Raw genomic sequence first — 56,853 nt, forward strand, 5'->3', positions numbered from 1 at the left:
TTTTTATTGCCCGTTTTGGGCGCCAAAGGGTCATTTCTCACGAAGTGGCCCTTTTTGTTTTGGGCGCATTGAAAGTGGGCGCGCGGTCCCCTTCATCAGGATGAAACGGCTCGCTGTGCTGAATGGTCCGTCATAGACGTTCGGCACAGGCGTGACATCCATCAGCGTCTAGCTTCCAATAGCAGCATTAGCGTCTGACGGCGCACAGCACAGCGAGGAGGATGCATGATCTGGGATCAAGCCGACGCGTTCATAATCGACATCGCAGTCGAGGCCGACCATATCGACGAGTTGGGCCATGCCAACAACGCGGTGTATGTCTCATGGCTGGAGCAGAGCGCCTGGCAGCACTCTCAGAGTCTGGGCCTGGGGGTGGAAGATTATCGTCGTCTGGATCGCGCCATGGCGGTGCTCAGACACGAGATCGATTATCTGGCAGCGGCCTATCTGGGCGATCGTCTGCAGTTGGCAACCTGGATCGTGGATTCCGATCAGCGGTTGAAGATGAAGCGTAACTTCCAATTGGTCAGGCCGGCGGACGGCACGACCCTGTTACGGGCTCAGACGACCTTCGTCTGCATTCAGATGTCGAGTGGCAAGCCCAAGCGGATGCCTACGGAGTTCGTGGAGGGGTACGGCCAGGCTCTGGTTCAGCCTTATCCCCTCGAACTCTAACGAGCCTTCAAATCAGCGCTGTTCCGGTTTGCTCACATCGGCGTCACGACGCTCCTCGGCGTCTTCGCGCCAGTCGTCCTGTACCTCTTTTTTCATTTTTTCATCCAGGGTCGTGCCGTCTTTATTGACATCGGCGGTGTTGGCGCGCTGATGGTTTTCGCTCATGGCGCTACCGTGGGCGTCACCGGCGGCACCGTGCGTGCTGTCATGCATATCGTCCTGATTGGCCATCGCGCTAGTAGCGATAAAGCTGGCAATGACGGCAGCGGTAAGATGCGTGGTTTTCATGGGAGTCTCCGGTAGGTGAATTGGGCCTACTCCCTAATTCCGACTCGATGCATGGAGGATTGTTCGCTTGCAGCGATTGAGCGTTCTGGGCCCAGGATGATGGATAATGGCGCCGCTCAGTCTGGCCTCGTCGTGGGTTCGATGGGTATCAACCGCGTTTTTAAGTGGACCGAATCGGTCCAGAGTCAAGGCAGCCCAGTTGGTTAACAAGCCGCGCAAAATCATTCATGTCGATTGCGATTGCTTCTACGCGGCCATCGAGATGCGTGACGATCCCAGTCTGGCGAACCGACCTATCGCTGTGGGCGGGCTGGCCGACCGGCGTGGCGTCATCGCCACCTGCAACTACGAAGCGCGCGCCTACGGTGTGCGCTCTGCGATGGCGTCCGGGCATGCCCTGAAGCTCTGTCCGGACCTGCTGATCCTTCGGCCCCGTATGGACGCCTATAAGGAAGCCTCGCGAGAGATCCACGAGATCTTTCGTACCTATACCGATCTTATCGAGCCCCTGTCGCTCGACGAGGCCTTTCTAGACGTGAGCGACTGCGAACACTTCTCCGGTAGTGCGACCCGTATCGCCCAGGATATTCGCCGTCGGGTATGGCAGCAGCTGCGTATCACGGTTTCGGCGGGCGTTGCGCCGAACAAGTTTCTCGCCAAGATCGCCAGTGATTGGAACAAGCCTGACGGATTGTTCGTGATCACCCCGGATCAGGTCGAAGACTTCGTGCTGGCGCTACCGGTCGCCAAGTTGCATGGCGTAGGCCGCGTGACTGCCGAAAAGCTCAAACGACTGGGCATTCATACCTGCGCGGATCTACGCACCTGGAAGCGGCTGGATCTGGTTCGGGGTTTCGGTTCGTTCGGCGAGCGGCTCTGGGGGCTGGCGCACGGGGTCGATGAGCGCCTGGTTAAAGTTGAAAGACGGCGTCAGTCGGTCAGCGTGGAAAACACCTACGAGCGCGACCTGCCGGACCTTGCAGCCTGCCTCGAACGATTGCCCGAACTGCTCGAAGATCTCGCCGGTCGGATGGCCCGGCTCGACAGTGGATACCGACCGGGCAAACCCTTCGTCAAACTCAAATTTCACGACTTCACCCAGACGACCTTCGAGCAGGCAGGCGCCGGTCTCGAGCTGGAGGATTACGCTGATCTCGTCGCCGGCGCCTATGCCCGAGGCAAGCGGCCAGTGCGGCTGATGGGCGTCGGGGTCCGCTTGATCGATTTGCGCAACGACTTCATGCAGCTGAGTTTGTTTTAGCTCTCTTGCCGCTGGTCGGCTCCGTCAATTCGACTGTGTTCGTGCTCCACACTTGGTACGAGCGTTGCTGTTACCGATCTAACGCATCTAGCGCCATATTCAAGGCGCGTCCAATCCCACTCCGTTGCCGTTCGTCGTAACTGTGGTTTAACGCTGGAAGACGACACGGTCAATATAAAATAACGGGTTTTTGGCGTGATACGAGTCGCAAAGTGAATGAGTGTCAGAATTTGGACTCGCCCGTGACATTTTGTTAGAGTCTCGCCAATTGCTGAATGGCAATTTGCCATCAGGTAGGAAATGATTGTCCTAAGGTTCGCTGTTCATGGCGTGTGGTTCCGAGTAGTGACAGGAGTTCTTCGTCCGATGGGGTTGTTGTTCAAGCGTCGCAAAGCGGCTACAAGCGGCATGCTGGGCATCGAATGCGGGCCGCAAGGTATTGCGTTGGCACATATCCGGCGCGCGAATGGCGAGGCGCCGCAGTTGCTGTGCTGCGATTTCCTTGAAGGCGAGCCGGCCCAGCAGGCCGAACTGCTCCGGCAAGCCGTTGCCCATCACGGCCTGACTGGCATGCCTGCCAACCTGCTGCTGCATCCTGCTGCGTATCAGATATTCCTGCTGGAAGCCCCGGAGGTGTCGGACGAGGAGCTGCGCGACGCAATGCGCTGGCGCGTCAAGGATCTGCTCAGCGAGCCGTTGGAAAATGTCGCCATCGACTGTTTCAGTCTCCCTGAAGATGCTTACCGGGGACGCACGCGCATGGTGTACTGCGCGGTTCTGAGCAAATCCCGAATGAAGGAGCTCCGTAGGCTGGTACAGCACGCCGGACTGTCACTGGCGAGCATCGACATCACTGAAATGGCGTTTCGCAATCTGGGTCTTCTGGCGGGCGCCAGCGGTATCAATGTGGCGCTGCTGCGCCTGCGTACAAGCGAAGGCCTGATCTGCGTACAGAACGATGCCGACCTGTACATGGCCCGTCGTATCGAGCACGGCTTGGCGCGCGCGAGGCAGGATCTGGCCAGCACGACGTTGGAAATCCAGCGTTCGCTCGATTACTTCGAGAGCCAGTTGGGCAAAGGCTATATCAACCGCTTGTTGCTGCTGCCGATGAAGCAGGACGGCGAGCGCACGTTCGAATCGCTAGGCAGCGGGTTGGCAGTGAATCTGCAGCGGCTCGATCTTCGCGACCTGTTTCCGGGGCAGCCGGCGGGTGAGCTTCCCGAGTCGTCTCAGGCGTTCTGCATCGGCGCCGTTGGCGCCGCTCTACGTCAGGAAACACATTGATGCAGAACATCAACCTCTATCAGCGCGAACGCCGCAACAAGGGTGGCCCGCGGTTGCGTCAGATGGGTCTGGGTGTCGCGCTGATTGCCGCACTAATGGCTATTCATGCTGGGTGGCAGGGTTGGCAACTGCATTCTGCCGGTAAAGCCGCCGAGCTCGCCGAGCGACAGGCCACGCAGGCCGAAGCGCAGCTCGCCGAGGTCAAGGCTGACTTCATCGAGCCGACGCTCGACCCTCTCCTGCCTCAGCAATTGGCTGACCGCGAAGCCGAAAACCGCGAACTTCAGCGCCTGGCCGATTACCTGAAAACGCTCGATGCGCAGCGCAGCAGTGGTTTCGCGGCGCTGTTGCAGGGTCTGGCCGACCGTCATCCGCCACAGGGTCTCTGGCTAACGCAGATCCGCCTGCAGGCAGGTGGTGACGAAATGGCACTGGAGGGCCTGACGCAGGATCAGGAACTCCTACCGCTTTATCTGCAGAGCCTCGGCCAGAGCAGCGCGTTCAGCGGGCGGGATTTCGCGCGGTTCGATCTGCAGCGCGACGAACAGGATTTACTGCAATTCCGCTTGTCCTCAAAGGCTGCGGTGGAGGGGGACGATGAATAAGCTCATCGCCTATTGGCGGGGCCTGGCGCCGCGCGAGCAATGGCTGAGCTACGCGGTGGGGCTAGCCTTGCTGATCATGCTTTACGTGCTGTTGGTCGCCGAGCCGCTGGAGCAGCGGCTTGCCGCCGAGCATCAACGTCAGCAGCTCGCGCAAGCCCGCCAGCTCGAGGCCGAAAACAATCTGCTCGACATCCAGGCCAGGCTCGCCGCCGACCCCAACCTGAGTTACCGGCAGGCCTTGCAGGCAGCGCAAGCCAATCATGATGAGTTGCTTCAACGCATCGACGTGGAAACCAGCACGCTCGTCTCCCCGGCAAAAATGAAAGCCTTGCTGCAGGACCTCCTGCGTAACCACGATCAGCTCAAGCTGATCGCGCTGGAGAGTTCTAGCGCACCGCTGACCTTTCCGGGTGCGCCAGCCGCGGCATCTCTAGAGCAGAAGGCGCCGCCAGTGGTGTTCTACCGTCACGGCCTGCGCCTGACCCTCGAAGGCGGTTATTTCGCTTTGGTGTCCTACCTCACCGCGATCCAGGCCAGCGGCTGGCGCTTGCATTGGGACAGTCTTGATTACGATGTGGATGAGGGCGGCGCCAGCCGGGCGCGCATCATCCTGGATCTGCATACCTTGAGTCGCGATGCGGGGTGGGTGGGTGTTTAAGTCTTCAATCAACATGATCGGCCTGGCCGCCTTGCTCGTCGCTGCGCCGGTCTTTGCCAAGGACCCCACTCAGCCCCCGGCCGGGCGGGTCGTCAGCGATACGCCAGCAGAAGCGGCTGAGCCGTTACGGCTGCAGGCCATTCTGCGAGGCCCGGAGCGCGTCGCCGCCGTGATCAACGGGCAAACCTTTGAGATCGGTGAACGCATCGGGGACGCACGCGTCCTCGCGGTTCGCCCGCACTCCGTTGTCATTGATCGCGAGGGTCAGCGGCAAGAGCTGCGCCTGAGCGCCCCTATCATCCCAATGAGCCGTACCCAGCCATGATGCCGACTCTGTTGCCCCGCCTCGGCGTGTTGAGCCTGTTTTGCCTGCTCGGCGCCTGCCAGACCTTCGAAGATGGCGACCGGCGCCTTTACGAGCAGAGCAACCGTCTGTTCGAGGAGAGTCTGCGGCAAAGCCAGGACAAGGTCGCGCCGCCGCCATCGGTGCAGGCGGCGTTGATCCCGCCGCTCGATATCGTCAGCGGACCGACCGATAGCGGCTCGCGCTTCGATGTGGCGGCTAATGACATGCCGGCTCGCGAATTCTTTCTCAGCTTGATGCAGAGCGCCGGCAAGAACCTGTTGGTGCATCCTGCGGTCACCGGCAACATCACCTTCAGCCTGAGTAACGTCACTCTTGAAGAAGTGCTCGCGGCCGTGCGTGACAGCTATGGCTACGATTACCGCCGTACCAGTTATGGCTATCAGATCCAGCCGAACCAGGCGATCACCCGCACCTATGACCTGAACTACCTCAACGTTCAGCGTCAGGGTATGACCGATACCCGTATCAGCTCCGGTCAGGTCACCAGCAGCGAAGACACGGGCTCCAGTGCCACAGGCACCACGACCAGCACCTCCTCATCGACCGTCAACGCCAGCCAACTGCTGACAAGCAGCAACGTGGATTTCTGGAGCGAGGTACGTGGCGTGATCGAGATGATGATCGGTACGGAGGAGGGCAACCAGATCATGGTCAACCCGCAGGCTGGTCTCCTGGTGGTGCGTGCTTCCAGTAACGATCAGCAGGCGGTGGAGCGTTTCCTGGCACAGGCGCAGCGCAACCTTCAGCGGCAAGTCATCCTTGAAACCAAGATCCTGGAAGTGAGCCTTTCCGACGGCTTCCAGGCCGGCATCAACTGGTCGCAGCTGGGCAGTATCGGCAACGCCGACTTCTCGCTGGGGGTGCAGGGCGACGCCTTGACCGGCCCCAACAACGTCGGCGGCGTCTTCAGCGCAGCGGTCAGCGTCGGCGATTTCACCGGCATGCTGCAGCTGCTGGAAACCCAGGGCGAGGTTCGGGTGCTGTCCAGCCCGCGGATCTCCACGCTGAATAACCAGAAGGCGGTGATCAAGGTTGGTACCGACGAATTCTTCGTCACTGATGTCTCCACGACCACCACGTCCCTGATCGGCGGTACCACCGCACCGGACCTGGATATCACCCTGACGCCGTTCTTCTCCGGTATCTCGCTGGACGTCACGCCGCAGATCGACGAGAACGGCCAGGTCACCCTGCACGTACGACCGACCGTCAGCCGTGTGCAGGATCAGAACAAGAGCATCCAGCTGGGCGGCGAGGACAATGTCTTCAACTTGCCGCTGGCGCTGTCGACGACCCGCCAATCGGACTCCATCGTGCGCGCCCGCAGCGGTCAGGTGGTGGTGATCGGCGGCCTGCTGGAAAACCGCAACACCAATAACGACGCGAACATTCCCTGGGCCTCGAAATTGCCGATCGTGGGTGGCTTGTTTCAGCAACAGCGAAAAGCCCTGGAGCAGACCGAACTGGTGATCCTCATGCGGCCGCAGGTCGTGGATGATCAGGTCTGGCTGGATGAATTGCGCAACAGCGCCGAATCCTTCCGGTCCACCAGGTAACGGCTGGCATGTACGAAGCATTTTTCGGATTGCGCGAAAAGCCGTTCGCGCTCACACCGAACACGGGCTTCATGGTCCAGCTCGCCACCTATCAGGCCTGCCTCAACCTGCTGCGCGTGGCGCTGGCCGAGGGCGAGGGCTTCATCAAGGTCACCGGCGAAGTCGGCACCGGCAAGACGCTGCTCTGCCGCGCGCTGCTGAACGAGCTGGATTCGGCGCGTTATCAGGTCGCCTGGTTGCCCAATCCCACGCTGACGCCCATGGCCTTGCGGCAGGCGCTGGCGCATGAGCTGCACATCGCCAATGTTGCAGACCTCGACAATCACGGTTTGCTCGCGGCGTTGCACGAGCGGCTGATCGAGCTGGCCGGGCAGGGCAAGAGCACCGTTCTGTTGATCGATGAAGCCCAGGCATTGCCCACCGCGACGCTCGAAGCGCTGCGGCTGTTGACCAATCTGGAGACCGAACACCGCAAGCTGCTGCAGGTCGTGTTGTTCGGCCAGCCGGAACTGGACGCCACGCTGGCACGCGAGGATTTCCGCCAACTGCGCCAGCGCATCACCTTTTCCTATGGCCTGCGTCCGCTGGATGTCAGCGACGCCACCCGCTACCTGCAGGAACGCCTTGCCGTTGCCGGCTACCGCGGTGAATCCTTGTTCAAGCCAGCGGCGGTTCGTTTGTTGGTGCGCGGCAGTGGCGGTATTCCGCGCCTGCTCAACATCTTGGCGAACAAATCGCTGATGGTGGCGTTCGGTGAAGGGGCTCGCCAGGTTCTGGCCCGTCACGTACGCCGAGCTCTGGACGATACCGAAGGCGCGCGCCCGTTCTGGCGCAGCCCGTCGCGGCGCCTCGGCTGGACGCTGGCCGGCGGTTGCCTGTCACTGGCGCTGATCGCTGGAGCCTGGCCCTGGCTGGCGCAACTCGCCGAGGTGCTGCCGTGAGCCTGGTCAACGATATGTTGCGTGACCTCGACGCGCGTCGAGCCGCGCCGGCTGAACGCGAACAACTGGACGGCATCCATGCGGTGGACGAAGCCGGCTCGGCCCGGCGCGAACGCTATGATCATCTTCGCCACGGGCTGCTCATCGCGTCGGCAGTCGTGCTGGTGGCCATCGCGCTGTTCGTGCTTTCCAAGCGTCTGGCAACGCCTACCGAGCCAGAGGTGGTATCGCCGGCTCCGATTGAAGAAGTGATGCCGCAAGCGCTGGCCGCGATACGACTGCTGGAGGTGCTGCCGCAGAACGACAGCCAGCGTTTCACTTTGCAACTGCTGCTCGACCGGCCCGTCAGCTACCAGCGAACCGATGCCAGCGGCTCGGTCAGTTTCCAGCTGCAAGACGTTCAGTTCACTGGCGCGCCGCGCACCGGACGCATCGAGACGAACGGGCAGAGTCTGTCCTGGAGCGTCGAGGCCCAGGGCGAGGGCGTTCAGGTGCTACTGGTCGGTATGGGCGATCGGATAAACGTGGCTGATCGGCTCGAATCGGCCGGAGATCGGGCGCAACTGTGGCTGGACGTATCGCTTGCGAATGCCGAGACGGACGTCGAGCAACCCGTTGCATCGCTGCCGGTTGCTGAACAGGCCGATCCAGGCGAAGACGCATTGCCCGACTGGGTCACCCGAGAAGTGGCTCCGGCCGAGCCGGACAGCGTGTCGAAGCCAGCACTCGAACAGCAAGCCACACCGCGCCCAGCGGCAGTTGTAGAGCGCCCGGCTGCGGCTGGGCCCAGCACACTCAGCATCGGTGCGCACCAGCCAGACGCCCTTGCCGAAGCGCGCCAGGCCCTCGCTCAAGGCGAACATTTGCTGGCGATCCGCCAATTGCAGACGCTGCATCAGGCTCAACCGGACAATCCCGAGATCAGCCGTTGGCTGGCTCGCGGCTATCTTGCTGCTGGTGATACCGCCGCACTGCTGGCGTGGTTGCCGGCGCAGTTGGAGGCGCGGCCGTTCGATGCGGAGCTACGCGAGCTGTTGGCTCGCGGTCAGCTACAGGTTGGCGACAAGGCCGCTGCCATAGCCACGCTGCAGCAGAGCGCCCCCGAACTGCAACGCAACGCCGGATATCACGCTCTGCTTGCCGCCCTGTACCAACAGGCTGGCGACTGGTCCGCGAGTGCCGCGACCTATCGTCGACTGATCGCTGCGCGGCCGAATCAGGGCGCTTGGCAGCTCGGGCTGGCCATTGCACTGGAACAGCTCGATCAGGCGCCGCAGGCCGCTCGGCATTATCGCCTCGCATTGCGAGGGCAGGGGCTGGATGGCAGCGCGCGCCAGTTTGCCGCCGAACGCGCCGATTCCCTCGGAGGAACGAAATGACTCAGGATCTCCGTCAGCGCAAGATTCGCCTCGGTGACCTTCTGGTCCAGGCCGGGCTGATCAGCGACACGCAGTTGCAGCTCGCGCTGCAGGATCAGAAACGTACCGGCTCGAAGCTCGGTCGCACGGTGCTCGATCTCGGCTTCATCGATGAAGGGCGTCTACTCCGGGCGCTTTCCGAGCAGCTGCAGATCCCCTTCGTCGAACTCAAGCACTACAAGTTCGATAATCAGTTGACGCAAAGTCTGCCCGAAGCTGTGGCCCGGCGCTTCCGTGTGATCGTGCTGTCGCGCCAGGGCGATGGCCTGCTGGTGGGCATGACCGATCCGCTCGATCTCTTTGCCCAGGATGAGATGGAGCGCCTGCTCGGCAAGCGCGTCCATCCGGCCGTGGTCCGTGAAAGCGAGCTGCTCGGCGCGCTGGACCAGCTTTACCGGCGCACCAGTGAAATCGCCTCGCTGGCCGGCGAGCTAGAAGGCGAACTGCAGGACAGCGACTTCGACCTGTCGCGCCTGGGCGCCGAAAGCAACAGCGACGCGCCAGTGGTGCGCCTGCTGCAGACGCTGTTCGAAGATGCCGTGCAGATGAAGGCCTCGGACATTCACATCGAGCCGGACGAAGGCATGGTGCGCATCCGTCAGCGTATAGACGGCGTGCTCAACGAGCAGGTGATGAAGGAGCAGCGCGTCGCCTCGGCGCTGGTTATGCGCCTGAAGATCATGTCCGGTCTGGATATCTCGGAGAAACGCCTGCCGCAGGACGGGCGCTTCAATATTCGCGTGAAGAACCGCAACCTCGACGTGCGGGTTTCCACCATGCCGGTGCAGTTCGGCGAATCGGTGGTGATGCGTCTGCTCGACCAGAGCGGCGCCATGTTCCAGCTTGAAGGCACCGGCATGCCGCCGGCCATGCTCGAGCGCTTTCGCCGTCTGCTGCAGCGCCCGCATGGCATGGTGTTGGTCACCGGCCCCACCGGCTCGGGTAAGACCACCACGCTCTACGCCGGGCTGTCCGAGCTGAACAGCCCGGAGAAGAAGATCATCACCGTGGAAGATCCGGTGGAATATCGCCTGTCACGCATCAACCAGGTGCAGGTCAACAGCAAGATCGAACTGACCTTCGCCCGCGTGCTGCGCGCCGCCCTGCGTCAGGACCCGGACATCGTATTGGTGGGCGAGATCCGCGATCAGGAAACCGCCGAGATAGGCCTGCGCGCCGCGCTCACCGGTCACCTGGTGCTTTCGACGTTGCACACCAACGACGCCCTGACCTCGGCCATGCGCCTGATCGACATGGGTGTCGAGCCGTTCCTGGTCGCCACCGCGCTCAACGCGGTGCTGGCCCAACGCCTGATCCGTCGCGTGTGCGAGAACTGCATCGAGGACCATCAGCCCGATCCCCGACAGATCGCCTGGCTGGAAAGCCTGTACGGCGAATCGCTGGCGGACGAGCAGTTCAAACATGGCAGCGGCTGCCACCGTTGCCACAACACCGGCTACAGCGGGCGGGTTGGCGTTTACGAACTGCTCGAACTCGACGAACCGATGATCGCCGCCCTGCGGCGCGGCGATCCCCAGGGCTTCGCCGAAGCCGCACGCCGGCAACCGCAATACCGGCCATTGGCGGCCAGCGCTCTGGATTACGCCATCGCCGGCATCACCAGCGTGGATGAAGTCCTCAAGGTCTGCGCCACGCTGGCCGACGACGAGGTGAGCGCATGATGCACCACCTCGCTCCCTTTGTAGGAGCCCGCTCGCTGGCGAATCGGGACGGTACGGCGTTGGCTGATGGGTCCCACGTTCCCACATGGGCACCTCAGAAGGGACGCGCCACGTCCCCGCGACGCGGAGCATCGCGGGCCGCATTCCCACGCGGAGCGCGGAAACGATCAAGGTCTGCGCAACCGTGGCGGATAACCGATGGTTCCCACGCTCCTGCGTGGGCACCCCAGTATGGACGCTCTGCTTGCGGGCGCCGCGGAGCATCGCCGGCGGCATTCTCATGCAGAGCATGGGAACGAGCAACGGCACCTGTTTGCTTCCTAGCGTCGCCGCATTTTTATACCCGCACGAACGCTCCCTCGCCCCTTTGGGGAGAGGGCTGGGGTGAGGGGCGGCATTGCCAAGTAGATGTAAGGCGCCGATTGATCTGGCAAACCGGAGCGCGCATCTGATGCCCGCCTTCCGCTATACCGGTCGCAACGCCCAGGGCGCCAAGGTGAGCGGCGCCCTCGAAGGCGCCAGTCCCGACTCGGTCGCGAGCGAACTACTGTCGCGGCAGATCACCCCGCTCACCATCGAAGCCGAACAGGCACAGGGTGGCGAAGATGCATTGGGCATGCTGCGGCAAAAGCTGCACCGTAAACGCGTCGACCTGGACGAACTCATCATCTTCACCCGGCAAATGTACAGCCTGACCAAGGCCGGCGTTCCCATCATCCGCGCCATTGGCGGCCTGGCCGAATCCAATCGCAATCTGTACCTGCGCGAAGTGCTGCAGGACGTGCGCGCCAGCCTGGAAAGCGGCCTGTCCATGGCTGTGGCGCTCAATGCGCACCCCAAGGTATTCAACAACCTGTTCGTCAGCATGATCAGCGTCGGCGAGAACACCGGCCAGCTCGATCAGGCGTTCAAACAGCTTTCCGCCTACCTGGAACTCGAACGCGAAACGCGCAAGCGCATCAAGCAGGCCACCCGTTATCCGATCTTCGTGCTGGTCGCCATGGGCGTGGCGCTGGGCGTCATCAACCTGCTGGTAATCCCCGCGTTCGCCAAGGTATTTGCCCAGTTTCACGCGCAGTTGCCCTGGGCCACGCGCCTGCTGATCGGCACCTCCAACTTCATGCGCGACTGGTGGTGGCTGTTGCTATTGATGATCGTCGGCGGGCTCTACGGCTTCTTCAAATGGATCGAGACCGACGCCGGCGCGCTGCAGTGGGACCGCATAAAACTGCGCTTGCCCATCGTCGGCGGCATCTTCGAGCGCATCGCCCTGGCGCGCTTCACCCGCACCTTCGCAATGATGTACCGCGCCGGCGTGCCGCTCTTGCAGACCCTGTCGATCAACAGCGCCAGCGTCGGCAACCGCCACATCGGCCGAGCCATCCTTTCCATTCGTGAAAGTGTAGAGCGCGGCGAAGCCTTGACGCGCTCGGCCTACAACTCTGGCCTGTTCACCCCGCTGGTGCTGCAGATGATGGCCGTCGGGGAAGAAACCGGCGCCCTGGACGACCTCTTCATCGAGGTGGCCGACTTCTATGAGCAAGAAGTGGACTACGACCTCAAACAATTAGCGGACGCCATTGAGCCGATTCTCATCGTGGCGATGGGTGTGATGGTGCTGATTCTGGCATTGGGCGTGTTTCTACCCATGTGGGAATTGGGTAGCGCGGCGCAGGGGAGGGGATAACGCGAACAAACTAGCATCTGGCCAGGCTTTTGCTAAGCCAGATACGAAGAAGGGTGCAGTCAATTTCCCGGCTTCGCGTTGCCGGGGCGATAGACGATGAGCTACGGCTCGCGATGCTTTACCGGCGATTCATGGATGAAGGCCGGCATAACGATAACGGCCTGGGCCAAAGGACAGACCGGGGCAGACCAACACGCATGAAGGGCTGAAAATGAAAAAACAACTGGGCTTCACCATGATCGAGCTGGTGGTGGTAATCGCCATCCTCGGCATTCTGGCGGCGGTGGCTTTGCCGCGGTTTATGGATGCGAGCAAGGACGCACATCGAGCAGCGGTGGCTGGAACAGCTGGGGCATTGGGTTCCGCAGTGGCGCTGGTCCGCTCGCAATGGGAGATCAACCGCAGTAAGGCAATCACCAACCCAAACACGAATGTGGCGGGTTTTGGCAGCAACAATGTGGATGTCAATAGCGAAGGTTGGCCGGTTAATACCGAAGGGACTGACCTGCATTGCACGAATCTCTGGACAAACGTATTGCAGGGCTCCATCCCGACAATCACGGGTACAGATCGCGACTACATCCCGACCAAGAATCCGGGCAACACTATTTGCACTTACACCTATCAACGTGACGGCGGCGACGACGTCATCACGTACGACAGCTCCACCGGCCAAGTAGCTTACACCTTCAACTAATGCGTTCCGGGAGAATGCACATGAAAAAACAGCAAAGTGGTTTCACCATGATTGAGCTAATTATGGTGATTGTAATTCTGGGGATTTTGGCGGCGTTTGCGTTGCCGAGGTTTGCGAACTTTAGTTCAGACGCCCGTGCGTCAACTGTTCAAGCACTAGCTGGGTCTATGAAAAGCGCAAGCGCGATAGTCCATTCAGCTTGGCTAGCAGGCGGGAGCACCGGTGGCTCTGTCAAACTTGAGGGTGATGCCGAAGTAACGGTTAACGCTACCGGCTATCCAACTGCTGACGCGGCTGGTATTGGCGCGGCAGTGGATATGGATGGCTTCGAGCAGGTTGGGACCGCCGGTGCTTATAAGCCAGAAGACTATTTGGGCACAGATTGCCGGGTTACATATACGCTCACTCAAACAGGCCTCCCCAAGATTGATGTTGTGGATACATGTAGTGCTAACACCGAGGCTAGTGGTGGCGATAGCACTGGTAGCACTGAGAGCAATGGCTAGTCCTCCGCTTCACAGACCGTAACTCTGTAGGTGGGTGCTTATCCGTCACGCTTGAAGGCCGCTGCGGCCTTATGCTGGCGGGTTCACCCGCCCTACGGAGCTGCTGCCAGCTTCTGTGTGAACTGAGTTTCGAATGAAAAAACAACGCGGCTTCACTATTGTCGAGCTCGTCTTGGTCATCATGATCATCGGCATTCTCGCCGCCGTGGTGGGGCCGCGCTTCTTTGACAGGAAGGTGTTCGACGAACGCCTGTTCTTCGAAGAAACGGTTGCGTCCGTGCGTTATGCGCAAAAGCTAGCGCTCGCCAGCGGCTGCCTGACGCAGGTCAGCCTGAATACCGACGGCTATTTGCTACGGCGGGCAGCCAGTTGTACCTCGGGTGCATTCAACGCCGAGGTGCAGGGACCGGATGGCCAGCTTCCTTTCGCCAACACCGTCCCCGCCGGGGTTACGGTGTCGGCGATTAATTTTCCCGTGGTGTTCGACTCGCTCGGGCGCCCCTCCAGCGCCGCGAGCGCCGCCATAGGCTCGTTCACGTTTAACGTGGCCGCTGAAACCGGGCTAGTGCAATGAAGCGTCAACAAGGTATGACGCTAGTCGAATTGGTCATCAGTATCGTGATCATCGGCATCGCTGCAGCCGCACTATACAGCGCTATGGCTGCGATCATAGGACGCTCAGCCGATCCGATGTTGCGTCAACAAAGCCTCGTGATCGCCGAGGGCTATCTCGAGGAAATACTGTTCCAACCCTACCTGGACCCGACAACCCTGAGTTCAGGAAACTGTGCGAAAACCGACGGCTTGCTCAGGGAGCGGTTCGATGACGTATGTGACTATGCGGGCCTGGATGATCAAGGGGTGCGGGATGCGACTGGCGCTGTGGTCACCGCGCTGTCCGCCTACCGCGTACAGGTTTCAGTCACGCAAATGTCAAACTGGAATGGTGTGCCGGCCAGGCGTATCGATGTCACGGTCGCCGATCCGGCAGGCCAGCGCCTGGAGCTTTCCGGATTTCGTACCTGTTACGGAGAAGTGGATGCCAACGGAATGGATCGATGCCCATGAAGTCTGCACGCGCATTTACCTTGGTCGAATTGATCATGGTGATTGCCTTGAGCGGCATCGTGCTGCTGATGATCAGCAGCGTCATGCAGCGTCCGCTGCAAGCGTTCGTCGATCAGAGCCGCCGCAGTGAGTTGGTCGAGCAGGCAGCGGTCGCGCTCAACCGTATGGCCCGCGACATTCGCCTGGCGGTGCCGAACTCGATTCGTCAGTCCTCCGATGCACACACATTAGAAACCCTGAACGTCGTCCAGGCGGGTCGCTATGTGCCGAATCGGGCTGGTGGTGAGAGTTTGCGTTTTTCCAGCGAGCTCAGCGGCTGTGAGACGGCTAATGGCCGTTGCGACGGCTTCCAGGTGTTGGACCCGGATCTGTCGGTCAAGGACGCGCGTTGGCTGGTGATCAATAATCTTGGTGCGACCAGTGATGGTGAGCCGACGGTGGGCGGGAATGTCTGGGCTTATGCCGATCCTGGCGTCATTACGCCATCAGGTACGACCTTCAGTGCGACAAGCAACGGGAACGAGACCCAGATTACTTTGGGCCTGCCTGGTGGCGCTTTCACTTTTGCCTATGCCTCGGCGCAGCGCCGTTTCTACCTGGCTGACCAAGTCATCGGCTATCGCTGCAATCCAGCCACCAGCGGCGGACAACTGCTGCGCTACACCACAGCGAACCTTTCCGTATCGGCGCCCAATGCCGCGCCGTCAGGTGCCGTTCCGGTCGCCTCCAATGTGACCGCCTGCAGCTTCGCTTACCAGCCCGGCAGTCCCCAGCGACCTGGACTGGTAACGATGAGCCTGACGCTGGCTAGTGACGGCGAATTCATTACCCTCCAGCAACAGGTGCACATCGACAATGCGCCATGAAAGAGGTTTTTCGTTGGTCGCAGCCATGTTCGTGATGGTCGTCGTCGCGCTGGCGGTCGTTGCCATGGCGCGGCTTTCAGTTACGACCAGCGGAACGTTGAGCCTGTCGATCCAGCAGGCTCGGGCCTATCAGGCGGCCAGGGCCGGGCTGGAGTGGGGTATACGCAGGGCGGTGAAGGAAGGCGACTGCGCGGCCAGTACGAGCCTGGCCTTAGCTGGGAATCTTTCTGATTTTTCCAACGTGGTCGTCTCCTGCAATCTGGTGAAATATCCGGAGCGCGAGAATGGCAAGACACTGACGTTGTACACCCTGACTGCTGTTGCGCAGAACGCGGCTTCGCCTTCGGCGCGACCGGATTATGCCTATCGAGAACTGAGGGCAAAGGTCGAGACAGATGCGAATTAACCGCTCCTTTCTGATGCGCTGCTGGCTTCTGATCCTCGCTGCGATATTGCCCGGTGGGGCGCATGCCGCGAGCTATACGTTCTATTGGGAAGGGTTTCTGTTTTGGGGTGAATACAAGACGAATACGCCCTGCACCGGCAGCTGGAGTTATAGTTCTGACACCTATAGATGCACCGGCTCTGTAAACTTGGCGCCTGGCGACACCTTGCAGGTCAATACGAGCAGGCTCGGCAACATCACCGTCGTTGCGGATGAAGGGTTCACGCTGTCGAGTAATACTATCGGCACCAGCAGCAAGAACATCACGTTGAGCGCCGGCTACAGCCCGGTGACCGCGACCGGAACCAATACCGTTCACGGCTCCGTCCTTTCCAGCAGTGGCTCGATTACATTGGCCGGCGCCGCTGTCAACGGTTCGGTCGAATCGGCTAGCGGTACGATTGCTCTTACCAACAGCTCGATAACTGGCACGTTGACCAGCAGTGGTAATACCCGACTGACCAATAGCTCCGTCTCGGGGGCGGCACGAATTACCAATGACCTCACTGCCACCAACAGCACATTCAGCAGCGATGTGACGGTGAGCGGGGTTTCCAGCTTTACCGGTGGCAGCCTGGCGGCCAACCTTTTCGGTGGCGGTAGCGTAACGACGACCAGTGGGACGACAATTAGCGGGAGCTTGAGCAATAACTACGGGACAGTCAGCCTCGACGGCGGGCGCGTGGGCGGCACAGTAAGTACACAATCGGTAGTTGCCAATGCCACGACCTTTACCGGCGATATCGTTGCGACCGGGGGGCTCGTCACTCTTACCGGCGGTTCGGTCACCGGAAACATTAGCAGCAACTGCTGTACTGTCACCTTGAATCGGTTGAAAGTTGCCGGCAACGTGTCTGTCAGCCAGAACAATATCGTTCTCGACGGCAGCACAGTTACCGGTAACTTGGTTACTACCAACGAAGTGCGGTTGCTCAATGACTCCTTCGTCTACGGCGACGTCACTGCCGCGACTTGGGGTAACGGAACTATCTTCGGTACTGGACGCAGTCACGTCTATGGCGTTTGTACTCCTACCGCCACGACGCCTGCCGACTTGTGCGACGGAGAGATCAAACCGATCTGCCTGACGGCCTCTCCCGATAATTTCAACCGTAGTGCCCTCGGCAACGACTGGGCCGTTACCTCCCGTAGTGGCAGCTTCGGCACTCCGCGCATCGCCAACGGCCGGCTTCGCCTGACTGACGACAGTAACGATGTCGCGACCGGGGCCACTGTTCAACGTACTTTCCCTGCGGCCAATAATCTGATCACCGTCACGTTCAAGTATTACGGCTATTCCAACAGGAGCAATCGCGGCGCCGACGGTATGGCGCTAATCATGTCTGATGCCCGCGTCACGCCTCAGCCCGGCGCCTATGGTGGCTCGCTCGGCTATGCGCAGAAGACTGGTATTTCCGGCTTTGCCGGTGGTTGGCTGGGTATCGGTTTCGATGAGTTCGGCAATTATTCGAATGAAACTGAAGGGCGCGTTGGTGGGATTGGCCCCCGTAGCGACGCGATTGCCATTCGTGGCTCTGGAAGTGGCACAGACGGATATCGCTATCTGACCGGAGTCAGTACCAATGGAATTGATCACTCCAGTTCGACCTCAACAGCGAACCCTGGCCATATGTACCGCGTCACGATCGATTCGCGCACCAGAGGCAAGACGCTAGTGACTGTCGAACGGGATACCGGCGGCAGCGGGAGAAATTACAGCACGCTCGTTTCGGCCTATGACGTTCAATTAAGCAGTTCACAGGTCGCGATTCCCGACAACTTCTGGCTCAGCTTCACCGGCTCGACGGGCGGCAACGTAAATATCCACGAATTGGATGATCTGCAGGTCTGTGCCAATCGGATGAATCCGATTGGCACCCAAATCGACCATTTCGAAATCATTGCACCGTCCTCGGGCCTGACATGTGCTCCGTTGCCAGTCACGGTGAAAGCTTGTCTGAACTCGGCTTGCACCTTGTACACCGAGGCGGTTACGGCAACTGCTGTCTTGTCATCTGGGGGATCGATCATCAGTAGCGATACCCGCACCTTCACAGGCGGTAGCGGCAATTTTTCGCTGCGCAGGACGACTAGGGGAAGCGCGACATTAGGAATCGCAAGCTCCAGTCCAGTGACCAAGCCCTTGAGCGAAACCCTGTGCAAGATCGGCACCAGTGCCCTGAGCACGAATTGTTCGGTTTCGTTCGCCGACTCTGGCTTCATCTTCGATGTGCCGACCCAGTTGTCCAACAAGCCTTCGGGCGATGTCCTGATCACTGCCGTTCGCAAGGACGACTCTTCGCAGCGGTGCGTGCCGGCCTTCCAAGGCGAGCGCGGGCTGCAGTTCTGGTCCAGCTACATTGACCCATCGACGAGTGCCGGCCGTTCGCTCGAGGTCAATGGCGCTGCGGTGTCCTCCTCCGAAGCGTCACCCACGGGCGTGAAGTTGACATTCAACAGCACGGCGCAAGCGTCGATAAAAGTCCGCTACAACGATGCGGGAAAATTACAGCTCAACGCTCGCTATAACGGCAGTTCAACTACCGAGGACAGCGGCTTGAGCATGCAGGGGTCGGACCAGTTCGTGGTGAAACCGGTGGGTCTGTGCGTCGAGCCGCAGATTTGGAGCTCATCAACAGCGGGGCGTTGCGAAGCGGGCGATGCCAACTGCAAGGCCTTCGTCGCGGCGGGAGACGGTTTCCCGGTGCGCTTCAGGCCGGTGGGCTGGCAGGCCGACGATGACAATAACCTTTGCGCTGGCAACCCCACCACGCCTAACTTCCGCCACGACGGCATCACCCTGGCGTCGATGTTGGTAGCGCCCAGTAACGGGGCCGAGGGAACCATGAGCCTGGCCGGCAACGACAGCAATCGTTATGACCATCGGCCGACCACCGAAGGTTACAGCAGCTCGGCAGCAGAAGTGGTGCGACTGGTGGCATTCTCGGAAGTGGGCGTTTTTCGTATCAGCGTTACGCCGCCTGGCAGCGGCTATCTGGACGGAGAGACGGTGGCTGGTGGGACTTCGGCGAATATTGGCCGAATCAAACCGGCCTACCTAGACGCGACGGGAGCCGGCTCGCTCCGACCGAGTTGCAGCCCTGACTACAGCTATCAGGAGCAACCAATGGCGTTCACTGAGTTTCCGAGCCTGACCATCACCGGCAAGAACCGCAGTGGCGTGACTACCGTTAATTATGATCGTGAAGGATTCTGGAAGTTTCCCGAAGCCTGGACGCCGACTTTTTTTTCCAGCGTTGGGCGCGCCTCGCTCGACACACGTATTCCCGGCGATGGCTCTCCCCTCAACCAAGATTGCGCCTTGGAAAGCAACAAGGCCGACTGCATCGCCGCCAGGCTACGCATTGAGGGTTCGACAGCCAGCAAGTGGGAGGAGGATAAGAACGTCGGCGATGGCGCTAGGATGCTGAAAATGCCCGATTCTCTACGTCTTCGGTATTTGCGAGGAGCGACACCGGGTAGTGACGACAAGTTGTTCGAAGCGCAGATCGAAGCCTTCACCAGCAAGGCGCAGCTTCTCGATAGCGATGGGGTATTCGTCGCTGATATTAGCGCCAGCTACACGGCGAAGGATCATGCGTTCACGATGAAGGGCTCGCAGGTTTTGCTCGGCCGCTACAGGCAGGGAGGGGCCACGGGATCGGAGCTGAGCCCCTTGCGCCTTCCCCTTGTCCTGGAGAAGTGGAACGGCAGTGCGTTTGTAACAAATACGGATCCGGTAGATAGCTCTTGCACAGAAGTCAGCGATATCAAGCTCGATAGCCCACGCGGCAACTTGTCCAAGGGTGACATTGATGCGTTGACCGTGATGCTAGGCGATGTCCTGCAAGGCATGCGCCAGATCACTTTAAGTGCGCCCGGTGTCGGCAAGGCTGGCAGCGTGCGGGTCGAGCCACAGGTGCCCAGCTGGTTGTATTTCGACTGGCTTGGTACCGGACCGATCAGTCCCAGTGCCATTGCAACGTTCGGCGGATATGCAGGGTCGAAGCCCCTGATCTTCCGCCGTGAGCTTTACAGGGGCATGTGACGTTTGGCGCGTACCGCCCGTACGAAAATCATCTGGATACCGGTAGAGAGCGTAGCGTGGCTGTTGCGGAGAAGCGATCCTGTTCGGCTTCTAGATAGTTTGTAGGACAGGAGCCTGCGTGCTGGCAACGATGCGACTGCGGTTTTTCACGGGCAGCTCTCACGTAATGGGCGGACGGGTGCGGCTGTTATGACATCTGTTTCCGCTGAAGCGGCCAAAGCTCTCGTCAAACATAGAGCCGTTCAGCTGAGCAGCCCTCATCAATGTAAAAGAGGGGATTCCCCGGCCTGCCTGTACCGAGGTCCCCGAAACTGGCTGAGTGAACCTATGCATTGCATATGCCAGTTTCGGGTTCGGTTGCGGTCTGCCGCTGATGGGCAGTGTAAGGTGGCCCGTAGTGACTGTATTGGAAGCGTTCAAGCCTGTAGGGCCGAACTTATTCGGCCGCAGACTTGCCCAGGCCGAACAAGTTCGGCCCTACGCGCTTGATTCGCGTAAGGGCGAGAGTGTCGATTTGCGCGCAAATTGGGTGCGGCTGTGCGTAGTTCGCTCACTTGTGGCGCAGCTTAGTTCTGTTCTGGCCAGACGCGGAGCGGGGCGCCTTCGGCTGGCCAGAAGCGCAGCTGATCGATTTTGGATACATCCCAGCGCTCGACACGGGAAAGCAAATCCAGGAATTGCTGTTCCTGCTTCATGATGTGCTCGGCGCACATCTTGCGCGTGCTGCCTACTTCGCTGAAGCGGATCTGCTGATCGTCGAGCTGGTAGTTGGCGAACCAGTGATTGCAGCCGGCGTTGCCGTAGGCGCGGTCTTCGCTGAAGGTCAGCGAGACCGGGTTGCGGCCTACCACGGGGTCGTCGCCGATCCATTCGGCGATGTAGGTGACGTCATGCTGCAGCGTGAGCGGGTCAACTGAGCAACCGCTGACAGACAACACGGCAAGGCCGGCCATGATGAACTTGTTCATTGCTTGGACTCCCGGCATGTGGGGCACAGGTGTCGGCCGCCGTCGTTCGTCCAGCCCAATTCGCTGATCCGCGCTTCGGCCGCCGGGGCGCGAGCGGCTTCGCCTTTGGCTGCGTCCACCGCGAATTCGAAATCCCGCTGTTTACCGCAAGCGTCGCAGTCGACCTGCCAGTTGACGATCGCCAGTTCACGAAACACCGGGCCGCTCGCCACGGCCATCCACTGGCCCGGCGGGTTGATCAGGTGTCGAACCTTGTCGACCGTCAGGCGCTGGGAGAGCTCCCGACTACCTTTGAGCGTGACGATGAGTACGTCGCCCGAGCGGATGTTGCCGCCGTTACCCGTGACCTGATAGCGGCCCGGTGCCAGGGCGCGGCATTCGGTCAGGGTGTGTGCAGGATTGAGCAGGTTGTAGCGGAAATCGTGTTCGGCCATGACTCGCAATCGACTGTGAATGAGGGGGCTTTTGCGGCGGGCCATAATGCTAGCACGGCAGATGGGCAGAGGCTGCGCTGGGACGAGGCAAAGTAATCGAGCAATCGGGTTTTCCGATGCTTTGCTGGACAATCGGTTTATGGTTGCGGCAAGCGGGGCTTCGGCGACGAGGTTCGCCCGCCCCTCACCCCAGCCCTCTCCCCGGAGGGGAGAGGGGGTGGACCGAGTTGTTGTTGTGGTTGTTTGTCTTTCCGATGGATGCTGCGAAGCCAGGGGTCAAACTGCCTGTGGGACGATGCTTCGGCGTCGAGGTTCGCTCACCCCTCACACCCCAGCCCTCTCATCGGAGGAGAGAGGGGGCGGACCGAGGTTGTTGTGGGGGTTTGTCCTTTTGAGGACGCGCAGGGTTACGCAGCCTGGGGCGGTTTTTCGCGACGAGGTTCGCCAATCCCCTCACCCCAGCCCTCTCACCGGAGGGGAAAGGGAGCTGACCGAGTGGCTGCTAGGGCTGTTATCGGCTGCGGCCACTTTGTGCGTCATTAAGAATCCAGACCATGAGCACCGATGCCCAACCAGGTTCAGACAGATAGCTACGGACGGGTATCGGCGAAAGTCTCGTCGAGAAAGCGTTGCATATCCTTCCAGGAGCGTTCGTCGGCGGCTTTGTTGTAAGCCACGTCGACACCCTTTTCCTGAAACTTGTCGGCACCAGGATTGGTGAAGCCGTGTTTGGCACCGGGCAGGTTGACGAAGCGGTAGTCGGCGCCGGCTTTGACCATTTCGGCATTCAGCGCCGCCACGTCATCGGCGCTGACCATGCTGTCTTCGCTGCCGTGTTCGACCAGTACGCGCGCTTTGACGCTGCCAGGGACGGCACGGGTTTGCGTGGCCAATGCGCCGTGGAAGCTGACGACGCCAGCGAGCGGCGCGCCCTGGCGTGCCATGTCCAGCACCACCTTGCCACCAAAGCAGTAGCCGACCGCGGCGAGTTTGGCGGCGTCGGTTTGCTGTTGCTGTCTGAGCAGGTCCAGGCCGGCGTTGAAGCGGTCCTTGGCCGCGTCGGCATCGGCCAGCGCGGCCTGCATGAAACTCATGGCGTCCTTGGGATGCTCGGTATTCTTGCCTTCGCCATACATATCGATCGCCAACGCGCTGTAGCCTAGCTCGGCGAGGTCTCGGGCGCGGCTTTTGGCGTAGTCGTTGAGGCCCCACCATTCATGCACCACGACGACGCCTGGGCGCTTGCCTTCGATGGCGTCGTCATAGGCGTAATAGCCGATCATTTTGGTGCCATCAGCTGCGGTATAGGGAAGTTCCTGAGTCTGGATTTCGGCTTGAGCGAAGGCGCTGGCGGCCATCAGCGCGCCGAGCAGGCAATAGCGCATGGGGAGGACTCCTTGTTATGGCAACGTCGATTGATAGCCGTCGTTCGACTCGCCTGCAACTCGGTCGTTCAGGTGTGGGGAAGAGCGCTGCTGTGGAGAAACAGAGCCGGCGCGACCTGGGGCTGCGCCGGATCGTGTTTACCAGCCCGGCACGCCGTGCATGTCCGGCAACCGGTGCGCGATGCCCTTGTGGCAATCGATACAGGTGGCTTCGCCGTTGGCCAGGGCTGTGGAGTGGAACTGCGATGCGCGAGCGGACTGGCGCGTAAAGTCCATGTAATCGAAGTCGTGGCAGTTACGGCATTCCAGCGAGTCATTCGCTTTCAGGCGACGCCATTCTCGTTCGGCCATTTCACGGCGCATGCCGAGAAACTTCTCCCGGGTACTGATGGTGCCGAAAATCTTGCCCCAGACCTCCTTGGATGCCTGCATCTTGCGTGCGATCTTGTCCGTCCATTCATGCGGCACGTGGCAATCCGGGCAGGTGGCGCGCACGCCCGAGCGGTTGGTGTAGTGAATGGTGTCCTTGATCTCCATGTACACGTTGTCTTCCATTTCGTGGCAGGAGATGCAGAACGCCTCGGTGTTAGTCACCTCCAATGCGGTATTGAATCCGCCCCAGAAAATGATGCCGGCGATGAACCCGCCGAGCGTCAGCGCGCCCAGGCTGTAATGCACGCTCGGACGGCGCAGGACCGTCCAGTATTTCTTGAGAAACGACAGTATCGACTTCATCCAGGCGTCCTCACTGTTCGTTCTGTTGGTTTTCGCGATAGAGCAACTCGTCGATGTTCTCGAAGTCGTTCTGCACCAGCGGTTTCACGTCGTGCTGCACTACATGGCATTGCGTACAGAAATAGCGACGAGGGGCGACGGTGCCCAGGGTCTGGCTGTCGCGATCCGTGAAGTGCGTGATGCTTATCATCGGCGCCTGGGTGCGCGCGCTATTGGCGCGGCTGTGGCATGAAAGGCATTTATTGCTGTTGGTGTCGACCTGGTAGCCGCGAATCGTGTGCGGAATGGTCGGCGGCTGTTCGGGATAGTTGCGCTCGCGCTTGAGGTCCTTGTTTTCTTCATCTTTGAGAGGCGGTGGGGTGAATTCCTGGGTGATGGTGCCGCCTGGGCGCCGACCGTCCGGCGCGGGGGCATCCAGTGGGTAGTCCTGCTCGGCGGCAATGGCCAGGCCAAACACCGCGAGGAGCGTCAAAGGCAGTAAGCGAAATTTCATGGCGACTCTCCTCAGGCGATGCTGACCACTTCGATTTTCACAGCGCATTTCTTGTAGTCGGTTTGCTTGGAGATCGGGTCGGTAGCGTCGAGGGTGACCTTATTGATCAGCTTGTTGGCATCGAAGAAGGGCACGAAGATCAAACCCTTCGGCGGCTTGTTGCGCCCACGGGTTTCGACGCGCGCCTGCATCTCGCCGCGCCGACTGATGACCTTGACCACGCTGCCACGCCGCGCCTTGAGGTCGCGAGCATCATCGGGATGCATGTACACCAGTGCGTCGGGAACCGCCTGGTGAAGCTCGTCGACGCGCTGGGTCATGCTGCCGGTGTGCCAGTGTTCCAGCACGCGGCCGGTGCTCAGCCAGAACGGATAATCCTCGTCAGGTATTTCGGCTGGGACTTCGTAGGGCAGGGCGAAGATGATCGCCTTCTTGTCCGGATAGCCATAGAACTGAACCCCGGTGCCTTTTTCTACATAGGGGTCGTAGCCTTCCCGGTAGCGCCAGCGGGTTTCTTCGCCGTTTACCACGGGCCAGCGCAGGCCTCGCTCCTGGTGATAGCGATCGAAGTCCGCCAAATCGTGGGCATGGCCGCGACCGAACTCGGCGTATTCCTCGAACAGGCCCTTCTGTACGTAGAAGCCGTACTCCTCCGACTCCCTATTGCGGTAGCCCTCTTCGATATCCGACGTGGGGAAGCGATCGACCTTGCCGTTCTTGAACAGCACGTCGAAAAGCGTCTTGCCTTTGAGTTCCGGTGCCTTGGCGAGCAGATCGGCGGGCCATACCTCATCGGTGGTGAAGCGTTTGGAAAACTCCATCAATTGCCACAGGTCCGAGCGAGCCTCGCCCGGCGCGTTGACCAATTGGTGCCAGAAGTGGGTGCGGCGTTCAGCGTTGCCGTAAGCGCCTTCCTTTTCCACCCACATGGCAGCGGGAAGGATCAGATCGGCCGCTTGGGCCGATACCGTTGGGTAGACATCGGAAACAACGATGAAGGTTTCCGGGTTGCGCCAGCCGGGTAGCGTCTCCTGCATCAGGTTCGGGCCGGCCTGCATGTTGTTGGAGGCCTGGGTCCAGTAGACCTTGAGCCCGCCGTCCTTCAGTTCGCGGCTCTGTTGCACGGCATGGAAGCCGGGCTTTTCCTGAATGGTGCCTTCGGGCAGCTTCCAGATTTTTTCGGTGGTGGCGCGGTGCTTCGGATTGGTGACCACCATGTCCGCAGGCAGACGATGGGAGAAGGTGCCCACCTCCCGCGCGGTGCCGCAGGCCGAGGGCTGGCCGGTGAGCGAAAACGGGCTGTTGCCTGGCTCGCTGATCTTTCCGGTGAGCAAGTGAATGTTGTAGATCATGTTGTTCGCCCAGACACCACGAGTGTGCTGGTTGAAGCCCATGGTCCAGAACGACATCACCTTGGTCTTGGGGTCGGCATACAGCTCGGCCAGCGCCTTAAGGCGCTCGGCAGGCACGCCCGATTCGTGGGCGGCGTGCTCGAGGGTGTAGGGTTTGAGGAACTCGGCGTAGTCCTCGAAGCTGATGTCGGTCCAGCTGGCGGCCACTGCGGCATTTTCGGCCTTCAGCTCACGGGGATCGGTGGGGCGCAGGCCGTAACCGATGTTGGTCGCACCTTTGGCGAACCGGGTGTGGTTCTTGATGAAGTCCTGATTGACCGCACCGCTCTGGATGATGTGGTTGGCGATGTAGTTGAGGATCACCAGATCGGTCTGCGGATTGAACACCATCGGGATGTCGGCGAGATCGAAGCTGCGGTGTTCGAAGGTCGACATCACCGCGACCTTGACGTGCGGCGCGCTGAGCCGGCGATCGGTGACGCGGGTCCAGAGCACCGGGTGCATCTCGGCCATGTTCGAGCCCCAGAGCACGAAGGCATCGGCGGCCTCAATATCGTCGTAGCAGCCCATGGGCTCATCCATGCCGAAGGTGCGCATGAAGCCTACCGCCGCCGACGCCATGCAGTGACGGGCATTGGGATCGAGATTATTGGAGCGGAACCCGGCTTTCATCAGTTTGTTGGCCGCGTAGCCTTCCCACACGGTCCACTGGCCGGAGCCGAACATGCCGACTGAGCTTGGGCCGCTTTCCTTGAGTGCCGCCTTGTATTTCTCCTCCATGACGTCGAAGGCTTGCTCCCAGCTGACCGGCTGGAATTCGCCCTGCTTGTCGTATTTGCCGTCCTTCATCCGCAGTAGCGGCTGCGTCAAGCGATCGGAGCCATACATGATCTTGGACAGGAAATAGCCTTTGACGCAGTTGATGCCGCGATTGACCTCGGCCTTCACATCGCCGTGAGTGGCCACGACGCGATCACCGGCAGTGGCGACCATCACGCCGCAACCGGTACCGCAGAACCGGCAGGGCGCCTTGTGCCACTGCAGGTTGGTGACCTCGGGATTGGTGATCAGGTTGCTGGCGCTGGTGGCGATCGGCAGTCCCGCCACGCTGGCCGCTATGGCCGCGGCGTTGGCCTTGGCAAATTGACGTCGTGTGAGGCTCATTCAGGCTCTCCTTCGGGTGAGAGGAGTTCGTGGTAAATCAAGGCGGCATTAAGAACGCCGGGTATTTGTTGGATATGGCTGATGGTGTCGAGAATCTGGCTTTCATGTTCGGCTTCGAGGACCACGACCAGTTTCCCCGCCGCACTCTCTTGGTGCAGTTCAGTTCCGGGCAATAGCACCAGGTTTCTTTTCACAGCTTCCAGCAGTTCGGCGCGGCAATGCACGAGCAAACTGGCGATATGCAGGGCGTTATTCATTGGTTTAGGTAAGGCTCCGCCTACATTGAAACTGCAAGCTAAAAGAGGACTGTTACGGTCAGGTTAGTGCTGGTGGTCAACTCGGCGGGCCGGGTGGTCCGAAGACGACCAGCTGGCTTATCCAGACGATGAAGCCGTACCCAGCGACGATCACGACGCTTAGCAGAGGGAACAGGAAGACCAGCAGAAATACGAACAGCCGTGTTTCGTCCGGCTTGCTTATAAGGGCGGGATCGGTGTCGTGTGGCACTGCGTTCACCTTTTTCTTCGAATGTGTATGGAGTCTAGGAAGCGCCAATGGCTTATTCAAAGTCGCCCGTCGATAAACGACAGGCTAATAAGCGTTAATTACAGTTGTTTTGACCTAGCTCAATAATAAGGTTCGGTACGGGCGATATACGGCCAAAACTTAAAGCCTGTTCTTGCGCTTGTTTCGTTGCGGCTGCGACGAAACAAGTGGACATCTAGCGTTGATATATGACCGCTTGTGCCTTTATCTGGCCAGGTTGTGGCTGCGTGGCATCTGTATGGCCGTGTGGTAGGCTGCGCCGCTTTTTTCAGGCTCGTTCCGTCGGAAACGGGTGTAGGAATAAACGCATGCTTCCTGACTCGCTCGTCCATGACCATCTCAAGCGCGGGACCGCTGCTTATCGCCGCGCCACGCTGGCATTGTTCTGCGCCGGTTTTGCCACCTTTGCCATGCTTTATTGCGTGCAGCCTTTGTTACCGCTGTTGGCGTCGCAGTTCTCCGTATCGGCGGCCGCCAGCAGCCTGGCGTTGTCCTTGACGACCTTAACGTTGGCGCTCTCCCTGTTGATCTCTGGAAGCCTGGCTGAAAGCTGGGGCCGCAAGCCGGTCATGGCGCTGGCATTGGCTTTGGCTTGCCTGCTTGGCCTCGCCTGCGTAGTGGTGGAGTCCTGGACGCTGCTGCTCGTGTTGCGAGCCCTGCTGGGGCTTGCGCTCAGTGGGTTGCCGGCCTTGGCGATGGCCTACGTTGGCGAGGAGTTCGATCCCGAGTCGTTGCCCGCCGCGATGGGCTTGTACATCGGCGGAACCGCTCTGGGCGGCCTGCTGGGCAGATTGCTGTCGGGCCTGTTGAGCGACATCGGCGGCTGGCCATTGGCGCTGGGCGGGATAGCTGGTCTCGGGCTGCTGGCGCTGGGATCGTTCATCTGGCTATTGCCAGCCTCGCGACATTTCAAGCCCCAGCCTTTATCGCTGCGCGCACTTCTGGACAACTTCGCTCGGCACCTGGGCAACCCGATTCTGCGCAACCTGTTTCTGCAGGCGTTCTTGCTGATGGGCGGCTTCGTCGCGCTGTTCAACTACATCGGTTTCCGTCTGGCAGGAGCGCCGTTTGGTCTATCGTCGACGGTGATCGGCCTGCTATTCATTGTTTATCTAGCGGGAATCTTCAGTGCGGGTTGGGCAGGGCGACTGGTACCGCGGCTGGGCGCCAAGACGGTCCTTCAATGCGGCGTCGGGCTGATGTTGCTGGGTGTCGGCTTGTGCGCAACGCCCTGGCTGGTCGCGATCATTCTCGGGCTGGCGCTGTTCACGCTCGGTTTTTTTGCCGCACATGCTGTCGCCAGCGGCCAGGTTGGCGTGCACGCCAAGGGTGCCAAGGCGCAGGCATCGGCGCTGTATCTATGCGCCTATTACCTGGGCTCAAGCGTGGTGGGCTATGCGGCTGGTTACGTCTGGGAGCACGCCGGCTGGCTACCGCTGATGGCAGTACTCGCCGCGTTATTCGTGGTGGCCGCCTGGCGTGCCGGGCGGCTGTAGACGGTCACTCGACCCGTTGCTCGCCGCTGAATACCAGCGTGGCACGGCAGCTGCGACAGAAATAACGGCGGCCTTTGCGGACCAGCGAATGGCGCTGCGGCGTGAACGGAAAATCCTGATCGGGACAGGCGCAGCGATAGATATAGCGGTTGACCTGGCGGCGGCTGACCTCATAGCTGTGGCAGCGATCAGGGGCCAGTTCGTAGACGCCGCGCATGATCAATTGCCACTCTTCGCCATGCGGGCGGATACGACCACCAAACATCTGATGGGCGATCAAATGCGCGACCTCGTGGGCCACGGTCTGCTTGAGGAAGTGATCGCGATTTTCCCGGTAAAGCTGCGGATTGAAGCGCAATAGGTTGCTATCGAGGTGCGCAACGCCAGCCTTTTGCCCGCGCAACCTGAAGCTGACCTGCGGACGCGCGAAGAGTTTGTTAAAAAAGGCCTCGGCCTGCTGATAATAGGCCTCGACACGGGCATGAAGCTGTTCGGGCATAGGGGCCTCCGAAGAAGCCCGGAATTATGCCGCAATGTGGCAGGGTGACAACCGTTCAGAGACCGCCGGGCTCCTCCTGCGGGCGGCTCTCTTGGGTGCCATAGCTCTGGTTCTGGTCCACGGTGCGCTCGTAGTTCGGCTCGAGCGAGAGCGTCCAGAACAGAATCATTCCGACCAGCACCGTCACCAGCACCAGTAACGCGACGCCCCAGATCGTGCTGGCGTATAGAAAACTCTGTGAGCTGCGCTGGCGCATGAAAGCGGGCAGGCCGGTGAACAGCAAGTACGTGGAGTAGACCCCGGCAATCAGCAGCACGATCGCGGCGAACCACCGGTTCGGGTAAAGCCCGGACACTCCGGCCAGCAGAAAAGGTGTGATCACGTAGGCGATGAAGCCGATGCACTGGTTCAGGCTTGGCCGTACTTCAAAGGCCCGCGCCATCCAGCGCACTAAGAAGCCCATGATCACGGTGCCGACGACAATGGTGACGTACAGCAGCAGGCATAGCTGGAACGCACTGCCGAAGTCGAGCCTCACCCGTTCCGCATCCACCAGGCTCCAGCCAACGAGCGTGACCCCAATGAATAGGCACACGCTTGGAATCAGGGAAAGCAAGAGCAAGTGCATCAGGTAATGCAGACCGTGCGCATCTTCCTTCTGGCGAATGGCTTCCCAGGCACGATCCGGCCGGGTGAATAAGCTGATGAATTCTGGGGTCATGGAGCCTCCTGATACCGTGCTTGAGCCGCTGTCGTAGATATAGACGTCACAGCGCCGCAGGGATTCAGCAGGCTTTGGCTTCAATCTGTCGCGTTTGGATGGTTTGGGCAGGCAAAAGATTCAAGCCCCGCCAGTTCGGGGCTTGAAGCTCGGCTCGTCAGCGTATGTAAATCGGTCCGACGCCCATGCCCCACATGATTACCGAGAGCGCGATGATCGCCACCAGCACGACCAGCCCAACGGCCAACACCGAACTAGAGAACAGGAAGCCCTCGTCAGAAGGGATATTCATGAACGTCGGCAAACCGACATAGAGCAGGTAAGTCGTGTAGCAGATCGCCGCCGTGCCGACGATCATCCCTAGCCATATGTGTGGGTAAAGCGCCGCCAGGCCACCGACGAACAAGGGTGTTGCGGTGTAGGCGGCGAACACGATGCATTGCACCAGGGTCGGGCTGGCATCGTAGGTGCGTGACATCCAGTGAATGAAGCCGCCCATCACCGCAACGCCTGCGAGCATTGCCAGGTAGGACAGAAGGGTAAGCTGAAATGCACTGCTTTCGGTGAGTCTTACGGCATCCCCACCGCCAATGCTCCAACCGAACTGGGTGGTACCGATGAAGGCGGAAATGGCCGGTATCGCCGCCAGCACCAACACTTCTCCGAGATGCAAATGTCCGACTTCGCGTTCTTCTCCAGTGATCTCCTGCCATTCCTGACCTGGGTGAGCAAATAATCCCCATACGTGATTGATCATGCCAGCGTCTCCTCGGTTTTGGAGGTCGCTTCGCCTGGCGTGCCGTCAGTTGGACGGGCGTGCGACCTTAAGTCGCAGTATAGGAATTTGGCGGTACGGCGCACCCGGCTGGTTAGAGCGTTTGGAAGCTATGGTCCTAGCGGTAATAGCGTTGCAGTATTTCCATCGCCAGATTGATTGACTGGATGCGCCTGGTGCTGCCTCCACGGTCCGGATGGTGGATGCTCACCAACTGGCGGTAGCGCCGTTTGATCGCGTGCAGCGTTAGCGAGGCGCCTTCCCGATCCAGCTCGAACAGTTCGAGCGCCGCCTGCTTCTGCTCTGGATCCCAGGCATCGCTCCGCTCATCGAGGTGGTCGCCGCGCATCCGCGACCAGAAACTCGCCAGCAGGCGTTCCACTTCTCCCTCGTCGGTGTCGCGCAGGTTGGTCATGTCCAGGTAGTACTCGCGCAGCGGGTCGTTTTCAACGACGCCGCTGGTCCCAGGCACGTAGGGCTGAAGCTGGACACACAACGGTGAAATCTGAAGAGTGTGGCGGTTCTCGCCCCAAAGCTGGTCGCGCAGACGGTACAGCGCGTTGAAAACGAGGAAATGCGTACGGAACAGCACCAGCTTGTCGAGTAGCGGCAGGTTGGGGATATGCGTGCTGTGACGGGCCTTTAGCTGCTGGATCAGCTGGTATTCGCTGCAGCCTTCCGGCTGTTCGCATAGCAGCACGAAAATCTGCTCGGCCAGGTCCATCTCGGGTTCGAAGTCGTCGGTCATGCAGGCAAGCCTAGCAGCCAGCAGTGCGAATCGTTGGATGGATGGGGTGGGGCGCGCCGCACTTTGCGCGTAAAATGCGCGCCTTTTCGCATTCCACCGGACTCCTCACATGGGCAACCTTTCGGTCAACCAGAACAAACTGCAAAAACGCCTGCGCCGTCTCGCCGGCGAGGCCGTTACCGATTTCAACATGATCGAGGATGGCGACAAGGTCATGGTCTGCCTGTCCGGCGGCAAGTTATAACCAAAAAAATATTTGTAAAGCCTATAAACCTGTAGACATTGCCTGTAAGCCCCGCCTTCCGTCGCTTTTCCTTTCCTCTCGTTTGACAGAACTCATTTATGGACTAGTTTGTAACTAAATCGGTTATTGGACTAGCTTTTTTGTCAATTATGAAAGTCAAACGATACCAATTCAATTCGTTGCCCTTCGTGTCGATAGTGGACGAAGCGGATTGCCCTATTGATCCGTATGTTTCCTGCTACCTCAATGGTGCTTTATCTGCTAAATCGGCCAATACGAGATTTAGGTACGCAAATGAACTGCTGTTCGTGCTGCAGTACTTTTCGGAAAAAAATATTGACCTACCCGAACGAGTTGCGTCGGGCATTTTTATCTCCCAGATGGAGTACATGCAGTTCTATGACAGATGCTGCTTAAGTAAGGGTTCTGGTGATGAAGGTATAAATATAAGATTTCTAGATATAAATGATAAACATCTAAGGAACATCATTGTTGCCAATCAGAAAGGGATGGCAAAGGTCGCTAGCGAAACCTTGCAAGGTCGCATCAGACGACTTCGACAATTTCTTTTATGGTTGTTCGATGAGTTTCACGAAGTGCAAGATGCTGACGAAAAAACAAAAAATAAATTTAATGGGCTTATTGCAGAAATTAGGTTAGATGAAGATGCCCTTGGCAAGAATGGAGGGCAACATGTTGGCGATCCTGAGGAATCGGTGATCCCGGATGACGTTTTCGTAAAGTTTTTAGAGATGGTGATGCCGTCCTCTCCTAATAATCCCTTTAAAGCATCTAGGGTGAGGAATTACTTGATCGTCAATTTGCTAGTCCTAAGCGGCATCAGAAGAGGTGCGCTGGCAAAATTGAAGATTTCTGACTGTCTATTTCATGGCACTAACGATCAGCTAGCTATTTATCGATCTGCAAATGATCCAACAGATCTGCGCTCTGAAAAACCCAATCAAAAGACAAAAGCACACTTCGCCTCGGTTGATCCAGGTTTTTTGGAGAAGGTTAAGTTCTATATTGACAACGTTCGTATTGTCTTTCCTCGTGCGCAATTCCATGACTTCGTGTTTGTCAGCGAAAATGACTCTAAAGGCACTGCGGGTCAGCCTCTTTCTTTAAAGGCAATAAATGCAATATTTCAAAAGCTCTCTAGGTCGCTGGGCTTTCATGTCCATCCTCATTTGTTGCGCCACAAATGGAATGAAATTTTTGATAAGAAAGGGGAGTCGCTTGGGGTCAATCCGGCTTTGCTTGAGGATGCTAGAAAATATGCCATGGGCTGGTCGCAAAATACGACTCAGAACAGACGATATAATGAAAAGCGAATTGCGCTGAAGACGAGAGAGATATCAATGGCGCATCAAAAAAGAGTGGATCCGCAAAAATGACTCGCGAGAAGAGGCGGGAAGTTTTTAAGTCTCTGACTAATGAAGGCTCATGGATTACGGCCAAATCTGGCCTGATGGTAAATACCTCGGAGGATGTATGGATATTACTGCCGAATAATGGAAAAGGAAAACGGTTGTGCGTTGACTGGGTTCATTCGTCTAACATGCCAGATGATGATAAAAACTTAATTCTGAGTGTATTTGTGGACTACGTACGAACCAAGGCTGCGAGTACGGCGTCAGGTATCGTTTGCAATGTAAAGCCATTTATGTTGAATGGCATTCCGTCCTTAGCCAGAGTTAAATCTATATGGAGTGGGCTGCAGACAAACAATAAGAAGGGGCTCAATCAGTTCTTTGGGACGCTCTCTAGGCAAGGTAATACACGGTATGAAGAATATCACAAGTATACGCGGACACATTTGGACAAGGGTAAAGACAATACTCTTGATCCTTCCATTGGGGCACTAAGCGATATTGAGTTTGACTCGTTAGCCAGGCAGATCAATGAAAATATACAAGAGTTCGACTGGGGCGCCAGTCGGGATCTTTTGTTTTTTCAGTCGCCGAGGCTATATGCGCGGCTCAGAAATATAGTCACTAACAAGTTGTTGCTCTCCATCGTAAGGCGGCCAATTCAAATTGCGCTATTGAAATGGTCTGATTTGATCCCCTCGGGTGCGAGTTTTCGCGACGCGGGAATTCTTCCTGTGGACGAAATCGGCACGGTAGGGGGGCAAACATTGCAGCTTAGAGTGTTCATAGTTAAGTCTAAGGGCGCACAATTCTCAAGGGAGCGGCCCGAGCGCTATCCAATACATCTTTCCGAATATATCTCAGGGGTTCTTATAGACTATAAACGGGTGGTATTGGAAGGGCTCAGACTAGTGATGGACTCAGCAGAGATTCAAGTGGATCAATCTGAACTCTTGAGCCTCATGAATGATATGCCTATGTTTCCAGCGGTTGATTTTTTTAAAGTGCGATTTGACTCTTTAGATTTGTTCAAAAGCATGTTTACGCCAAAGTCTACTGCCTACCACATATCGGAGACTGCAGTTGCACACGCCATGAGATGGGTTCCGGTTGCCTCTGATCGAACTGTCGAATGTATGGCTACTTCCAATAGAATTCGTCACACCGTATTAACTCGCGGTGCTCAAAATGGTCTGCCCGCCGTTCAATTGGCCAAGATGACAGGTGTCACCGTGCCGGCTGCAAGGCATTACATAGATTTGGATTATGTATCTAGGAGAGAGATTGACACAAAGTATATCGGAAATGAGTTTCTAAAGAAGGCTTTTAGCCATACCTTAACTGTCGTTCCGGAAGGCGATGAGGTCATTGTCGACAATAAGTTCAACCCTGTTGGTGGGGCACTCAACAAGCATTCCTGCGCGACCTGTTCAACTGTTTTAGGGAGACCATTGGGGTGTTATGGGTGCCCAAACTTTCGTCCGATGCTAGAAGCTGATCACAGGTCGGTATTGGCTGATGCAGAGGGCAAGCTTGCTGCAAACCGCAACTCCCTAGTTAGTCCTATTTACGCCCGAAGTATTGAAAAACTGGAGAGACAGATTGTTTGGGTGAAGCAGACAATAATGGTTTGCGATGAAGAACTCGCAAGGCAGCGCACAATCAATGCTTAACAAATACCTTGGCCGATTGGAGCGGCTCATCAACGAATATCGCGAAGCCGAGCTAGCGCAATTTGAAGGACATGGCGGCAAGAAGGCGGAGTTTGATGATTTGGTCTGGTATCACGTGGACCCCAATACTGGCCGCCGAACCAGATTCTTGTGTGGTGTACATGGGCGTAAGGGCAAAAGCAACGCCGGCAACCATCCCATATACGCCCTTCCTTACCCCTATGACCACCTGATAAAAGTGTGGATCATAGAAACAACGAACACACCACTTTCCGTCAACGAGAAAAAAATTCGGACGTCGGTAGCTAGGAAATTGTTGTCACTCATGGATGGTGATCTCTATGAGCAATCAGAGTGCACAATCACCAGTCTTAATTTGGGGGCGCGTTCAGCTGACCGCTTGCGGCCGTTTCTCGCGTTCTGCGCTGAAAAGGGGGTGATGCGAAAGGTCAACCTGAAGGGCAGCGACAGCAGAGACAGGACGGGACATGCCACGTTTGACAATACGCTGGAGAAACTTCCAGATATCCAAGCAGTGCTTGCGCTAGCCGACATCTTCTCTACTGTATTTGAGTATGTGGATGAACATGGCTCGCTGCGCCCTGGTAAAGAGATAAAAATCCATGATGCCTTAGTAGTGACTTTTGGAACGCTGTCGCTGGCGTCGCCTAATCGAACTTCTGCGGAAATACCTGTTCTTCCTAAACAAAGACTGCATTGTTACTCTGAAAGCAATGGAGAGCCAGTTTATTACCTCGACTGGATTGGAAGTAAAGGCTACGGGAACAACAAGAACCACATACTTGCGGTGCTCGCTGATCCGATAAAGAAAGCCATGAACTTCTTTTACAAAGCATGCGAGCCAGCGAGAATTCTATGTCGATTCTACGAGAACCCGGACCAAAGCTTGAAAGCGTTGCTTGGTGGGTTCGAGATAGCGCCAGAACTAAAGAGGAATTTAAATTTAGCGCAGCGGCCCAATCTTTTCACATTGGGTTATGCATTAGGGTTCTATGGGGCTAATGATTGCGTTCCGATCCTTAAGGAAGGAGTTGATCTGACTTCCACCTATAAAAGTCAAAGAGGCCATTTTTTCGAAAAAAAACCGATTTATTCATTGCGGCCTAAAGATCAGTTGTCCGTGTCGCAAACAAGAAGTGCAGCTTTAGCAGGATTACCCCACTTGTTCGGGTACGCCAATATGCCAAAAGTTTTTTCCGATAAGTCTGTCGTTTCGGTTGAAGAAGTGCAGGAGTGGTGGATTGCTTTCTATAGGACATCAATTTTGCCGGAATTTCCACTCTCATTTTCAAGCGGAGAATCAAGTATCAAGCTTAAGGATGCCATGTTCTGCTTCTTGGGGAGTTGGCTTTATGGTGCGCCCGAGAGTGTCGGAAGTGGTGGGAAAGTTTTTCAAAAGACAAACTATGCGGTGGTGCCATTAGCGTCGCTAGGCGCCTCGGTTCTTACTCGACTGGTCGGCCAGGGGCGCTACACGACATCGATTTTTCAGGATTACGGATTTTCGTCAGAATTAATTCTGCGACCGCATAGTCTGCGGCACTTATCTAACACCCTTGCTGATTTAAGTAGCATTCCAGTTGAAATTATCACTGCTTGGTCTGGCAGAAAGAATCCCGAGCAAACCCATACTTATATTCATACGACTCACGACGAGAAAGCCAGTCGTGTGAGTGCGATATTGAATCCGCCAGATATCGACAGGCGGGATATTCGAGTCGTTTCCCAAAATCAACTTACACAAACCACCAACCTGCCGGCATCTGTCACCTCCACCGGTCTTTGTACTCAAAATCTTAATGTAACGCCTTGCAATTATTTGAACGATTTCGTCTCGCAGTGCTTCATGTGTCCGGAGACTTGTCACATAGCAGGCGATGTGAAGACAATCGAGTTTTTTGAGAAAGATTTATCGTTTCAAACTTTGAGATTAGAATCGGTAGCGTGTGATCCACGCTTACCAAACTCCCAGGCGATGAGGCAGTGGTATCTAATTCACTCGCGAAATACCCATATTCTATCCATGCTGAATGATTTGATGAAAAGTAAGCCTGTCGGAACGATGATTCGTTACTCAAATAAAAATTCTGAGTTCAGTTTGACCGATCTAAATACCAAGATCATTACAAAGGTCGCGTGTGCCCTACCGGATTTTGAGGCTCGCCTGAAGGGTATTATTGAAGATAAGACTGCCAGAACAGCATCTGATGCTAATCCCGAGTTGCGCTCTCTTTTATCCTCTTTCGGTCTGTCTGAAGGGGAGGTGTGATGTGGTAGTACCAAAAATATCAGCTCAGCAACAGCGTAAAATTGAGATTATGTTAGCTAAGTGGGTAGGTAAGCTGACTTGGGACGCGCTGGTCGCTAAGGTAGAGCTTGAGCTTGGCATAAAAACAACTAGACAAACCCTATGCACTTATGTCGGTATCAATACATATTATAAGAATAAAAAAGCTCAACTTCGTGGCGCAACTCCTTCCCTGCTCACAAAGATAACTGCTTCTGAAGTAAAGCTTGTGGAGCAAATAGAGCACTTGAAGGCTGAGGTTGCGGTTCTCAAAAGAAATAATGCAGAGCAACTGCGTATGATTGAGAGGATGCTTTTGAACGCCAATGCCATTCCCAACCTTGATCTCTATGCCTTGATCAAGAAAAGACCTGAAGAGATACAAAATGGCTAATCATTCGTACACCTCCTCGACTATGCCGTATTGGGCACACGCTTGGTGTGCAATCCAAGGGGGCATCCAGGAGAGAAGACTTGCTTTCTCCCGGATATGACCATCACGCTTTAATTGCCCCTTCGCTGACTAGGCGAGCTGTTTGCGGGTCATACGCAAAACCGGTAATCGACCCATCTCGAATGCGCTCAACCGCCTCATCAATCACATGCAGCGGCACCAGAAACCACTCCCTAGGTTTGACCGGATGGCCGAAGCGGTCTTCGATGGTCAAGTCCAGCTGCGCCGCGCCGAACAGGCGGTGGAAGATGTTTTCCAGCCGGGTGCGGTTCAGGTTGTGCAGCTTGTAAGTAGCGACCACCTCCACATCAGCCAGCAGGTAGGTGGCGTCTTTGTCTGCGCCTGCGATGCGGGTTTCCACTCGGCCTCCGGTTACGCCGATCTTGTGGATCAGCTCGCGGTGCTCGGCCACGAAGGGGTGGTTAGACTGGCTGCGCAGCACATAGATAGTGCCGCTTTCTATGTCGTCCGGCTCGGCGATGTCGCTGAACAGTGGGCCTGAGTCGACCTTGATCAGCCGAGATCCGGCACGCCCCTCACTGTCCTTGTAAAGCGCCCGCTGTAGGGATCGTAGCAACAGATCACTTTCCGTCTCATTGGAGTAGATGACGCGCAAACGCCCGTTCGTCTCCGCATTCGGCGTTTTGTAGGTGTCCCCGACTTCGGCGACGTAGGCAATGAGCCCGCTCAGAATGAAGAAGTCTCCAGCCTCAATGCTGGCGTTCTTGCCAAAAGGCTTGGTCACCCAGCGCTTTTGCTTGAGGCCTACTTCCACTTCATCAAACAGCGGCTTGAAATTCTCGAAGTCTTTACAGGGGTTCCGAGCGGCCATCTCTTCAGCCGCTTTTATTGCCGCACTGGAACGCACATGCCTCAGTACCGTTATGTCGTCCTGCTCGACGGACTCACTACCGATGCCCAGCTCGGCGAGCAAGGCGTCCTCATCCAGGTCATCCACATTAGTCGTGGTGACCGCAGTACCTGACAGTAGGCCGTGAGTATCCAGACCGGCCAGTAGGGTTTGTGCCTCTGGCAGTTTGCGCAGTTGATCCAGGCGCACGGCATACAAGCGCTCAAAAATGTCGCGGTCTTCGCCATGCAGCGGAGCGCGGCCGTGGGTCTGATAGAAGCGCTGAATGTCCTCGAAACCAGCGATGATGCGCTCTTCGCGAGGAGTTCGAGTGGCTGTCTTGAGCGTGGGGACTTCTACCCCCAGCGCCTCCAGCAGGTCGTCATCGTTCATATCAGCCATTGGCGGATTCCCCCTGCGCCGCTTTGGCTTGGGCGCGGTAGCGTGCCAATGCTGCTACGCCTTCAGCCAAGCGTTTTTCCCAGGCATCGGCAGAGTTGATGTCGGGCAGGCGGCCGCGCTCGTTCTTGAACTGCAGGGCACGCTTGGCCAGCTCTCGCGCCTCATCTTCGGGGATGCTCACCTTCTTGGCGGCAATGCTGGCCTGAACCTGGCGCAGAGACTTTTCATCCATTGCCTTCGCCAGTACCGCATAGGCGGCATCGAAGGGGTTGATGCGGTCGATCAGGTCAATGTCCAGCTCGCGCACGTTAACGAATTTGCGCACGCCATCAAGCAGTGCTGTGCTGCCCTGCACGTTGTCGCTACCGTTTGCATCTGCCTGCGCCAGAGCCAACTTGGCCTGCTGGGTAATGTTCATGGCGGCGATGGCGTGCTGGCGGATGGCTTCCTGGTCGACGTCGCTCAAATCGGGGTACCGCTCGCGCACGATCTTGCCCATGCGCAGTTGAGTCAGCTCTTCCGGCAGGGTGTTCTCCTTATCGAACAGGCCGCGCTCCAGCACGGTTTTGTCCTGCAGGAAGCTGGTCACTACTTCGTTCAAGTCTTCTTTGCAGATGCGCGTGGCTTCTGTGCTTTGCGGCGTGGTCAGGCCGTTAATCTCGACATGGAACTGGCCCGTGGTTTCATTCACACCCAGGTTGGTGCCGCCCGGTTGATACCCCTCCGGGCCATAATTGAAGCCTTCTTTCGGCCCGGTATCTTTCGGGGTGAACTCATAGCGCGGGGCGAGCACCTGTTCCATCAGCAGGCTGGCAGAAATGGCCTTGAGCATATCGTTTACCGCTTCGGCTACAGCTGCTTGATCAGCCATTGGCTCTGCGATCAGGTTGGTGAAGCGTGAGCGCTCTTTACCTTCTGCATCGCGGGTGGCACGGCCAATGATCTGCACGATTTCGGTCAGGCTCGAACGGTAGCCGATGGTCAGCGCATGCTCGCACCAGATCCAGTCAAAGCCCTCCTTCGCCATGCCCAGAGCGATGATCACATCGACGTTGTCGCGGTTGTTTTTCTGCGCCGGGTCTTTCAATGCGCCGAGCACTTTGGAGCGTTTGCCTGGGTCGCTGTCATCCACCAGGTCGGCCACTTTCAGCGTGCGGCCGTCCTTGGCTTTGATCAGGTGAAAGCCGGTGGTCGGGTCTACACCCTGCCAATCGCCGAGCGCGCTCATGATCTCGTTGACCTCGCGCTCTTTGTCCTTGAGGCTCTCGCGGGCATTTACGTTTGGAATGTGGACGATGGTTTTCAGTGCCGGGTCCAGCACCTTGGCGACCGCATCCACGTACCGGCCGGTGTAGAAGAAGTAGCCAATATCCAGCGACTTGAGCCAGCGGTAGCCGTTGAGCTGCTCGTAGTAGGTGTAGGTGACTGTCTCAAATTTGTTCTCTTCCGACGGGGCCAGCACGGCCTCGCTGTCACCACGGAAGTAGGAGCCGGTCATGGCAACCAGATGCACCTTGTCGCGGTTGATAAACGCGCTCAGTTGGCTGCCCAGTTTGTTGTCCGGATTGGCGGAAACGTGGTGGAACTCGTCGATGGCAATCAGGCGGTTGTCGAAAGCGTCGATGCCTAACTCTTCCACGGCAAAGCGGAAGGTGGCATGGGTGCAGACCAGCACCTTGTCGCTGCTGGTCAGGAAGGCGCGCACTGCATCTACCTTGGACTTGGCCACACGCGGTTCATCGATGCCTGGTGCATTGCACAGGTTCCACTGGGGGGCTACTTGCCAGTCCCAGTAGAAGCCATGTTGGCTCAGCGATTCATCGGCAAAGCTGCCGCCAATGGAGCGCTCCGGCACTACGACGATAGCCTGTTGCAGTCCCTGGTTATGGAGCTTGTCCAGGGCGATAAACATCAGGGCGCGGGACTTACCTGATGCCGGTGGCGATTTAATCAGCAAATACTGTTCGCCGCGCTTGGTATAGGCGCGTTCCTGCATGGTACGCATGCCCAGCTCATTTGCCTTGCTGGATGCCCCAGTGTGCGCGGTAGCAATGGATACCGACGGCACCGTGTATCTGTTGGTCGGGTTGGTAGTGTTAGTCACTGTGATTCTTCCTCCATGAGAGTACCGTCGCCTGGGCATTGTGGATGCGGCCTTTGAGATCAGCTAACCACTCGCCGTAGCCTTCGGGGGGCGTGGTCAGGTTAGCAAGGGTATCGCTCATGCCTTTTCCCTCGTGGCTTTTTCGGCGCGGCCTTCGATGTATCTGCTGTCATCTTGGTGTAGAGGTCAAACAGCTTTTCCAGTCGTTCGGTATCGTTTCTAAAACGCCGACCGATGTAGATACGCTCCAGCACTTCATCGTTGCGCTCGTGGGCGCGGCGCAGGTTGGCCGGCATGGCGTCCGGGGCGTACAGATCGGCGATGGTGGCGGGGAAGTGGGCTTCGCGGGCCAGGAGAATGTCCTCGGCGCAGCGCGTCAGGTCCGCCTTGTTCTGCTCGGTGAGTAGCGGCACTGGGAAGGTGTTCCAGCCAAGAGTGTTCGAGTAGCGAAAGTCAGTTTTCATTTTTCCGCAGACAGTGCCGATCCAGACTAAGTGCAAGCGGGAAGCAATCAGGGCCATGTTCCAGAGCGGAGCATCGTAGAGGGCGAAGGCGAGATTGGAAACGATAGTCCCGGCAGGCGCATAACCGCAGGGCAGATACGCGCGAGTTTCGGAGGAGACGCTAGGGACAATGAGCGTTGAATGCTTGCCGAAGTACATTCTTTGGAATTGGTGTGGTCTTTCAGCGATGTCCCTTGCTGTCTTCCCACCGTTGAGTCGCATATTGCGCACATCACGAAGACGTTGAGCAATAGGATGGATCGTTTGTGCTTCAGCCAAGTGCTGATCTTCGATCCACAGACAGTAACGCTCCAGGCCGCGAATGAACTCAGCGGAGCCATAAATCCGGCGAATAAATTGGCCTTGCTGAGCAGGTGTGAGTTGCAGGGCGTCGCGTTCGTCCCGCGAGAGCAGCAAATGACCGCCATCTATTGGAGTATTTCCAAAAGTCATCTCACTCTGCGTACCCAGGGGCTGGCTAGTCTTATCCACAATGACACTATCACCTACCGCCAGATATGCATTGATATGCGCACATTGGCGTTCGATGGTCTGTCCCGAGTCGTCCAGAGAGAACAAGCGCCTCGGATTGCGTGGCTGCGTTGTGATGCCAATGATGACTACAGTCACACCTGCATTGTGGCTGGCAAGATTGGCCCAACGAAAGGATGTGTGGGCAAATTCGATTTGGCGGCCACTGGCAAATATCTCCGGCCACAGGATTGGAACTTGCAGACCCTGGCAAATGGAGTTGGTGGACACGAAAGCCGCAGCAGAGCGGGTTTTGGTGCCGTAATCAGCGGCCTTAATGAACCAGCCGGCAACATAATCGAGCGACTTCCAGTTCTGGATTCGCCTATCGAAAAGAGTCTGCAAGTCAGCCTTTTGTTCGTCCTTCTGATCCCGTGAGCCAAGATACGGCGGATTCCCGCAGATATACGTTTCCCCACCTTCGTTCTCGAAATCAATTTCTGTCTGATTGAGAGGCGTGCCAAATAAGTCATCGGCGAGCACTCTCACGCCTGTTCCCGTTGGCGGGCAGATGCTCAGCCAGTCCAGCCGCAGCGCATTGCCGCAAACGATCCAGTTCTGCGCATCCAGAGGCAGAAACTCCGCCAGCGCATCCTGCTGGCCGCGATACAGCACATCGCACTGAAATTCGGCAATGATTAGCGCCAGACGGGCAATCTCTGCCGGAAAGTCGCGCAGTTCGATGCCGCGAAAATTGGTCAGAGGGATTTCCGATTTATTGTTGGCCTCGCCTCGGCGGCGATTGATCTCGGCTTCAATCTCGCGCATCTGCTTGTAGGCGATAACCAGGAAGTTGCCGGACCCGCAGGCAGGGTCAAACACACGGATGCGCGCCATGCGCTTGCGCAGGTTCAGCAGCTTGGCTTTGTTGTCGCCCGCAGCGTCTAGTTGAGCACGCAGGTCATCCAGGAAGAGCGGGTTCAACACTTTCAGAATGTTGGGCACGCTGGTGTAGTGCATGCCGAGTGCGCCACGCTCTTCATCATCGGCTACGGCCTGGATCATGCTGCCGAAGATGTCTGGGTTGATTTTTTGCCAGTTGAGGTTGCCAGCGTGCAGCAGGTAGGTGCGCGCCATGCGCGTGAAGCGTGGCACTTCGGTACTGCCGGAGAACAAACCGCCATTCACATAAGGGAAGGTGTTGGCCCAACTGGGTAGGCGCGGCTGAGCGGTGGCGCGCTCGGCCAGCTTGATGTTCATGGCGCGGAAGATTTCCGACAGCACTTGGTGGGTGTTGGAGCCGTCGCGTTCGCTGAACTGCTCAACCGTCTTGGTAAACAGACCATCGCCAGTGAAGATGTCGGTGTCTTCGGCAAAGAAGCAGAAAATCAGCCGCGCCATAAAGTGGTTCATGTCATGGCGGCGTTCGGCTTTGGCCCAGTCTGGGTTTTCATTCAGCAGCTCGACGTACAGCTTGTTCAAGCGGCTCGTGGCGCGCACGTCGATGGGGTTGTCCTTGATCTCCTTGATGGTGGAGATGCCGGCCAGCGGCAGCAGGAAGCCGAAATGGTTGGGAAGGTCTGGATAGCCGCAGGTGATGGTTTCACCCGTGATCAGCTCCTCGGCCTCCAGCGTTTGTCCGTCGGTAGCGAGGATGAATTTGGCCTTGGCTTTTGCGGTGGCCGGGCTGGCACGCAATGCCTTGAGCGTATCGCCCACGCTGCCGGGCTCGCAGGTGGCGATATGAATGTTGTTGCGCAGTAGTACGCCGCGAGGTACGTCCGAGGCGTTGTTGTTGCCGGCGCGCAGCCGCTTGAGAGCGGTTTCCTTATTGCCGAATGCGGCCAGGAAGGTGAACGGAAACTCCACCGCGTCAAAGGGCTCAAAGGCCAGGTCCGAAATGGCGGACTCAATTTCTACTGCATTCATGGTTTACCACTATCCAGCATCGCTGATGCGCGAATGCGGCGATTTTAGCCGCTAAATTTTTGGGTAATGGCTACCTCCCGGCCGGCACATGCTGCTCTGTCAGCCTGGCGTCAGCATCGGCAACTCAGCTCTGCTCAGAAGCGTTGACGCATGCCTAATGCCATCGGCAGCGACATCTGAGCGCCCTGAGCCAGTGACCGGGAAATCAACCACTACACGATGCCGGGGGATGATAAAGGAAGGCGCTTCTGTAATGCGAAAAAGCCGCAGACCAGGTTTTGATCTGAGAGCGAAATTTGGCCTGGATCTGGTCAGGCCTTCTTGAACACCGCTCTCGATCAGATGCGGAGCTACAGCTCTGACAACTGAGGCAGAAGGCAGGATGGATCGCAAGCGAGCTCGCTTGCAATGCGATAGAGCTTCTCGACGGTGATGTTTACTTCGCCACGCTCGATTCGCCCCATATAGCTACGGTCCATACTGCAGGCCAGCGCTAGAGCATCCTGAGAAATCCGACAGGCCTTTCTCTGCGTCCGGATGCGTTCCCCTAACGCCTTCGCCAACTTATCCATGACCGTCTCAATTCCACTTGAGGCGGCACTATCGTGTGTTTGCGGACGTAGGAGCCACGGATTATAATCCGCATTTCCTCTGCGTTAACTCTTCTGGTGCCTCAATGAAATCGGCCTCGTTTACCTTCGACAGGCGTCTGTATGAGCTGCTTCAGGAGGAAGGGCGTTCAAGGTTCACGACGCGTGAACTGCGTGATGCCTATGCCAAGCGCCTGGATGGCATGACTTTCCGTATCGGTGATGTGCGCCGCTATGTGTATGAGCAGATCCGCCGAATGCTGCGCATGGGTTGGGTTGTGCTCGATGAAGAGCGCCGTTCGCGGGGACAGGTCTACCACCTGCTGCCGATTCCGGCACATCTGCAATTGGAGCTGATCGACAACGGGTTCGAGAACAGCCATAAGACTGCTTGTGAGCCAGAGCAGGAGCCGTCAGCGTTCGATAATTCGGCGGTGCCGCAACCATCAGTCGATGCGGATCAGCACCTGGAGGCGCTCCTCAAGGAAATCAGGCTGGACTTCCTCGCATCGATGGGCGAGGCGGAGCGATACAAGCTGCTCCTCGATGATATGCCGCATCTCCGGGATAAGGTCGAAGGCGAGTACCTGGAAGCTAGAGACCGAAGCTCGCGCCTGCTGGGCCATCTTCGCGCCATCGAGAAGACACTCAAGACGCTTGCCTCCGCACGATGACCACACTGCTGCGAAACTGGCAACGCCGCTGCATCGACGCGGCACTGGAGCACTTTACTGCCACGCCGCACTTCTTCTGCCAGGCAACGCCGGGTGCCGGTAAGACGCGTATGGCGGCAGAGCTGGCCAGCAGGCTGCTTGAGCAGGACCGGATCGATCTGGTGCTCTGCTTCGCACCATCCTGCCAAGTTGTCGAGGGCTTTCGCTCGTCCTTTGCTGCGGTGCTCGGCAGACGCTTGGACGGCCAACTCGGCGCAGTTGGGGCGGCGTTCACCTATCAAGCCATGGAATACCGAGATGAGACGTTCTGGCGACTCCTCGATGACTACCGTGTGTTCGTGGTTTTCGACGAAATCCACCACTGCGCCGGCCACGATGTACTTCTGAGTAACGCCTGGGGCCAACAGATTCTTCAGCGGATACAGGACAGGGCAGCCTTCACCTTGGCCCTCTCCGGCACCCCATGGCGTTCGGACGACCGGGCCATTGCCCTGGCCCGCTACTCGACGCCCGAGGGGTACCTGATCTGCGACTACCGCTACGGATTGAAAGAGGCCATTGCTGATGGTGTGTGCCGTTCCCCTCGCATTGTCCTGCTCGACAACCAGAAGGTGATACTTACCGAGGAGCTGGACACGGAGAGCACTGTCAGGATGTTTCCCAGCATTGCCAAACTATTGGGGGAGTCCCCTGTCACCTACGAAGAGCTGTTGCGCCATGACGAGGTGATTGACCAGTTACTCGGTCTCGGGTGCAGCAAGCTGGATGAGCTTCGCCTGATCAAGCCTGATGCGGCAGGCTTAGTGGTTGCCACCGACATCGAGCACGCCCAGCAAATTGCCTTGGCCCTGGAAACCCTGGGTGAAGGTTGCCGCATCGTGACCAACAAAACCCCGGCTGCGCAGCAGGTTATCAATGCGTTCAGACACAGCGCCTGCCGTTGGATTATCGCAGTTGGAATGATCAGCGAAGGCACGGACATTCCTCGACTCCAGGTGTGCTGCTACCTCAGTCGCATCCGCACTGAGCTGCATTACCGACAAGTGCTTGGGCGAGTGCTTCGGCGCACAGGCGAGCCCGATAATCAGGCGTGGCTATTCATGTTAGCGGAGCCGACACTGCAGTGCTTGGCAGAGAGAATTGCAGATGATCTACCGGATGACCTGGCAGTGCTGAACGAGGTAGAGATGCCAGCCTCCACTTCAGGTTCAATATCTGGCTGGATTGGGGCTGCTGGTAATATCGATGTCCTGGATGACAGTAATGGAAGTGGCATTGCGCAGGTAATTGGGGCAGGTGCTACATGCGCCTTATCCCTGGGGGGCTCTGCCGCTGAGCCAAACCATCTGGTCAGCTTTTCCAAGCACTACCGGCAACAGTTGCTGGCTTGCTTTTGATGCTTGTATGGAGGACTGAATTCAAGCGTCGGCAGACGTGGTTGACTGAATCAGGAGATAGCCGCATTGACCCTTTCTCACGAAAGAACCCGCAGCGTCATCAAGACCGAAGAGTTCCTGCGAGAGCTCGCCCGTAACACTGAGCTGCCTCAGGATATCCGCAGCTATGCGAAAAGCCTGCTCAGGCACTACCCGTCGGCCGACCAGATCCTCTCGTTGGGGCGCCTTGAAGAGTGCCTGGTGAGCGATGCACCAGATGATGAATATCGACGGCGGGTGATCGCTTTTCATCAGCCGCTGTTCAGCTCGTCATTGGACTTCACGCGATAGAAATGAGAGCCGCAATGTCCAGCACTGATTTTGCTCTGTCGGTATCCACCCGCATTGCGCAACGGATTAAGCGCTTACCCAAAGGGCAACCCTTCTGCATCGGCCGCTTTGCGGAGCTTGGAGCGCGTGGCGCCATATCCAAGGCACTAGCTCGGCTGGTCAGCCAAGGCGAACTTGAACGGGTGCATCGAGGAATTTACATGCGCCCGAAATCCAGTCGATACGTTGCACGGGTCCGCCCAAATGTATGGGAAGTAGTGAGCTTGATCGCTAGGCAGAACCGCCATGTTCTACAGATTCATGGCGCTCATGCGGTCAGGTTGTTTGGACTGAGCACCCAGATGCCGCTCATTCCGATCTATTACACCAGCGGACCCAGCCGATCATTTTTTATAGGTAAGGGTGAGGTCCGGTTGGTACATGCGGCACCAATGGTCATGCAGCGTGCCGGGACCGAGGTAGGGACGGCTATCAGCGCACTATTTTATCTCGGTAAAGACGGCTCGACCCCGGAATGCATTGCCGCGATCAAGAAGGTGCTCAGGCCAGAAGACCTAACCACATTAATGGCCTGCAAAATGCCGAAATGGATGCGCATGGCGTTGGAGTAGTCAGCGCGCATACACACCGTCAACACGCTTGCTCCTTAACGCTCTGTCAGGCAGATTTCCGTTGCTGGCCGAGTCCGACCAAGCGACATCGGCGGCATCCCTTCACCCCTTGACCAAACGGAGATGGGCACCTGATTTCCCACCAGAGTCGGATGGGTTAGCGCTCTGCCCCTTCAACACGTTCAACATCAATCCGAACGTCAATTCATTGATCTCCTCAGGACTGATTGCCAGTTCTCCCGCGACGCCAGCTTTCCCAACCCCATCTGCACGTAACGCGGCGAAAATCTTCTCCAGGATCACTGACCGCTCATGAGCAATAGATTCCGGCTCTTCGGTGCGATAGCCCTCTTGAGCAATCTGAATACACAGCGTTCGGTAAGCCCACTCCGTGGAAAGCCCCAGGCTATGAAGCCGGTAATTTAAGGCTGCCACAGAAACGGACCAGAGCTTCTTGTATTTGATTAGGCTTTTGATAGTGATCGAACGTGGAGCCATCGCTAGAACGCTTGCACGTGGCATTAGAAAAGCCGACGCAAAGGCATTCGCCTCACGCTCTAAATCAGGTCCTTGTGGGTGGGCATGCTGGTGCATAACCAAATGTCCTAATTCATGAGCTGCGTCAAAGCGGCAACGCTCGGCCGACTTAAAGGTATTCAAGAACATAAAGGGGCGGCCGCCACTCCACATCGAGAACGCGTCGACCTCCTTTGCATCAATTGCAAGTGAGTAGACACGAACGCCTTTCGACTCAAGAAGCGCAATCATGTTCTTAACCGGCTGCTCACCTAAACCCCAGTGTGCCCTCAGCATCTCCGCAGCGGCCTCTGGCGCTTGGGCACTGCGTGATAGTGCCAGCTTATCGAGCGCCTCAAAATTCGTCAGTGCAGCGCGTTCGGACCCCAGGTCCGGAAGATCTGGCTCTGGCAAATCGAAACGTTGCTCGATCCAGTCATTCAGCAGGAGCGCAATTGCGCCTGCACCGAGAGCTGAATCCCTAAGGCCAGCAGTCATCTTTGAGAGCGACCGGAAACTGGCAACATCCGGCGTTGGCACCTCAGGATCATCACCAAAGAAAAACGCTTCGGGGAACCGAAGCGTTTTAGCGATTTTTGCAAGGGTTCCAGGCTCAGGCTCCTGCGTGCCACTCTCGTAGCCGGAGACTGATCGCTCCGTTACTCCTATATGAGTGGCAAGCTCACGCTTTTTCATACCTCGCCGGCGACGGGCGAGCGCAAATCGTTGTGGATTAAACATGATCTATCACGAGCTTTTACGGCGAATTTCGATGTCGATATCCGGACCGCCTGGGGAGGTAACCTCAAAGAAATCATCATCAAGAGCAAGGGTGCCAAGCATGATGCGTTCAGACCAGAAATTGATCTTGCCGCCTTTACCCATTCCCGATGGACGTGAGAGCTCGATGCGGATTTCCTTCTTCACCGTGTCGGTGTGGTGGAGCAGGATCCAGGTCTCATGAGGGCCTGATTCAGGCAGCTCCTCCGGATCGGGCAGCAAGTCATCAAACATGTCGAACTGGCAGTTCCGCTCAACAGCATCAACTGTATTTTTACCCTTCCTGGATCGGCTGCTCGGCATCCCCAGCAGATTTCCAACATAGCTATCTCCCGATGCGACAGCAATCGCGAGATTGAGCGCCGAGTGAACGGTAAGAGGGTAGTTCGACTGTTCATGCGCGACCCACCCTAGTGGGCGCAGCTGATCGCGCACCGCTCCTACCAACCAGCCCCACATTTCAAGGCCGGGAAAAATGCTGGGATGGTTAGGAGTCAGGCGAACCCGCTGTAGGTGAGCTTGATTGATAGCCTCACGCAGTGGCTCGCGCTCCAGACTCAACTGTTCAAGACGGGCGGCGATTTCATCCTGATCACTGAATACCTGGCAAGCCTGCATCTGAGGACTCCTAACACAACGGTGACTTCCGGTTATTCTTCCTCAAATGAGGTAAAAAAACAAGAAGCACACGTCGCGGAGGGAGACCGAGAGGACGTTGCAGCATGCGTGTTGCCGCCTGTGCATTTTCCACCCACATGCCGGAATTTCATTGACCCAGTTTCGAGCACCAAGCGAGTTGTAGAATTTCGCTTTCAGACTGCTGGGTTAGGGCAGAATAGCGTCGGCACCTGGGTTAAAAATGCACTGGCGATAACATTTGATGTTTGCGGCAGTACCGCCTCCCGTTCCGGATTGGCACAGTAATAGACTTGATTCAAATTCGGAGGAAGCATGGGTATTTCGTATTACCTCGCATGTTTGGAGACCCGGCAATATGTCTGGGTTGGCAGGCTTGACCCACAGGGGGAGGTGCCGGCGGTGGACGTCGAAGGCTCCATCGCCATGTTCGCGCTGGAGAATCGGAACAAACCGTTGATCGTCGTTAGTGAAAGCCATCCGATCCTCGAAGAGGGAATGGAGTGGTCGCCGCCCGCAACGCAAGAAACGTGCAGCGGACAACCATGACGAACCACCGCCAACCGCATCTGTCGAAGACCTGCCATATCCACCGCCGGCATGGCACACCAGACCATGCTTGAGCTAACGCAGCGGGGCTGGAAAACTGGCAAAAGGCGCTCCGTTGCGCAGTGCCCTCGGTTACTCTTTTTAATACGAAGATGAGGTCTGCCCGGTGACAGAGAGCCATAAAGACACCATTTGCGATGTATGCGCTACCAGTACGAGGGTGCCGGGGTACGGCGAGCAGTTCGGGACGCTTCAGGCGCTCTGGGGCTATGGCGCAGGGCATGATGGCGAACGCTATCGAGTCAATCTATGCGAAAGCTGCTTTTTCGCGGCACTAGCGTTTTTGAAGCAGGAGCGCCGCACGCAGAATCTGTTCAGCGATGAGCAGCCCTGCGAGGAGCGCCCATTCGGACTAGTCGCCCGCGATGACTACTTTGGTGATTCGTAGCCATATCTCAGAGATGAGGTTATTGGCTCGCCAGCATCGAACTCAGGCCATGTCTGCACGACTTCTCGGTACAATGGCGTCACCGGCAATCGCTCTAGGGATCTCGCTTGACTGACGCAAAACTCACTGAAGTCGAGATGCGGCGCGCGCTTGGCCTAGACCTCGCGCCTTCGAAATCGAAGCAGCCCATACCCAAACAGCACTCTACCGTCACACTCGTTGAATTGAGCGTGCGTAAGAACGGTGGTTCGCCATTCCGCTTCGAGCACCGCTCCCGTTCCATCAGTACTCTCGCTGCCCAACTCGAGGCCGAGAAAACAGCACGGGAGAAAGGGTATGAGGTCTGGGTCGTGTTGGATATCAGGCAGGTTTCATCATAGAGCCGCAACAGCCGTCAGTCAGTCCACGCCTCGCTGATTGCTCTGGGGCAGTGAACGCTTGAGTCAACTAGATCGAGTCAGTTCGCACTCGGGCAGCTCTTGGCCGGAAGCAACCGGTAGCGACAGACAGCAATCGGCCAATAAGTGCCGCACAAATCCCGGCGGGTGCAGATTTCCGGGCGGTTTGCGCCAGATCAGTTGGAGACGCTTTTCAAGCCCCGGGATGGGAAGAGCTACCAGCGCGCCACTGCGAACTTCGTCTTGTACTGCGGAAGCCATCACCAACGACACGCCGAGTCCCGCCCTGACTGCTTGTTTGACTGCCTCGGTGCTGCCTAGCTGCATACCGCTGCGAGGCACGCCCAGCTCGCCAAAGTATTCGGTCAGAAGCCGTCCGGTACCGCTACCCGGTTCACCTCCCAGCATCGGCAGGTCCACCAGACGATCGCGTTCTATGCACCCTGCTTCAGCCAGCGGATGGTCGGGGCTGACGATAAGTACCAGCGGCTCGACCCGCCAGAGGCGGTGTTCGAAGTCGGGGTGAGGTAGCCACCATTCCATGATCGCGGCGTCGAGCTGGCCCGCCAGTAGCTGGTCGGCCACATCCGGGTTGGCGGCGATGCGCAGATCCACCTCGCCCCTCTCATTTGCGGTCGTCAGATAGCTGCGCACGAATGGCTGGAGAAGGTAGGTGCCGATGTTGGAGCTGGCCCCGACGCGCTCACTATTTCCATGCAGGGCTTCTAGCGCCCGGGCGTGCATGTCGAGCAAGGCGGTCGCATGCGGCATGAAGGCCAGCGCACGTGTGGTAGGCTGGCAGCCGCTACGACTGCGCTGCACCAGCGTTACGCCGACCTGCTCTTCAAGCTTCTGCAAGTGCTGCGACACCGTCGGCTGGGCCAGCCCCAACGCCCTCGCCGCGCTCTGAAAACTGCCTGTTTGAACGATCGCTACCAGGCTCTTCAGCCAGACCGGATTCAACATGCGGCAGGCTCGGCCTGGGGCAGACGGTTCGCAGCGTTGATTGGGCGCGCACCTGCCAACGCCTGGATGATGCTCTGCGCTGCACAACGTTCAATCTCCAGGCGCACCGCGCGCACTGCCGACCCTATGTGCGGAGTGAAGAGCGTATTCGGATGCGCGAGCAGCGCAGGATCGATCAGCCGCGGCCGGTCCGCGCGAGCCCAGTCTTCCATTTCGAATACATCCGCCGCATACCCGCCGAGCTGGCCTCGCTCAAGCGCCGCGAGCACGGCGGCTTCATCCACTACCGAACCACGACAGGGGTTTACAAGCAGAGCGCCCGGCCGTACGAGGGCAAGCAGCTCGGCGTTGACCAGATGCTCAGTATCGGCATTCAAGGGAAGCGCCAGCAGGATGAAGTCCGAGCTGGCGAAGAGTTCGCTGCACGCCACCTGGCGCAGGCCGAGCCGTTGCTCGGTTTGTGTATCCAGAGCCTTCGCCTCGTGGTACTGCAGGGTCGCGCCCCATCCCTGCAAGCGCTCAGCCATGGCCTGTCCGATGGCGCCCATGCCAAGGATGCCGACCGTCGCGTTATCCAGCCCCGTGCCGTAGAACTGTGGTTGCCAGCCCTGGAACTCGCCAGAGCGGACGAACGCATCTGCTGCGCGCAGATGCCGCCCCAGCCCCACCGCCAGTCCGATCGCCAGCTCGGCAGTCGGGACCGTCAACAGATCAGGCACGAAGGTCAACCAGACCCCGCGGGCAGTACAGGCGTCCACATCGAAATTGTCGAAGCCCTTGAGCGCGCAGCCGACCACACGCAGCTCGGGGCAGGCTTGGAGAAATTCTGCATCGACCCGATCGGGCATGAACGCCATCATCGCCTGAGCATCGCGGCAGCGGCGCAGAATTTCCTCGCGCGTCAGCGTGCTGTCGCTCTGGTTGGTCATCAGCTCGCAATGTGGCGCCAGCAGTTGCAGGATCTCATCGTGTACTCGGTGAGTTATAACGAGTTTCGGCAGCATGGTTTGTCCTATTTGAAACGTTTGCGCAGCACGCCACTGAAGGCGTCTACTAGCGTGACCATGGCCAGGATGACCAGCAGGATTGCTGCAACCTCCTGGTACTGCATGATGCGCAGCGAGCCCATGAGTTCGAAGCCGATACCGCCGGCGCCAACCATGCCCATCACGGTGGAGGCGCGAAAGTTGTATTCCCAGCGGTAGATCGCCACGTCGGCGAACTGTGGAGTCACCTGTGGCAAAACCGCGTGCAGCAGCACTTGCATCGGCGTAGCCCCCGCCGCCCGAGCGGCTTCCACCGGCGCTTCGTCGACGTGCTCGATGGCCTCGGCGAAGAACTTGCCGACCATGCCGATCGAATGCAGACCCAGGGCAAGCACGCCCGGCAAGGCGCCGAACCCTACGGCTGCAACGAAGATGATGCCCATGATCAGCTCCGGCACCGACCGCAGGGCATTGAGCAGCACCCGGGCAACACCGAACACAAGGGGGTGCGGCGCCGTATTGCGCGCTGCAACGAAGGCCACCACCAGCGAGAACACCACTGCGATGGCCGTGCCGGCGATGCTCATCGCCAGCGTGTCGATCAACGGGCGAATCCAGCTTCGATAGCCCGAAAAGTCTGGCGGCATGGCCTCGCCTGCCAGGGTCGCGATGGAGGGCAGCCCGTTCAGCAGCGTGGTGGCATCGAGCAGCCCCACGTACCAGCAGGCCAACAGCACCACTCCGAGTACAATTGCCACCTGCCCCAGCTGGCGCCACCAACCGAGGCCGAAGCCTCGAAGGATGTGCTCGCGTTGCTCTGCAGGCAGCGCCTGCACGTCATGATGAGTAGACATATCGGTGCTCACATCGTGGCGAAGTCGAGGCCGAGCAGCGATCCCATGTTGCGAATCACATCGTAGTCGGCGTCGGTGATTGGCGCGAAGGCCTCGGCTTTGAAGTTGCGCAGCACTTCGGGATCGTCGATACCGACGAATACATCCCGCACCTTGGTTTTCAGCTCGGGGCTCAGGTTCGAGCGCATCGCCCAGGGGTATTGGGGATATTCGCCGCTGTAACCAAGTACTTTCACCTTGCTCGGATCGATTAGGCCACGTTCGGCTACTTGATTGAAAATTACCTCCGACAGCCCACCCGCATCGGCGTTTCCGTTCGCCACGTTGACGGCAACGGCGTCATGCGTGCCCACAAAATGTTGTTCGTAGTCCTGCCCACCCGTCAGCTCGGCCGTCTCAAGAAGCACGGTTTTGGGAATCAGATGGCTGGACGTCGATGCCCGGTCACCATAGGCCATCTTCTTGCCCTTAAGGTCGGCATACTCATTCACGCCTGACGCCACATTGGCGATAATCACTGAGCGATAGGTCGGCTTGCCGTCGATGATCATGGCAGCGAAGGGCTCGATGTCGCTTTTGCTTTTGGCCATGACGTAGGACAGCGGACCGAAATACGCCAGGTCGATACGGCCAAAGCGCATCGCCTCAATCATCGAGGAATAGTCGGTGGTTACGATCAGCTGCACCTTCTTGTCCAGATGCTCTTCCAGATAATCCTTCAGCGGCTGGTTTCGCTTGATCAACTCCGAGGCGTTTTCGTCCGGCAGCAGCGCAACCTTTAGCACATCCGGATCGGCATCGGCCGCTACGGCGGACAGACTTGAAACAGCGGACAGCAAACAGGTCAATAAGAGAGCGGATAAGCGTTTCATCGGGACATCTCCAGTGAAGGTGCGAGCATGACAGGGGTTTCAGCCGGAGCAGTTGCTGGCTGAGTCGTAGAGCGGCCTGCATAGATGCGCTCAAGCTGCGCATCGGTGAGTTCCGAGGGCGCGGCATCGAAAACGATCTGAGAATCGGCCAGCCCGACGACGCGATCGGCGAAGCGGCGGGCATATTCGAGTTGATGCAGCGAAACGATGGCGGTGATGCCGTCTTCCTTGCAGATGTCGCGCAGCAGTCCGAGAACACGGACCGAAGTGGCCGGGTCGAGACTGGCTACCGGCTCATCGGCAAGAATGATCGCGGGCTGTTGCGCTAGCGCACGCGCGATGCCTACCCGCTGCTGCTGGCCACCGGACAGTTTGTCCACCCGGCTTAGCGCCTTGTCTGCCAGACCGACCCGAGCGAGGCAACTGAGCGCAATCTCCTGATCGGCACGCGGCAGAGGAAACAGCGAGCGGAGCGTGTTGTGAAAGGCCAGCCGACCGGTAAGCACATTAGCCAGTGCGCTTTGACGTTCGATTAGCTGGTGGTGCTGAAAGATCATGGCGGTACGCCGACGATGCTGACGCAAGGCCGAGCCGCTGCCGAGCTCACCGAGCTCGCTGGTGACACTGCCGCGAGTGGGCGTGACGAGTCGATTGAGGCTACGGAGCAAGGTCGACTTGCCTGCGCCCGAGAGACCAAGCAGCACGGTGAACTCACCACGCCGAAATGCAATCGAGGTATCGCGTAGGGCTGTCACGCCGCCTGGGTAGACGACGCTCAACCGGTCGACCCGCAGCACGGCGTCCTGTATCGGATGGGGCGTCATTTGATCACCTTTCGCAATATTGCTGGCCGCACAATTGCGGTTCGCGATGCAAAGGGTAGAAATTCCTTGTTAACGCACTGCTTCTAAATGATGACATTTCGATGAATGCTTCGAATCTGCCGTAGCGGGGCGGCAAGCGAAGCCGTGGAAGAACGGGCGCAACGTAGCGTCTTTCTTCACGCGGGATACAGGAGGCTTTGATTGATACTGCTGCGGATTCGCTACAGTAACGTTGGGCCAGAACGTAATGCCATCCAAGCAAGAGAGCGCACACTAGCGGACTATAGGAGACATTCTACTCTTGCCCGTCGATTGACCCAGGCCGTTATGTGGCTGGTCGAAACCTTCAGGTGCCGCCCAACTAGATGTCTGTTGTCGCGCCCAGCTTAATGCTAGCGCAAGCCGCTTATTCTTCTAGCAACGCCGCGCTAGTCTTGAATGATGTTTCCTCAGTAGACTGATCATGCGCGGTATCTGCTTCGATGCCTTGAAGAGAACGCCTTCGGCTAAATGTCATATGACCAGCGCTTTTTACACTTCGGTTATTACTCCTTTTTTCAGCGAGATTGGGAGGGAAGGATGATTGCATATACAATGGTCGGAACGACCGATCTGAACCGTTCAGCGCGTTTCTACGAACCTATATTCTCAGCAATGGGGTTGGAAATTTCGTGGAGGGACGAGCGATCGGTTGCTTGGGGAGTTCCGGGCAACCGGACCCCCACCTTTCACGCTTGTCTTCCTTATAACCAAGAGGAAGCACGCCCCGGCAATGGAACCATGACGGCGTTACTCACGGAGAGCCCAGCGCTAATAGGGCGACTCTTTGAACTCGCGCTTGAGAACGGAGGTACTGACGAAGGCTCTCCTGGCCCCAGACCTGAGTACGGAACGGGATTCTACGCAGCCTATGTTCGTGATCCTGACGGCAACAAGTTGGCCTTTGTCTATTTCGACGATAACCAGTGTGGCGGTTAGCGTTACCACTAAGTCTTGGTCGCCTCTATATAGATGAATCATTTATATGAACAAGCGACCAAACAAACATGTATTAGCTACTCAAGATAGCAATCCGATATATCCTGCACTTAGTGACCAAATCGTCTTAGCTCCTTTTGACCCCTTCGGCGATATTCGCTGGCATGCCCCGGCTGGCGTCACCCCGGTAAATCTCATGCCGTTTCTGGTTCGGGGTCGACTCGGAACGCTTCGTTAGCTGAACGATGCCACTTGATACGCTACCGGCCAGTACGAGGAGTTACAGTACTAGACGACCGCTTTCGGCCAAAAGCAGTCACACCTAAAGTGCATGATGTAGCGGTAGCCGAGAAGAAGAGGCATTTGCTGATTGTCACGAACAAGTAGGCTCCTCGCTCGTGACAACACAGCGTTTCAGATCTTAGTCGTGAGCGTGACCGTGGCTTTCGACTTCGGACTGGGTTTCCGGCTCGCCGCCGCCACAGGCCGACAGCAGACCAAGCAGACAAACCAACAGCAGGGAGCGACTCAGGGTAGTTGTGCTTTTCATCATGTAATCCTTTCTGTTTCGATCATGAAAGTAGAAGCCCCTGTGCCGGCTGACGCAGGGGCTATGTGCCTCAGATAACGCGTTTGACGCTCAGGTACTCGCCCTTGGTCTTCAGCGTGATGGTCACGTCCTGGTTGCTGCGGTTGCGCCAGAACCAACCGTGTGTGCCGTCGAAAATGGCGGTGAACTCGCCTTTGTCACCCTTGATCTGC

At 57.8% G+C, this 56,853-nt stretch carries 56 protein-coding genes and 1 pseudogene (1 of these 57 only partly in view); 31 read left to right on the forward strand and 26 right to left on the reverse strand.

Translation table 11 applies throughout. The annotated features are described in order from the left end of the window. Nucleotides 1-225 precede the first annotated feature (225 nt). The gene (locus NA645_RS18440) at nt 226-675 is read left to right on the forward strand and encodes an acyl-CoA thioesterase (protein ID WP_256050181.1); all 450 of its coding nucleotides are present in this window, start codon (nt 226-228) and stop codon (nt 673-675) included. A gap of 12 nt (nt 676-687) precedes the next feature. Here the strand turns inward: NA645_RS18440 and NA645_RS18445 are convergent, their stop codons facing one another. Then, nucleotides 688-963, reverse strand: a complete 276-nt coding sequence (locus NA645_RS18445) for a hypothetical protein (RefSeq protein ID WP_256050182.1) — start codon at nt 961-963, stop codon at nt 688-690. A gap of 199 nt (nt 964-1,162) precedes the next feature. On the opposite strand from NA645_RS18445, the gene dinB reads away from it, so the two are divergent. From dinB to NA645_RS18530, 17 genes are all read left to right on the forward strand, one after another. Then, nucleotides 1,163-2,224 carry a DNA polymerase IV gene (gene dinB, locus NA645_RS18450; RefSeq protein WP_256050183.1) on the forward strand — a complete coding sequence of 354 codons (1,062 nt, stop codon included), beginning with the start codon at nt 1,163-1,165 and terminating at the stop codon, nt 2,222-2,224. Between the two features lie 366 nt (nt 2,225-2,590). Next, nucleotides 2,591-3,511 (forward strand): MSHA biogenesis protein MshI, encoded by a 921-nt coding sequence (locus NA645_RS18455; RefSeq protein WP_256050184.1) that lies wholly within the window; start codon nt 2,591-2,593, stop codon nt 3,509-3,511. Next, nucleotides 3,511-4,116 carry a PilN domain-containing protein gene (locus tag NA645_RS18460; protein ID WP_256050185.1) on the forward strand — a complete coding sequence of 202 codons (606 nt, stop codon included), beginning with the start codon at nt 3,511-3,513 and terminating at the stop codon, nt 4,114-4,116. The genes NA645_RS18455 and NA645_RS18460 overlap by 1 nt, the downstream gene beginning before the upstream one ends. After that, complete coding sequence (gene gspM, locus NA645_RS18465) at nt 4,109-4,774, forward strand: type II secretion system protein GspM (RefSeq protein ID WP_256050186.1); 666 nt, start codon at nt 4,109-4,111, stop codon at nt 4,772-4,774. The genes NA645_RS18460 and gspM overlap by 8 nt, the downstream gene beginning before the upstream one ends. Beyond that, the gene (locus NA645_RS18470; protein ID WP_256050187.1) at nt 4,767-5,099 is read left to right on the forward strand and encodes a Type II secretory pathway component; all 333 of its coding nucleotides are present in this window, start codon (nt 4,767-4,769) and stop codon (nt 5,097-5,099) included. Before gspM ends, NA645_RS18470 begins: the two co-directional genes overlap by 8 nt. Continuing rightward, nucleotides 5,096-6,697 carry a pilus (MSHA type) biogenesis protein MshL gene (gene mshL, locus NA645_RS18475; protein ID WP_256050189.1) on the forward strand — a complete coding sequence of 534 codons (1,602 nt, stop codon included), beginning with the start codon at nt 5,096-5,098 and terminating at the stop codon, nt 6,695-6,697. Before NA645_RS18470 ends, mshL begins: the two co-directional genes overlap by 4 nt. A gap of 8 nt (nt 6,698-6,705) precedes the next feature. Next, nucleotides 6,706-7,638: an ExeA family protein gene (locus NA645_RS18480; RefSeq protein WP_256050190.1), complete on the forward strand. Its 933-nt coding sequence runs from the start codon at nt 6,706-6,708 to the stop codon at nt 7,636-7,638. Next, nucleotides 7,635-9,017: a tetratricopeptide repeat protein gene (locus tag NA645_RS18485; RefSeq protein WP_256050191.1), complete on the forward strand. Its 1,383-nt coding sequence runs from the start codon at nt 7,635-7,637 to the stop codon at nt 9,015-9,017. The genes NA645_RS18480 and NA645_RS18485 overlap by 4 nt, the downstream gene beginning before the upstream one ends. Continuing rightward, on the forward strand, nt 9,014-10,738 hold the full coding sequence (locus NA645_RS18490) for a GspE/PulE family protein (protein ID WP_256050192.1): 1,725 nt from the start codon (nt 9,014-9,016) through the stop codon (nt 10,736-10,738). The genes NA645_RS18485 and NA645_RS18490 overlap by 4 nt, the downstream gene beginning before the upstream one ends. Before the next feature lie 451 nt (nt 10,739-11,189). Continuing rightward, nucleotides 11,190-12,425: a type II secretion system F family protein gene (locus tag NA645_RS18495; RefSeq protein ID WP_256050193.1), complete on the forward strand. Its 1,236-nt coding sequence runs from the start codon at nt 11,190-11,192 to the stop codon at nt 12,423-12,425. 211 nt (nt 12,426-12,636) lie between these two features. After that, on the forward strand, nt 12,637-13,122 hold the full coding sequence (locus NA645_RS18500) for a prepilin-type N-terminal cleavage/methylation domain-containing protein (RefSeq protein ID WP_256050194.1): 486 nt from the start codon (nt 12,637-12,639) through the stop codon (nt 13,120-13,122). A gap of 20 nt (nt 13,123-13,142) precedes the next feature. Further along, nucleotides 13,143-13,628, forward strand: a complete 486-nt coding sequence (locus NA645_RS20135) for a type II secretion system protein (protein ID WP_272892143.1) — start codon at nt 13,143-13,145, stop codon at nt 13,626-13,628. A 133-nt stretch (nt 13,629-13,761) separates the two neighbouring features. Then, on the forward strand, nt 13,762-14,202 hold the full coding sequence (locus NA645_RS18510; RefSeq protein ID WP_256050195.1) for a type II secretion system protein: 441 nt from the start codon (nt 13,762-13,764) through the stop codon (nt 14,200-14,202). After that, nucleotides 14,199-14,696, forward strand: a complete 498-nt coding sequence (locus tag NA645_RS18515; protein ID WP_256050196.1) for a prepilin-type N-terminal cleavage/methylation domain-containing protein — start codon at nt 14,199-14,201, stop codon at nt 14,694-14,696. Before NA645_RS18510 ends, NA645_RS18515 begins: the two co-directional genes overlap by 4 nt. Beyond that, nucleotides 14,693-15,562, forward strand: coding sequence for a PulJ/GspJ family protein (locus NA645_RS18520; RefSeq protein WP_256050197.1), 870 nt, complete (start codon nt 14,693-14,695; stop codon nt 15,560-15,562). The genes NA645_RS18515 and NA645_RS18520 overlap by 4 nt, the downstream gene beginning before the upstream one ends. A 25-nt stretch (nt 15,563-15,587) precedes the next feature. Next, nucleotides 15,588-15,968, forward strand: coding sequence for a hypothetical protein (locus tag NA645_RS18525; protein WP_256050198.1), 381 nt, complete (start codon nt 15,588-15,590; stop codon nt 15,966-15,968). Next, complete coding sequence (locus NA645_RS18530; RefSeq protein ID WP_256050199.1) at nt 15,958-20,055, forward strand: DUF6701 domain-containing protein; 4,098 nt, start codon at nt 15,958-15,960, stop codon at nt 20,053-20,055. The genes NA645_RS18525 and NA645_RS18530 overlap by 11 nt, the downstream gene beginning before the upstream one ends. A 566-nt stretch (nt 20,056-20,621) precedes the next feature. Here the strand turns inward: NA645_RS18530 and NA645_RS18535 are convergent. From NA645_RS18535 to NA645_RS18570, 8 genes are all read right to left on the reverse strand, one after another. Then, complete coding sequence (locus tag NA645_RS18535; RefSeq protein WP_256050200.1) at nt 20,622-21,023, reverse strand: META domain-containing protein; 402 nt, start codon at nt 21,021-21,023, stop codon at nt 20,622-20,624. Then, nucleotides 21,020-21,457, reverse strand: a complete 438-nt coding sequence (locus NA645_RS18540; RefSeq protein ID WP_256050201.1) for a hypothetical protein — start codon at nt 21,455-21,457, stop codon at nt 21,020-21,022. The genes NA645_RS18535 and NA645_RS18540 overlap by 4 nt, the downstream gene beginning before the upstream one ends. Nucleotides 21,458-22,047: 590 nt before the next feature. After that, nucleotides 22,048-22,842, reverse strand: coding sequence for a dienelactone hydrolase family protein (locus tag NA645_RS18545; protein ID WP_256050202.1), 795 nt, complete (start codon nt 22,840-22,842; stop codon nt 22,048-22,050). A gap of 138 nt (nt 22,843-22,980) precedes the next feature. After that, nucleotides 22,981-23,577, reverse strand: a complete 597-nt coding sequence (locus NA645_RS18550) for a cytochrome c3 family protein (RefSeq protein WP_256050203.1) — start codon at nt 23,575-23,577, stop codon at nt 22,981-22,983. A 10-nt stretch (nt 23,578-23,587) separates the two neighbouring features. After that, entirely contained in the window at nt 23,588-24,070 is a 483-nt protein-coding gene (locus NA645_RS18555) for a nitrate reductase cytochrome c-type subunit (protein ID WP_256050204.1), read from the reverse strand. A gap of 11 nt (nt 24,071-24,081) precedes the next feature. After that, on the reverse strand, nt 24,082-26,586 hold the full coding sequence (napA, locus tag NA645_RS18560) for a nitrate reductase catalytic subunit NapA (RefSeq protein ID WP_256050205.1): 2,505 nt from the start codon (nt 26,584-26,586) through the stop codon (nt 24,082-24,084). Next, nucleotides 26,583-26,843 carry a chaperone NapD gene (locus NA645_RS18565; protein WP_256050206.1) on the reverse strand — a complete coding sequence of 87 codons (261 nt, stop codon included), beginning with the start codon at nt 26,841-26,843 and terminating at the stop codon, nt 26,583-26,585. Before NA645_RS18565 ends, napA begins: the two co-directional genes overlap by 4 nt. Nucleotides 26,844-26,919: 76 nt before the next feature. Beyond that, on the reverse strand, nt 26,920-27,102 hold the full coding sequence (locus tag NA645_RS18570) for a nitrate reductase (protein ID WP_371924023.1): 183 nt from the start codon (nt 27,100-27,102) through the stop codon (nt 26,920-26,922). Between the two features lie 338 nt (nt 27,103-27,440). Here NA645_RS18570 and NA645_RS18575 point away from each other — a divergent pair, with 338 nt between their 5' ends. Beyond that, on the forward strand, nt 27,441-28,628 hold the full coding sequence (locus tag NA645_RS18575; RefSeq protein ID WP_256050207.1) for an MFS transporter: 1,188 nt from the start codon (nt 27,441-27,443) through the stop codon (nt 28,626-28,628). A gap of 4 nt (nt 28,629-28,632) precedes the next feature. On the opposite strand, the gene NA645_RS18580 is transcribed toward NA645_RS18575, so the two are convergent. From NA645_RS18580 to NA645_RS18595, 4 genes are all read right to left on the reverse strand, one after another. Then, a complete protein-coding gene (locus tag NA645_RS18580) occupies nt 28,633-29,127 on the reverse strand; it encodes a SprT family zinc-dependent metalloprotease (protein ID WP_256050208.1) in 495 nt (164 codons plus the stop codon). 55 nt (nt 29,128-29,182) lie between these two features. Further along, on the reverse strand, nt 29,183-29,848 hold the full coding sequence (locus NA645_RS18585; protein ID WP_256050209.1) for a Yip1 family protein: 666 nt from the start codon (nt 29,846-29,848) through the stop codon (nt 29,183-29,185). Nucleotides 29,849-30,005: 157 nt separating this feature from the next. Continuing rightward, a complete protein-coding gene (locus NA645_RS18590) occupies nt 30,006-30,605 on the reverse strand; it encodes a Yip1 family protein (RefSeq protein WP_256050210.1) in 600 nt (199 codons plus the stop codon). A gap of 136 nt (nt 30,606-30,741) precedes the next feature. After that, nucleotides 30,742-31,371, reverse strand: coding sequence for a DNA-J related domain-containing protein (locus NA645_RS18595; RefSeq protein ID WP_256050211.1), 630 nt, complete (start codon nt 31,369-31,371; stop codon nt 30,742-30,744). Between the two features lie 109 nt (nt 31,372-31,480). On the opposite strand from NA645_RS18595, the pseudogene NA645_RS18600 reads away from it, so the two are divergent. The 5 genes and pseudogenes from NA645_RS18600 to NA645_RS18620 form a co-directional block, all read left to right on the forward strand. Continuing rightward, a pseudogene (locus NA645_RS18600) lies at nt 31,481-31,609 on the forward strand (tRNA 2-thiocytidine(32) synthetase TtcA); the annotation flags it as partial. A 203-nt stretch (nt 31,610-31,812) separates the two neighbouring features. Continuing rightward, nucleotides 31,813-33,012 (forward strand): site-specific integrase, encoded by a 1,200-nt coding sequence (locus NA645_RS18605; protein ID WP_227343405.1) that lies wholly within the window; start codon nt 31,813-31,815, stop codon nt 33,010-33,012. After that, a complete protein-coding gene (locus NA645_RS18610; protein ID WP_126189397.1) occupies nt 33,009-34,661 on the forward strand; it encodes a hypothetical protein in 1,653 nt (550 codons plus the stop codon). The genes NA645_RS18605 and NA645_RS18610 overlap by 4 nt, the downstream gene beginning before the upstream one ends. After that, a complete protein-coding gene (locus NA645_RS18615) occupies nt 34,624-36,951 on the forward strand; it encodes a hypothetical protein (RefSeq protein ID WP_041106970.1) in 2,328 nt (775 codons plus the stop codon). The genes NA645_RS18610 and NA645_RS18615 overlap by 38 nt, the downstream gene beginning before the upstream one ends. Nucleotide 36,952: 1 nt before the next feature. Then, nucleotides 36,953-37,363, forward strand: a complete 411-nt coding sequence (locus NA645_RS18620; protein WP_052649197.1) for a hypothetical protein — start codon at nt 36,953-36,955, stop codon at nt 37,361-37,363. 103 nt (nt 37,364-37,466) lie between these two features. Here the strand turns inward: NA645_RS18620 and NA645_RS18625 are convergent, their stop codons facing one another. The 4 genes from NA645_RS18625 to NA645_RS18640 form a co-directional block, all read right to left on the reverse strand. Further along, the gene (locus NA645_RS18625) at nt 37,467-38,675 is read right to left on the reverse strand and encodes a GIY-YIG nuclease family protein (RefSeq protein ID WP_023082699.1); all 1,209 of its coding nucleotides are present in this window, start codon (nt 38,673-38,675) and stop codon (nt 37,467-37,469) included. After that, entirely contained in the window at nt 38,668-40,818 is a 2,151-nt protein-coding gene (locus tag NA645_RS18630; protein ID WP_063880481.1) for a hypothetical protein, read from the reverse strand. Before NA645_RS18630 ends, NA645_RS18625 begins: the two co-directional genes overlap by 8 nt. Nucleotides 40,819-40,880: 62 nt before the next feature. Then, the gene (locus NA645_RS18635) at nt 40,881-43,682 is read right to left on the reverse strand and encodes a class I SAM-dependent DNA methyltransferase (RefSeq protein WP_126189396.1); all 2,802 of its coding nucleotides are present in this window, start codon (nt 43,680-43,682) and stop codon (nt 40,881-40,883) included. A gap of 350 nt (nt 43,683-44,032) precedes the next feature. Further along, nucleotides 44,033-44,254 carry a helix-turn-helix domain-containing protein gene (locus NA645_RS18640; RefSeq protein WP_041106964.1) on the reverse strand — a complete coding sequence of 74 codons (222 nt, stop codon included), beginning with the start codon at nt 44,252-44,254 and terminating at the stop codon, nt 44,033-44,035. Between the two features lie 104 nt (nt 44,255-44,358). On the opposite strand from NA645_RS18640, the gene NA645_RS18645 reads away from it, so the two are divergent. The 4 genes from NA645_RS18645 to NA645_RS18660 all read left to right on the forward strand — a co-directional run bounded on the left by NA645_RS18645 (nt 44,359) and on the right by NA645_RS18660 (nt 47,284). Beyond that, nucleotides 44,359-44,946, forward strand: a complete 588-nt coding sequence (locus NA645_RS18645; RefSeq protein WP_041106962.1) for a hypothetical protein — start codon at nt 44,359-44,361, stop codon at nt 44,944-44,946. Then, complete coding sequence (locus tag NA645_RS18650) at nt 44,943-46,343, forward strand: DEAD/DEAH box helicase (RefSeq protein WP_023083090.1); 1,401 nt, start codon at nt 44,943-44,945, stop codon at nt 46,341-46,343. Before NA645_RS18645 ends, NA645_RS18650 begins: the two co-directional genes overlap by 4 nt. 66 nt (nt 46,344-46,409) lie before the next feature. Continuing rightward, complete coding sequence (locus NA645_RS18655; protein WP_073865899.1) at nt 46,410-46,673, forward strand: BPSL0761 family protein; 264 nt, start codon at nt 46,410-46,412, stop codon at nt 46,671-46,673. 14 nt (nt 46,674-46,687) lie between these two features. Continuing rightward, nucleotides 46,688-47,284: a DUF6088 family protein gene (locus tag NA645_RS18660; RefSeq protein WP_041106958.1), complete on the forward strand. Its 597-nt coding sequence runs from the start codon at nt 46,688-46,690 to the stop codon at nt 47,282-47,284. Nucleotides 47,285-47,386: 102 nt separating this feature from the next. Here NA645_RS18660 and NA645_RS18665 read toward each other — a convergent pair whose 3' ends face one another. After that, nucleotides 47,387-48,541, reverse strand: a complete 1,155-nt coding sequence (locus NA645_RS18665; RefSeq protein ID WP_031653271.1) for a helix-turn-helix domain-containing protein — start codon at nt 48,539-48,541, stop codon at nt 47,387-47,389. Nucleotides 48,542-48,547: 6 nt separating this feature from the next. Next, nucleotides 48,548-49,198 (reverse strand): hypothetical protein, encoded by a 651-nt coding sequence (locus tag NA645_RS18670; RefSeq protein WP_045428535.1) that lies wholly within the window; start codon nt 49,196-49,198, stop codon nt 48,548-48,550. A gap of 333 nt (nt 49,199-49,531) precedes the next feature. On the opposite strand from NA645_RS18670, the gene NA645_RS18675 reads away from it, so the two are divergent. Then, entirely contained in the window at nt 49,532-49,765 is a 234-nt protein-coding gene (locus tag NA645_RS18675) for a hypothetical protein (RefSeq protein ID WP_031653269.1), read from the forward strand. A 166-nt stretch (nt 49,766-49,931) separates the two neighbouring features. Beyond that, a complete protein-coding gene (locus NA645_RS18680; protein WP_041106953.1) occupies nt 49,932-50,213 on the forward strand; it encodes a hypothetical protein in 282 nt (93 codons plus the stop codon). 443 nt (nt 50,214-50,656) lie between these two features. Here the strand turns inward: NA645_RS18680 and NA645_RS18685 are convergent, their stop codons facing one another. Genes NA645_RS18685 through phnC form a run of 5 tightly spaced genes read right to left on the reverse strand, consistent with a single transcriptional unit; the run spans nt 50,657 to nt 55,113 of the window. Beyond that, entirely contained in the window at nt 50,657-51,577 is a 921-nt protein-coding gene (locus NA645_RS18685; protein ID WP_232888578.1) for a LysR family transcriptional regulator, read from the reverse strand. Further along, nucleotides 51,571-52,581, reverse strand: coding sequence for a phosphonate dehydrogenase PtxD (gene ptxD / locus NA645_RS18690; RefSeq protein WP_003152798.1), 1,011 nt, complete (start codon nt 52,579-52,581; stop codon nt 51,571-51,573). The genes NA645_RS18685 and ptxD overlap by 7 nt, the downstream gene beginning before the upstream one ends. An 8-nt stretch (nt 52,582-52,589) precedes the next feature. Beyond that, a complete protein-coding gene (gene phnE / locus NA645_RS18695) occupies nt 52,590-53,417 on the reverse strand; it encodes a phosphonate ABC transporter, permease protein PhnE (RefSeq protein ID WP_003298907.1) in 828 nt (275 codons plus the stop codon). Between the two features lie 8 nt (nt 53,418-53,425). Then, complete coding sequence (phnD, locus tag NA645_RS18700; RefSeq protein WP_126189395.1) at nt 53,426-54,289, reverse strand: phosphate/phosphite/phosphonate ABC transporter substrate-binding protein; 864 nt, start codon at nt 54,287-54,289, stop codon at nt 53,426-53,428. After that, on the reverse strand, nt 54,286-55,113 hold the full coding sequence (phnC, locus tag NA645_RS18705; RefSeq protein WP_003117867.1) for a phosphonate ABC transporter ATP-binding protein: 828 nt from the start codon (nt 55,111-55,113) through the stop codon (nt 54,286-54,288). The genes phnD and phnC overlap by 4 nt, the downstream gene beginning before the upstream one ends. 594 nt (nt 55,114-55,707) lie before the next feature. On the opposite strand from phnC, the gene NA645_RS18710 reads away from it, so the two are divergent. After that, nucleotides 55,708-56,091: a VOC family protein gene (locus tag NA645_RS18710; protein ID WP_231098776.1), complete on the forward strand. Its 384-nt coding sequence runs from the start codon at nt 55,708-55,710 to the stop codon at nt 56,089-56,091. A gap of 421 nt (nt 56,092-56,512) precedes the next feature. On the opposite strand, the gene NA645_RS18715 is transcribed toward NA645_RS18710, so the two are convergent. Continuing rightward, complete coding sequence (locus tag NA645_RS18715; protein WP_256044860.1) at nt 56,513-56,641, reverse strand: hypothetical protein; 129 nt, start codon at nt 56,639-56,641, stop codon at nt 56,513-56,515. Nucleotides 56,642-56,711: 70 nt separating this feature from the next. Further along, nucleotides 56,712-56,853 carry the end of a transmembrane anchor protein gene (locus NA645_RS18720; RefSeq protein WP_125862887.1) on the reverse strand. It continues 521 nt past the right edge of the window, so only the last 142 of its 663 coding nucleotides appear in the window; its start codon lies off the right edge, out of view — the gene reads right to left on this strand; it ends in the stop codon at nt 56,712-56,714.

Source organism: Stutzerimonas stutzeri (assembly GCF_024448955.1).
GTDB lineage: Bacteria > Pseudomonadota > Gammaproteobacteria > Pseudomonadales > Pseudomonadaceae > Stutzerimonas > Stutzerimonas stutzeri_AQ.

Bases quoted from the DNA above. Each gene is read 5' to 3' on its own strand.
- NA645_RS18440 (WP_256050181.1), top strand. From the start codon at position 226: ATGATCTGGGATCAAGCCGACGCGTTCATAATCGACATCGCAGTCGAG.
- NA645_RS18445 (WP_256050182.1), bottom strand. From the start codon at position 963: ATGAAAACCACGCATCTTACCGCTGCCGTCATTGCCAGCTTTATCGCT.
- NA645_RS18455 (WP_256050184.1), top strand. From the start codon at position 2,591: ATGGGGTTGTTGTTCAAGCGTCGCAAAGCGGCTACAAGCGGCATGCTG.
- NA645_RS18460 (WP_256050185.1), top strand. From the start codon at position 3,511: ATGCAGAACATCAACCTCTATCAGCGCGAACGCCGCAACAAGGGTGGC.
- gspM (WP_256050186.1), top strand. From the start codon at position 4,109: ATGAATAAGCTCATCGCCTATTGGCGGGGCCTGGCGCCGCGCGAGCAA.
- mshL (WP_256050189.1), top strand. From the start codon at position 5,096: ATGATGCCGACTCTGTTGCCCCGCCTCGGCGTGTTGAGCCTGTTTTGC.
- NA645_RS18480 (WP_256050190.1), top strand. From the start codon at position 6,706: ATGTACGAAGCATTTTTCGGATTGCGCGAAAAGCCGTTCGCGCTCACA.
- NA645_RS18490 (WP_256050192.1), top strand. From the start codon at position 9,014: ATGACTCAGGATCTCCGTCAGCGCAAGATTCGCCTCGGTGACCTTCTG.
- NA645_RS18495 (WP_256050193.1), top strand. From the start codon at position 11,190: ATGCCCGCCTTCCGCTATACCGGTCGCAACGCCCAGGGCGCCAAGGTG.
- NA645_RS18500 (WP_256050194.1), top strand. From the start codon at position 12,637: ATGAAAAAACAACTGGGCTTCACCATGATCGAGCTGGTGGTGGTAATC.
- NA645_RS20135 (WP_272892143.1), top strand. From the start codon at position 13,143: ATGAAAAAACAGCAAAGTGGTTTCACCATGATTGAGCTAATTATGGTG.
- NA645_RS18510 (WP_256050195.1), top strand. From the start codon at position 13,762: ATGAAAAAACAACGCGGCTTCACTATTGTCGAGCTCGTCTTGGTCATC.
- NA645_RS18515 (WP_256050196.1), top strand. From the start codon at position 14,199: ATGAAGCGTCAACAAGGTATGACGCTAGTCGAATTGGTCATCAGTATC.
- NA645_RS18520 (WP_256050197.1), top strand. From the start codon at position 14,693: ATGAAGTCTGCACGCGCATTTACCTTGGTCGAATTGATCATGGTGATT.
- NA645_RS18525 (WP_256050198.1), top strand. From the start codon at position 15,588: ATGTTCGTGATGGTCGTCGTCGCGCTGGCGGTCGTTGCCATGGCGCGG.
- NA645_RS18530 (WP_256050199.1), top strand. From the start codon at position 15,958: ATGCGAATTAACCGCTCCTTTCTGATGCGCTGCTGGCTTCTGATCCTC.
- NA645_RS18535 (WP_256050200.1), bottom strand. From the start codon at position 21,023: ATGAACAAGTTCATCATGGCCGGCCTTGCCGTGTTGTCTGTCAGCGGT.
- NA645_RS18540 (WP_256050201.1), bottom strand. From the start codon at position 21,457: ATGGCCGAACACGATTTCCGCTACAACCTGCTCAATCCTGCACACACC.
- NA645_RS18545 (WP_256050202.1), bottom strand. From the start codon at position 22,842: ATGCGCTATTGCCTGCTCGGCGCGCTGATGGCCGCCAGCGCCTTCGCT.
- NA645_RS18550 (WP_256050203.1), bottom strand. From the start codon at position 23,577: ATGAAGTCGATACTGTCGTTTCTCAAGAAATACTGGACGGTCCTGCGC.
- NA645_RS18555 (WP_256050204.1), bottom strand. From the start codon at position 24,070: ATGAAATTTCGCTTACTGCCTTTGACGCTCCTCGCGGTGTTTGGCCTG.
- napA (WP_256050205.1), bottom strand. From the start codon at position 26,586: ATGAGCCTCACACGACGTCAATTTGCCAAGGCCAACGCCGCGGCCATA.
- NA645_RS18565 (WP_256050206.1), bottom strand. From the start codon at position 26,843: ATGAATAACGCCCTGCATATCGCCAGTTTGCTCGTGCATTGCCGCGCC.
- NA645_RS18575 (WP_256050207.1), top strand. From the start codon at position 27,441: ATGCTTCCTGACTCGCTCGTCCATGACCATCTCAAGCGCGGGACCGCT.
- NA645_RS18580 (WP_256050208.1), bottom strand. From the start codon at position 29,127: ATGCCCGAACAGCTTCATGCCCGTGTCGAGGCCTATTATCAGCAGGCC.
- NA645_RS18585 (WP_256050209.1), bottom strand. From the start codon at position 29,848: ATGACCCCAGAATTCATCAGCTTATTCACCCGGCCGGATCGTGCCTGG.
- NA645_RS18590 (WP_256050210.1), bottom strand. From the start codon at position 30,605: ATGATCAATCACGTATGGGGATTATTTGCTCACCCAGGTCAGGAATGG.
- NA645_RS18595 (WP_256050211.1), bottom strand. From the start codon at position 31,371: ATGACCGACGACTTCGAACCCGAGATGGACCTGGCCGAGCAGATTTTC.
- NA645_RS18610 (WP_126189397.1), top strand. From the start codon at position 33,009: ATGACTCGCGAGAAGAGGCGGGAAGTTTTTAAGTCTCTGACTAATGAA.
- NA645_RS18615 (WP_041106970.1), top strand. From the start codon at position 34,624: ATGAAGAACTCGCAAGGCAGCGCACAATCAATGCTTAACAAATACCTT.
- NA645_RS18625 (WP_023082699.1), bottom strand. From the start codon at position 38,675: ATGGCTGATATGAACGATGACGACCTGCTGGAGGCGCTGGGGGTAGAA.
- NA645_RS18630 (WP_063880481.1), bottom strand. From the start codon at position 40,818: ATGCCCAGGCGACGGTACTCTCATGGAGGAAGAATCACAGTGACTAAC.
- NA645_RS18635 (WP_126189396.1), bottom strand. From the start codon at position 43,682: ATGAATGCAGTAGAAATTGAGTCCGCCATTTCGGACCTGGCCTTTGAG.
- NA645_RS18640 (WP_041106964.1), bottom strand. From the start codon at position 44,254: ATGGATAAGTTGGCGAAGGCGTTAGGGGAACGCATCCGGACGCAGAGA.
- NA645_RS18645 (WP_041106962.1), top strand. From the start codon at position 44,359: ATGAAATCGGCCTCGTTTACCTTCGACAGGCGTCTGTATGAGCTGCTT.
- NA645_RS18650 (WP_023083090.1), top strand. From the start codon at position 44,943: ATGACCACACTGCTGCGAAACTGGCAACGCCGCTGCATCGACGCGGCA.
- NA645_RS18660 (WP_041106958.1), top strand. From the start codon at position 46,688: ATGTCCAGCACTGATTTTGCTCTGTCGGTATCCACCCGCATTGCGCAA.
- NA645_RS18665 (WP_031653271.1), bottom strand. From the start codon at position 48,541: ATGTTTAATCCACAACGATTTGCGCTCGCCCGTCGCCGGCGAGGTATG.
- NA645_RS18670 (WP_045428535.1), bottom strand. From the start codon at position 49,198: ATGCAGGCTTGCCAGGTATTCAGTGATCAGGATGAAATCGCCGCCCGT.
- NA645_RS18675 (WP_031653269.1), top strand. From the start codon at position 49,532: ATGGGTATTTCGTATTACCTCGCATGTTTGGAGACCCGGCAATATGTC.
- NA645_RS18685 (WP_232888578.1), bottom strand. From the start codon at position 51,577: ATGTTGAATCCGGTCTGGCTGAAGAGCCTGGTAGCGATCGTTCAAACA.
- ptxD (WP_003152798.1), bottom strand. From the start codon at position 52,581: ATGCTGCCGAAACTCGTTATAACTCACCGAGTACACGATGAGATCCTG.
- phnE (WP_003298907.1), bottom strand. From the start codon at position 53,417: ATGTCTACTCATCATGACGTGCAGGCGCTGCCTGCAGAGCAACGCGAG.
- phnD (WP_126189395.1), bottom strand. From the start codon at position 54,289: ATGAAACGCTTATCCGCTCTCTTATTGACCTGTTTGCTGTCCGCTGTT.
- phnC (WP_003117867.1), bottom strand. From the start codon at position 55,113: ATGACGCCCCATCCGATACAGGACGCCGTGCTGCGGGTCGACCGGTTG.
- NA645_RS18710 (WP_231098776.1), top strand. From the start codon at position 55,708: ATGGTCGGAACGACCGATCTGAACCGTTCAGCGCGTTTCTACGAACCT.
- NA645_RS18715 (WP_256044860.1), bottom strand. From the start codon at position 56,641: ATGAAAAGCACAACTACCCTGAGTCGCTCCCTGCTGTTGGTTTGTCTG.